The sequence below is a fragment of the uncultured Chloroflexus sp. genome (assembly GCF_938091255.1).
Lineage (GTDB): Bacteria > Chloroflexota > Chloroflexia > Chloroflexales > Chloroflexaceae > Chloroflexus.
Window position 1 is genome coordinate 1 of record NZ_CALLJH010000015.1, and the last position, 57,671, is coordinate 57,671.

47 protein-coding genes (1 of these 47 running past the window's edge) are annotated in these 57,671 nt (G+C 58.6%); 21 read left to right on the forward strand and 26 right to left on the reverse strand.

The genetic code is table 11. The features are described from left to right. The 3 genes from Q1A00_RS06575 to Q1A00_RS06585 all read right to left on the reverse strand — a co-directional run. Window positions 1-1,073: CHAT domain-containing protein (locus Q1A00_RS06575; RefSeq protein ID WP_299755833.1), on the reverse strand; the 1,073-nt coding region annotated here is incomplete at its 3' end. Next, window positions 1,043-1,399, reverse strand: coding sequence for a hypothetical protein (locus Q1A00_RS06580; RefSeq protein WP_299755836.1), 357 nt, complete (start codon window positions 1,397-1,399; stop codon window positions 1,043-1,045). The genes Q1A00_RS06575 and Q1A00_RS06580, both read right to left, overlap by 31 nt. A gap of 149 nt (window positions 1,400-1,548) precedes the next feature. Continuing rightward, window positions 1,549-2,877 (reverse strand): acyl-CoA dehydrogenase family protein, encoded by a 1,329-nt coding sequence (locus Q1A00_RS06585; protein WP_298401709.1) that lies wholly within the window; start codon window positions 2,875-2,877, stop codon window positions 1,549-1,551. A gap of 705 nt (window positions 2,878-3,582) precedes the next feature. Here Q1A00_RS06585 and alaS point away from each other — a divergent pair. From alaS to Q1A00_RS06605, 4 genes are all read left to right on the forward strand, one after another. Further along, a complete protein-coding gene (alaS, locus tag Q1A00_RS06590; protein ID WP_298401711.1) occupies window positions 3,583-6,267 on the forward strand; it encodes an alanine--tRNA ligase in 2,685 nt (894 codons plus the stop codon). Between the two features lie 521 nt (window positions 6,268-6,788). Continuing rightward, window positions 6,789-8,822 (forward strand): hypothetical protein, encoded by a 2,034-nt coding sequence (locus tag Q1A00_RS06595; RefSeq protein WP_298401712.1) that lies wholly within the window; start codon window positions 6,789-6,791, stop codon window positions 8,820-8,822. Between the two features lie 72 nt (window positions 8,823-8,894). Then, on the forward strand, window positions 8,895-9,350 hold the full coding sequence (ruvX, locus tag Q1A00_RS06600; protein ID WP_298401714.1) for a Holliday junction resolvase RuvX: 456 nt from the start codon (window positions 8,895-8,897) through the stop codon (window positions 9,348-9,350). A 164-nt stretch (window positions 9,351-9,514) separates the two neighbouring features. Then, window positions 9,515-9,958, forward strand: coding sequence for a GNAT family N-acetyltransferase (locus Q1A00_RS06605; protein WP_298401716.1), 444 nt, complete (start codon window positions 9,515-9,517; stop codon window positions 9,956-9,958). Between the two features lie 26 nt (window positions 9,959-9,984). Here the strand turns inward: Q1A00_RS06605 and Q1A00_RS06610 are convergent, their stop codons facing one another. Next, window positions 9,985-10,284, reverse strand: coding sequence for a DUF507 family protein (locus Q1A00_RS06610; RefSeq protein WP_066789688.1), 300 nt, complete (start codon window positions 10,282-10,284; stop codon window positions 9,985-9,987). A gap of 244 nt (window positions 10,285-10,528) precedes the next feature. Between Q1A00_RS06610 and Q1A00_RS06615 the strand changes: the two genes are divergently transcribed. From Q1A00_RS06615 to Q1A00_RS06660, 10 genes are all read left to right on the forward strand, one after another. After that, on the forward strand, window positions 10,529-11,713 hold the full coding sequence (locus tag Q1A00_RS06615; RefSeq protein ID WP_298401721.1) for an acyl-CoA dehydrogenase family protein: 1,185 nt from the start codon (window positions 10,529-10,531) through the stop codon (window positions 11,711-11,713). 575 nt (window positions 11,714-12,288) lie between these two features. Then, window positions 12,289-14,166: a sigma 54-interacting transcriptional regulator gene (locus Q1A00_RS06620; RefSeq protein ID WP_298401723.1), complete on the forward strand. Its 1,878-nt coding sequence runs from the start codon at window positions 12,289-12,291 to the stop codon at window positions 14,164-14,166. 458 nt (window positions 14,167-14,624) lie between these two features. Continuing rightward, complete coding sequence (locus tag Q1A00_RS06625) at window positions 14,625-15,359, forward strand: MIP/aquaporin family protein (protein ID WP_298401725.1); 735 nt, start codon at window positions 14,625-14,627, stop codon at window positions 15,357-15,359. Window positions 15,360-15,393: 34 nt separating this feature from the next. Next, complete coding sequence (dhaK, locus tag Q1A00_RS06630; protein ID WP_298401727.1) at window positions 15,394-16,392, forward strand: dihydroxyacetone kinase subunit DhaK; 999 nt, start codon at window positions 15,394-15,396, stop codon at window positions 16,390-16,392. 57 nt (window positions 16,393-16,449) lie between these two features. Then, window positions 16,450-17,094, forward strand: coding sequence for a dihydroxyacetone kinase subunit DhaL (gene dhaL, locus Q1A00_RS06635; RefSeq protein WP_298401729.1), 645 nt, complete (start codon window positions 16,450-16,452; stop codon window positions 17,092-17,094). A 46-nt stretch (window positions 17,095-17,140) separates the two neighbouring features. Further along, the gene (gene glpK, locus Q1A00_RS06640; RefSeq protein ID WP_298401731.1) at window positions 17,141-18,637 is read left to right on the forward strand and encodes a glycerol kinase GlpK; all 1,497 of its coding nucleotides are present in this window, start codon (window positions 17,141-17,143) and stop codon (window positions 18,635-18,637) included. A gap of 197 nt (window positions 18,638-18,834) precedes the next feature. Continuing rightward, entirely contained in the window at window positions 18,835-20,505 is a 1,671-nt protein-coding gene (gene glpA, locus Q1A00_RS06645) for an anaerobic glycerol-3-phosphate dehydrogenase subunit GlpA (protein WP_298401733.1), read from the forward strand. Between the two features lie 18 nt (window positions 20,506-20,523). Further along, complete coding sequence (gene glpB, locus Q1A00_RS06650; protein WP_298401735.1) at window positions 20,524-21,762, forward strand: glycerol-3-phosphate dehydrogenase subunit GlpB; 1,239 nt, start codon at window positions 20,524-20,526, stop codon at window positions 21,760-21,762. Window positions 21,763-21,869: 107 nt separating this feature from the next. Further along, the gene (locus tag Q1A00_RS06655; protein WP_298401737.1) at window positions 21,870-23,099 is read left to right on the forward strand and encodes an anaerobic glycerol-3-phosphate dehydrogenase subunit C; all 1,230 of its coding nucleotides are present in this window, start codon (window positions 21,870-21,872) and stop codon (window positions 23,097-23,099) included. Window positions 23,100-23,431: 332 nt separating this feature from the next. Further along, window positions 23,432-25,294, forward strand: coding sequence for a WD40 repeat domain-containing serine/threonine protein kinase (locus Q1A00_RS06660; RefSeq protein ID WP_298401740.1), 1,863 nt, complete (start codon window positions 23,432-23,434; stop codon window positions 25,292-25,294). A 21-nt stretch (window positions 25,295-25,315) separates the two neighbouring features. Here the strand turns inward: Q1A00_RS06660 and Q1A00_RS06665 are convergent, their stop codons facing one another. From Q1A00_RS06665 to Q1A00_RS06700, 8 genes are all read right to left on the reverse strand, one after another. Then, window positions 25,316-26,524: a glycosyltransferase gene (locus Q1A00_RS06665; RefSeq protein ID WP_298482147.1), complete on the reverse strand. Its 1,209-nt coding sequence runs from the start codon at window positions 26,522-26,524 to the stop codon at window positions 25,316-25,318. Between the two features lies 1 nt (window position 26,525). Continuing rightward, window positions 26,526-27,743 (reverse strand): patatin family protein, encoded by a 1,218-nt coding sequence (locus Q1A00_RS06670; RefSeq protein ID WP_298482149.1) that lies wholly within the window; start codon window positions 27,741-27,743, stop codon window positions 26,526-26,528. A 33-nt stretch (window positions 27,744-27,776) separates the two neighbouring features. After that, window positions 27,777-28,304: a polyhydroxyalkanoate synthesis regulator DNA-binding domain-containing protein gene (locus Q1A00_RS06675; protein WP_298401747.1), complete on the reverse strand. Its 528-nt coding sequence runs from the start codon at window positions 28,302-28,304 to the stop codon at window positions 27,777-27,779. 159 nt (window positions 28,305-28,463) lie between these two features. Then, window positions 28,464-28,943 (reverse strand): phasin family protein, encoded by a 480-nt coding sequence (locus Q1A00_RS06680; RefSeq protein WP_298401750.1) that lies wholly within the window; start codon window positions 28,941-28,943, stop codon window positions 28,464-28,466. A gap of 465 nt (window positions 28,944-29,408) precedes the next feature. Next, entirely contained in the window at window positions 29,409-29,567 is a 159-nt protein-coding gene (locus tag Q1A00_RS06685) for a hypothetical protein (protein WP_298401752.1), read from the reverse strand. 59 nt (window positions 29,568-29,626) lie between these two features. Next, window positions 29,627-30,934: a phosphoribosylglycinamide synthetase C domain-containing protein gene (locus Q1A00_RS06690; protein ID WP_298401754.1), complete on the reverse strand. Its 1,308-nt coding sequence runs from the start codon at window positions 30,932-30,934 to the stop codon at window positions 29,627-29,629. After that, window positions 30,931-31,788, reverse strand: coding sequence for a bifunctional 5,10-methylenetetrahydrofolate dehydrogenase/5,10-methenyltetrahydrofolate cyclohydrolase (locus Q1A00_RS06695; RefSeq protein WP_298401756.1), 858 nt, complete (start codon window positions 31,786-31,788; stop codon window positions 30,931-30,933). The genes Q1A00_RS06690 and Q1A00_RS06695 overlap by 4 nt, the downstream gene beginning before the upstream one ends. Next, a complete protein-coding gene (locus Q1A00_RS06700; protein ID WP_298401759.1) occupies window positions 31,785-32,423 on the reverse strand; it encodes a cyclodeaminase/cyclohydrolase family protein in 639 nt (212 codons plus the stop codon). The genes Q1A00_RS06695 and Q1A00_RS06700 overlap by 4 nt, the downstream gene beginning before the upstream one ends. A 193-nt stretch (window positions 32,424-32,616) precedes the next feature. Here Q1A00_RS06700 and Q1A00_RS06705 point away from each other — a divergent pair, with 193 nt between their 5' ends. Both Q1A00_RS06705 and Q1A00_RS06710 read left to right on the forward strand, forming a co-directional pair. Further along, window positions 32,617-33,741 (forward strand): ArsA-related P-loop ATPase, encoded by a 1,125-nt coding sequence (locus tag Q1A00_RS06705; RefSeq protein WP_299755853.1) that lies wholly within the window; start codon window positions 32,617-32,619, stop codon window positions 33,739-33,741. 114 nt (window positions 33,742-33,855) lie between these two features. Further along, window positions 33,856-34,659, forward strand: a complete 804-nt coding sequence (locus Q1A00_RS06710; RefSeq protein WP_298401764.1) for an SDR family NAD(P)-dependent oxidoreductase — start codon at window positions 33,856-33,858, stop codon at window positions 34,657-34,659. Between the two features lie 51 nt (window positions 34,660-34,710). Here Q1A00_RS06710 and Q1A00_RS06715 read toward each other — a convergent pair whose 3' ends face one another. The 6 genes from Q1A00_RS06715 to Q1A00_RS06740 form a co-directional block, all read right to left on the reverse strand. Continuing rightward, window positions 34,711-37,260: an EAL domain-containing protein gene (locus Q1A00_RS06715; RefSeq protein ID WP_299755856.1), complete on the reverse strand. Its 2,550-nt coding sequence runs from the start codon at window positions 37,258-37,260 to the stop codon at window positions 34,711-34,713. 48 nt (window positions 37,261-37,308) lie between these two features. Continuing rightward, on the reverse strand, window positions 37,309-38,853 hold the full coding sequence (kaiC, locus tag Q1A00_RS06720; RefSeq protein ID WP_298401769.1) for a circadian clock protein KaiC: 1,545 nt from the start codon (window positions 38,851-38,853) through the stop codon (window positions 37,309-37,311). A 39-nt stretch (window positions 38,854-38,892) separates the two neighbouring features. Beyond that, complete coding sequence (locus Q1A00_RS06725; protein WP_298401772.1) at window positions 38,893-39,174, reverse strand: circadian clock KaiB family protein; 282 nt, start codon at window positions 39,172-39,174, stop codon at window positions 38,893-38,895. 34 nt (window positions 39,175-39,208) lie between these two features. Next, complete coding sequence (locus Q1A00_RS06730; protein WP_298401775.1) at window positions 39,209-40,393, reverse strand: PAS domain-containing protein; 1,185 nt, start codon at window positions 40,391-40,393, stop codon at window positions 39,209-39,211. Between the two features lie 155 nt (window positions 40,394-40,548). Beyond that, window positions 40,549-41,817, reverse strand: a complete 1,269-nt coding sequence (locus tag Q1A00_RS06735; protein ID WP_298401779.1) for a cystathionine gamma-synthase family protein — start codon at window positions 41,815-41,817, stop codon at window positions 40,549-40,551. 36 nt (window positions 41,818-41,853) lie between these two features. Then, window positions 41,854-43,092 carry a DUF445 domain-containing protein gene (locus tag Q1A00_RS06740; RefSeq protein ID WP_298401781.1) on the reverse strand — a complete coding sequence of 413 codons (1,239 nt, stop codon included), beginning with the start codon at window positions 43,090-43,092 and terminating at the stop codon, window positions 41,854-41,856. A gap of 189 nt (window positions 43,093-43,281) precedes the next feature. On the opposite strand from Q1A00_RS06740, the gene Q1A00_RS06745 reads away from it, so the two are divergent. Then, entirely contained in the window at window positions 43,282-44,292 is a 1,011-nt protein-coding gene (locus Q1A00_RS06745) for a mechanosensitive ion channel family protein (RefSeq protein WP_298401783.1), read from the forward strand. 403 nt (window positions 44,293-44,695) lie between these two features. Here Q1A00_RS06745 and Q1A00_RS06750 read toward each other — a convergent pair whose 3' ends face one another. Genes Q1A00_RS06750 through Q1A00_RS06760 form a run of 3 tightly spaced genes read right to left on the reverse strand, consistent with a single transcriptional unit; the run spans window position 44,696 to window position 46,605 of the window. After that, on the reverse strand, window positions 44,696-45,637 hold the full coding sequence (locus Q1A00_RS06750) for a CPBP family intramembrane glutamic endopeptidase (protein ID WP_298482853.1): 942 nt from the start codon (window positions 45,635-45,637) through the stop codon (window positions 44,696-44,698). Window positions 45,638-45,656: 19 nt separating this feature from the next. After that, window positions 45,657-46,301 (reverse strand): SdpI family protein, encoded by a 645-nt coding sequence (locus Q1A00_RS06755; RefSeq protein WP_298407358.1) that lies wholly within the window; start codon window positions 46,299-46,301, stop codon window positions 45,657-45,659. Then, window positions 46,294-46,605 carry an autorepressor SdpR family transcription factor gene (locus Q1A00_RS06760; RefSeq protein ID WP_298407361.1) on the reverse strand — a complete coding sequence of 104 codons (312 nt, stop codon included), beginning with the start codon at window positions 46,603-46,605 and terminating at the stop codon, window positions 46,294-46,296. The genes Q1A00_RS06755 and Q1A00_RS06760 overlap by 8 nt, the downstream gene beginning before the upstream one ends. A gap of 176 nt (window positions 46,606-46,781) precedes the next feature. Between Q1A00_RS06760 and Q1A00_RS06765 the strand changes: the two genes are divergently transcribed. The 3 genes from Q1A00_RS06765 to Q1A00_RS06775 all read left to right on the forward strand — a co-directional run bounded on the left by Q1A00_RS06765 (window position 46,782) and on the right by Q1A00_RS06775 (window position 49,260). Further along, window positions 46,782-47,261 carry a poly(R)-hydroxyalkanoic acid synthase subunit PhaE gene (locus Q1A00_RS06765; protein ID WP_298407364.1) on the forward strand — a complete coding sequence of 160 codons (480 nt, stop codon included), beginning with the start codon at window positions 46,782-46,784 and terminating at the stop codon, window positions 47,259-47,261. Window positions 47,262-47,273: 12 nt separating this feature from the next. Beyond that, a complete protein-coding gene (locus tag Q1A00_RS06770; RefSeq protein WP_298407365.1) occupies window positions 47,274-48,380 on the forward strand; it encodes an alpha/beta fold hydrolase in 1,107 nt (368 codons plus the stop codon). A gap of 139 nt (window positions 48,381-48,519) precedes the next feature. After that, window positions 48,520-49,260: a glucose 1-dehydrogenase gene (locus Q1A00_RS06775; RefSeq protein WP_298407367.1), complete on the forward strand. Its 741-nt coding sequence runs from the start codon at window positions 48,520-48,522 to the stop codon at window positions 49,258-49,260. Between the two features lie 393 nt (window positions 49,261-49,653). Here the strand turns inward: Q1A00_RS06775 and Q1A00_RS06780 are convergent, their stop codons facing one another. Beyond that, window positions 49,654-51,468, reverse strand: coding sequence for a 5'-nucleotidase C-terminal domain-containing protein (locus tag Q1A00_RS06780; protein ID WP_298407370.1), 1,815 nt, complete (start codon window positions 51,466-51,468; stop codon window positions 49,654-49,656). A 367-nt stretch (window positions 51,469-51,835) separates the two neighbouring features. Here Q1A00_RS06780 and Q1A00_RS06785 point away from each other — a divergent pair, with 367 nt between their 5' ends. Then, entirely contained in the window at window positions 51,836-54,145 is a 2,310-nt protein-coding gene (locus tag Q1A00_RS06785; protein ID WP_298407373.1) for a 1-deoxy-D-xylulose-5-phosphate synthase N-terminal domain-containing protein, read from the forward strand. 168 nt (window positions 54,146-54,313) lie between these two features. Here Q1A00_RS06785 and Q1A00_RS06790 read toward each other — a convergent pair whose 3' ends face one another. The 4 genes in view from Q1A00_RS06790 to Q1A00_RS06805 are tightly spaced (at most 15 nt apart) and all read right to left on the reverse strand, a layout consistent with a single transcriptional unit that may run on beyond the window. Then, complete coding sequence (locus tag Q1A00_RS06790; protein ID WP_298407376.1) at window positions 54,314-55,180, reverse strand: uridine kinase; 867 nt, start codon at window positions 55,178-55,180, stop codon at window positions 54,314-54,316. 9 nt (window positions 55,181-55,189) lie between these two features. Next, on the reverse strand, window positions 55,190-55,843 hold the full coding sequence (gene fsa / locus Q1A00_RS06795; RefSeq protein ID WP_298407378.1) for a fructose-6-phosphate aldolase: 654 nt from the start codon (window positions 55,841-55,843) through the stop codon (window positions 55,190-55,192). Window positions 55,844-55,855: 12 nt separating this feature from the next. Next, window positions 55,856-56,614 carry an SDR family NAD(P)-dependent oxidoreductase gene (locus tag Q1A00_RS06800; RefSeq protein ID WP_298407380.1) on the reverse strand — a complete coding sequence of 253 codons (759 nt, stop codon included), beginning with the start codon at window positions 56,612-56,614 and terminating at the stop codon, window positions 55,856-55,858. A 15-nt stretch (window positions 56,615-56,629) separates the two neighbouring features. After that, window positions 56,630-57,671, reverse strand: the 3' portion of a protein-coding gene (locus tag Q1A00_RS06805; protein WP_299755867.1) for a M15 family metallopeptidase. Its footprint extends 926 nt past the window's final position; 1,042 of the gene's 1,968 nt are visible here — the last part of the coding sequence; its start codon lies off the right edge, out of view; its stop codon occupies window positions 56,630-56,632.

Here is a 57,671-nt window from a genome sequence, read left to right on the forward strand (position 1 = left end):
AGCAGGCTATGGCGGTCGCGCAGGGCAGCGGCGAGCGTTGCATCACTCTCAGCGGCTTTGGCGTCAAGGTTCAGCGCCAGCGCAATCTGGTTGCGCGCCTCGTATGCACTGGCAATATTCCGCAACTGTACCAGCCACACCCCATCGCGCCAGCGGTTGCGTTCGTGTTGCCAGCGCGCCGCTGCCAGCGCCAGCGCAGTCTTGCCCATGCCGCCCATGCCTTGAATAGCGACGCAACGATGGTCGCGCAGCCATTGGTTTATCTGGAACAACTCACGCGCACGACCTACAAATGGGTCGGCACTTGCCGGGCTAAGGTTGGTACGCTCCCACAACGGGGGCAGGAACGTTACCGCACCACGCGGCGGTGGGGAAATGAGCTGATTCTGATGAATTGGATTGTCTTCTGGCAGCAGACGAAATTTGAGTTCTTCGCTCACATTGCGCGGTTGTAGTGTTTGCGGATCGCGCCACATGCGCAGATCATCGTTCGCAAATACTGCATTGCGTCCGACGGTAAATGCTTCTTCAACCGTGCGCCCCGCTAGCAACGCAGCGTAGAAGCGCGCTGCAAAGACTCTAGCGGCAAGGTCGAGCACGGCATCGGCGGCGTTGATCACCACTACGTGCGGCACACCCGCGGCGAGCAGCGCCATCGCCAGCCCTTCCGAGTGGCAAGCGCTGATGAAGGCTAGGCGGCAGGGCTGGCGGATAATCAACCGGCGCAGTTCATCGGCATTCATTGGGCGAAGCGCACCGGCTTCATCTTCCAGCGCCAGAACACTCGATCCGTTCTGTTCCCGGCTCCCATGCCCGGTAAAATGGAGGAGATCGAACGGCAGTGACGCAGTGGCAAATAGTTCTCCGATCCGTTCGGCAGTCGCAATCTCCGCCTGTATTTCCAGCGCAACACCGAGGCGACGGCAAGTATCTGCAAGTGTCTCCAGTTCCTCTTGCACCGGCAGCAGCGTGATCGGAACCAGATCGTTGCCACGCTTCTCTACCAACGGCGCGGCGAACAGCGCCAGCATCCGTACCGGGGTCACGGCTGCGGTGGCGTTTGCAACAACCATTGCAACACCTCGTCATCGGTCGCAGTGGCAAGATCAAGTGGTGGTTGACCGGGACGGCGCAGCGTGCCGCGTGGCGTCTTCCCGCTGCGGCGTTGGCTGGCGCGCCATGCGTTCAGTTTTTCGGCGACCTTTTCAGCCAGCACAATGGCTGCTGTCGCACCGCTGGCTACTTTGCCGATATTGTCGAACAGCACGACAATGGTCTGCCAATCAACATCTCTGACCGGCTGCTGCTGCACATCGGCGCCAGCGCTGCGGAGCGCAGTTACAAGGGCCTCACGTTCGTCAGGTGAGCATTCAAGCGTAAAGTTGAGATCGCGGTTCATAAGCATTTTTACCTAGCGTGAACGTAGGACGATTGTAGCATACGGCAATGTGAGGGGCAAGGATGCAGAGGCAATATTCTGTTAAAAGAAGTAGAGCCGTAGCAATGCTACGGCTCTACTGTTTCTACGCCCTTACGCTCTTACACCCATCACACAAACGCCGACATGCCGGTAATCGCCCGCCCAACGATCAGCGTATTCATCTCGTGGGTGCCTTCGTAGGAATAGAGTGCTTCGGCGTCGGCAAAGTACCGTGCGACTTCGTGTTCGAGCAGAATGCCGTTACCGCCAAACACAGCGCGAGCCAACGCCACCGTTTCCCGCATCTTTTCGCCACAAAAAACCTTCGCGAGCGAGGCGTGCTCGTGGCTGATCGTCCCATTGCGCGCTGCAATCTGGCTCATACGCAGGCACATCGTCTGCATCGCCGTCACATTCGCCAGCATCTGCACCAGACTGTTCTGCACCAACTGAAAACCGCCAATGGGCCGTCCGAATTGCATACGTTGCTGAGCGTATGCCAACGCCTTCTCATACGCCCCCATCGCCACTCCGGTCATCGCCCACGCAACCGCGGCGCGGGTGATCGCCAGTTGGCGGGCAATACTGCGGAAGCCGCCCACATTCGGCAGCCGGTTGGTTTCAGGCACGCGGCAATTGACCAGCCGGATGTTAGCGTTCTGCACCGTGCGCAGGGCGATCTTGCCTTCCAGCCGTTCAACCTCGTAGCCCGGCGTGCCACGCTCGACAATGAAGCCTTGCACTTGGTTGTTGGATACGTCGCGCGCCCAGATAATGTTGAGATCGGCGATCGGCGCATTTCCGCTCCACTTCTTGGCGCCGTTGATCACCCAGTGACCGCGCTCAAAGCGGGCGGTAGTAGTGAGACCGGCGGCGGTCGCCGAGCCGACATCGGGTTCGGTCAGCGCCCACGAACCAATCAACTCAAAGCGCTGCATCGGCGGCAACCAACGCTGCTTCTGTTCGTCCGAACCAAAGAGGTCAATTGACCCCATACACAAGCCCCAATGCACGCCAAAAAAGGTGTAGATCGAAGGATCGACCCGCGCAAGCTCCATACAAGCCACGCCGGTCAACACCGGGCCGAGCGCGTCGATAGCGTAAGGCCGGGTGCCGAAAGTTTCAGCGACGAGGCGGGCAAAACTCGGCACAATCTCGTGTGGAAACTCGCCGCGCTCCCAGTAGCCGTTGGCCAGCGGGCGAATTTTCTCTTCCATATATGAGCGGATCTTCTGCTGGATCACCCGCTCTTCGGGCGAGAGTTCACCCAAAATATCGAAGAAATCGCTATTGATCGGCGGCACGCGCTTAGGCCGCCGTTTGGCGGTAATACTTTTTAGCAAGAGACCAATCTCTTGCGGAGTAACGCCGCGTAAGGCGCGAAAGGTGTCAACAAGCGGGAGATTCACCTGCTGCATGATGCGGGTGAGGCTGGCCGGAAGAGATACGAGCGCCATAAATGCCTCCTGTTCAACATTGAGCGACGGGCAACCCCATTGTTGCCGGATATGACTTCGAGCAGGGAGAAGAATGACGCAATGCGTCACAACCAGTGTAACACACCGTGACCTAAGTGTCAATGAACATGGGACAGACACAGCAGGGGCGCAGGAGGGGCGCAGTATGCTGCGCTCCCACCCCCGTTCCCTCCCCCACACGGGGGAAGGGGGGATGGTCTCCTGTAGAGCGGCATTCATTCCGCTCCCAACAACCTGCTCGGGGCGACAGAGACCCCCCGGTTCCACAAAGGCGAACCACCGGTTTGCCCCTACCATGTCCGCACATTCATGGTGGGCGAAATGAATTCGCTCTACGGTGAGTGTGCGCAGTGTCTCGTAAGGCGGAATGTCTTCCGCTCATATCAATCCACTGTGAGTGCGCTACGCCCGCCCCTCCCTCGTGGGTGACGGCCCCCCACGAGGGGGTTCCCTGCACCACAGCCGCACCGCTCCTACCGGCCTGCCCTTCATCTTCCATGCCAAAACGGTTGACGGTCGCCGCCACAATCGTCTACAATAGCGCGAGGAAGAGGTTTGTTGCGTCAAATTGTTGGTCGGGCGAGGGTACCACTCATTCGCAAGAGATTTCATTCGCACACGCACTCTTTGCATTACGGATAGCAGTACCCAACCCTCTACCGTTGAGAATATAGGCGCCATACTATGCAAAAACTGACCGCCGCGCAGATTCGCGAAACATTTATTTCGTTCTTTAAGCGTCATGGCCATACCCACGTGCCTAGCTCGTCGCTAGTCGTTGCCGATGACCCGACATTACTATTCGCTAATTCGGGTATGGTGCAGTTTAAAGATGTCTTTCTAGGGCGTGAGCAACGTCCGTATACCCGTGCCGTCACGGCGCAGAAGTGTTTGCGCGTCAGCGGCAAGCATAACGATCTCGAAGAGGTTGGCCCCTCGCCACGCCACCATACCTTTTTTGAGATGTTGGGCAACTTTTCCTTCGGTGACTATTTCAAGGCCGAGGCCATCCGGCTAGCGTGGAAGTTGTTAACCGAAGAATTTCAGTTGCCGGTAGAGCGGCTGTGGTTTACGGTCTTCGCCGGCGATGACGAAGTGCCGCCTGATGATGAGGCTGCCGAGTTGTGGATCGCACAAGGAGCCGATCCGTCGCGGGTGTTGCGTTTTGGTCGTAAAGACAACTTCTGGGTGATGGGCGATACCGGCCCCTGCGGCCCCTGCTCGGAAATTACGATGTACATTGGCGATGACTTAAGCCAGATGCGCGCCGAGGGGGTAAACTCCGACGATCCCAATTACGTCGAAATCTGGAATAACGTGTTTATGCAGTACGACCGCGCCACGATGCAGCCGCTGCCGCGCCCTTCGGTTGATACCGGCATGGGGCTTGAGCGGATGGCGATGGTGATGCAGGGGGTGCATAGCACGTATGAAACCGATCTGTTCGTAGCGATTATCAATCGGATTATCAGCACACGCGGCAGCGACGAGGCCCACTATCAGGCCCACCGCAGCGCCTACCGCGCGATTGCCGATCATGCGCGGGCGATTGCATTTTTAATCGCCGATGGCGTGCTGCCGGGCAATCTGGGCCGAGCCTATGTGCTGCGCCGGATTTTGCGTCGCGCTGCCTATCAGGGCCGCACAATCGGGTTTGAGCGTCCGTTCCTCGCTGAAGTCATCACAGCGGTGATCGAGCAGATGGGTGAGGCCTACCCCGAACTGCGTAAGCGGCGCGAGTTTATCCTCAGCGCCGCCGATCAGGAAGAGCGCCAGTTCTTGCGCACGCTCAGCGGTGGTATTACCCGGCTGAATGCGGTAATCGAGCAGGTACGCGCTCGCGGTGAGACGGTGATTCCCGGTAACGATGCGTTTGTGTTGAAAGACACCTACGGCTTCCCGCTCGATCTGACCCAAAAGATTGCTGCCGAGCAGGGGTTGGCGGTTGATGAAGCTGGCTACGAGGCGGCGATGGCCGAGCAACGCGCTCGTTCACGCGCAGCAGCGGCCAGTAAGCGCGGTAGTGAAGCTGAGCTGTGGGCCGAGTTGGATTTGCCCAATTCCCACTTCACTGGTTACGAGCGGCTGAGCGACCGGGCGACGGTGATCGGGATGCTGGCTGATGGCGATGCGCTGACCACTGCGCACGCTGGACGGCAGGTGCAGATTGTGCTCGATACCACGCCGTTTTACGCCGAAAGTGGCGGTCAGGTCGGCGATACAGGTTTGCTGGTTGGGCCTGAAGGATCGGTGCGCGTGGAAGACACTCGCCGCCCGCTGCCCGGTCTGATCGTTCATTATGGCCGGGTGGTTGATGGCACAATCAGCGTGGGCGATCAGGTGCAAGCAACAGTCGATATGGTGCGGCGGGCCGATATTCAGCGCAACCACACCGCCACCCACATGCTCCAGCGCGCGTTGCGCGATGTGCTTGGCGAGCATGCGGCGCAGGCCGGCTCGCTCGTCGCGCCGGATCGGTTGCGCTTCGACTTTACCCACACGAAGCCGGTTGACCCCGAAGAGTTGCGCGAGGTTGAGCGACGGCTGAATGCATGGGTACGGGCTGACGCTGCCGTGCGCTGGGAGATTACCGGCTATCAGGATGCGATGGCACGCGGCGCAATTGCCCTGTTTGGCGAGAAGTATGGTGACACGGTACGGATGGTGACCATCGAGCGCGGTAACGGGTTCGATAACGGTGAGTATGCTTCACGCGATAGCCTTGAGTTGTGCGGCGGCACCCACGTCAATCGTACCGGCGAGATCGGGTTTGTTCGTCTGGTCAGCGAGGGAAGTATCGGCAGCGGTATTCGCCGCGTCGAGGCGCTGACTGGGCGCGGCGCTGAGGTGTGGGTGGAAGAGCAGGCGCAAGTGCTGCGCGATCTGGCGGTGCGAATTAATGCCCAACCTTCCCAGTTGGCCGAGCGGATCGAAGCTTTGTTGGCCGAGAACCGACAGCGCCGGCAAGAGCTGGAAGCGCTGCGTAGCAAGCTGGCGCGTGAACAGCTCGACACGTTGTTGAACCGGATACAGACGATTTCCGGCGTACCACTGCTCGCTGCCGAGGTCGAGGCCGATACCGTCGAGCGATTGCGCGAGATGGGCGAGTATCTGCGTGACAAGCTGGGCAGCGCGGTGATTGTGCTCGGCGCGCAGATTAACGGCAAGCCGCAATTGTTGGCCATGGTGACCGCCGATCTTGTCCGGCGCGGGTTAAACGCGGTGCAACTGGTCAAGCCGCTGGCGGCGATCGTCGGTGGCGGCGGCGGCGGCAAGCCTGAAGTTGCCCAAGCCGGCGGGCGCAATCCCAACCAGTTAGCTGCGGCGATCAACGCCGCTGCCGGTGTGCTAGCCGAACAGGCGGGGTGAGGGGAATAGCCACAAAGACACACAAAAAGCATGACAAATTTCAATAATTTTTGTGAGTGTTTTTACATAGCCATTCTCCCCGTTCACGGGGAGGGGTAAAGGGTCACAGAGCGGCATAGTCATAAAAACCTGCAAACAAGTGCCAAAAAGATTTTCATTTTGTGCCTTTTGTCGCTTTTCATGGCTATTCTCCACCCTCCCCCGTTGGGGGAGGGGCTGCGGGTAAGGGCCATATGCCAGTCGGAGTAAGGACGAACGTGCGAGCATCGAGCCGAATAGCCACAAAAAGACGCAAAAATAGTCTATTTTTGTGCCTTTTGTCGTTTTTCGTGGCTATTCTCCACCCTCCCCTAGCGGGAGAGCAGAGGTGAGAGCCAAGAAGTGCTGTTTCGCGCCCTGACTACATGTTCATAAACCATCTCGCGTGGTAGACTAATACCGTGAGTGATAGAATAACGTTGACGCATTGCCGCAGCGTCCCTCTTCCTGAACGCGGGGAAAGGGGCCGGGGGTGAGGGGCTATGATCACCGACGAGACAGCGATTGTCCTTGCGCTACCCGATGATACCGCCGAGTCGCTCATGGCGCGGGTACGAGCCACCCATGCCGCCAACGTGCAGATCTTGGCCCCCGAAGGCGCCAGCTTCCTCCAGCGCGTCGCCGGCACCGATGCGCTGCGCGAATTGGCGACGGCTGCCGGTATTGCCCTCACGATCATTAGCTCCGACCCGGCCATCCTCAAAGCGGCCCGCCAGAGCCGGCTGACCACGATCGAAGTCACCGGCGCGCACGTGCAAGCACCGGTGCCTCCCCCGCCACCTGCCAGCGAAGACCTGCCGGCTGAAGATCTCGAATTTCTGGCCGCACTCGATGAACTAGCCGGTACTGGTGCCATTGACGATCTAGAGCTGTTTGAAACCGCGAAACCGGCGCCGGCCGAAACCCGTCCGATTGCAGCACCGGCAACACGGCCTATTCCAACAACAACCAGCGGCACGGCAACGCCGCCAGCCCAAGCGATGGGTGACGATGACCTAGAGTTCTTCGACGCGCTTGACGATCTGGCTGCCGCCTTCGAGCAAGAGCGTACCGGTCCACCACCGCCGCCAATCCCGTCAGCCCGTGAGGCATCGCGCCAACCACCACGGGTGCGGCCTGAAGATATTCAACTCTCAGAGGCTGAAGTGGCGCGGGCAAGCCAGATCGGACAGCGGAGCGATGCTGATCGCGCTCAGCGTACCTTTGCCCAACCACGACGCGAGCTAACTGATATACCACCACCGATTGCGGCGCCGCGCAGCGCACCTCGATCCCTTCTTCGGCAACAATCGTGGCTCAGATGGATACTGGCGGCACTCTTTATCGCAGTCATAGGACTCGGTGTTTGGCAGGTAGCGACAAGCAGTGTAACCATCGTGGTGCGCTTGCCGGCGCGTGAAACAACGCCAATCACCGGCTTGGCACTGCCAATGATCCCGGTCACCTCAGCAGCGAACAGTAGCGCCGTTGCGGCTGAACCGCTCGGAACGACGGTCGCTATCAGTCTGCGCGGTGAAGTGACGGAAGGCGTGATGACACCGGTTAGCAGTGCGCAGGGAACGATCATCCTGCGTAATCTGAACACACAGCCGATAGTCATTCCCGCAGGAAGCGAGTTCGTTGCCTTCGGGCCGAACGATCAGCCGATTCCCTTCTTCAGCGAGGCTGATGTTACAGTACCGGGTGCAGTGACCTCAAATCTTGGCAATCAGATCATCACCACGCTCGGCGAAGCGCAAGTGCGCATTATCGCTCGCTCGCCGGGCAGCGCCTCAAACATTCCCGCAAATACTATTCGCGAACTGCGCATTCCCGGCGGGCCGACGATTAATCTCACCAGCGGCGTGCTGACGATTGTGCATGATGCAATCGGCGGCGGAACCGATGAAGAAGTGTTTGTGATTAAAGAGAGCGATGTACGCCGCTATTTGGCCGAAGCGTTGACCCGGCTCGACCAAGAGGCGCGCCGGCAGCTTGATGGGCTGGCATTAGCCCGCAATCTCCGCCTCGAACCGACCACCGTCTCGCCGAGCCGGGCCGAGCTAGAGCAATTAGCCGGCTTCGAGCAGATGGTCGATCCGCCGATAGGTACGTCTCTGCCGAAAGACAATCGCTTCTTTACCTTGACCGTGCAAGCGAACTACAGCGGGCTGGCGGTCAGCGGCGATCCGGCCAGCTTCCAGCGCCAATTGGCTGACGCGTTTAATGCCCAACTGATCCAAAACGGCCAGTTGCGTCCGGGTGATTGCCGGGCCGCGGTGATCAATGGCTGGCGTTGGGATGGCGCGACCCTGCGCGTTGATGGTGCAGTGGGGCCAGACCCGGCCTGCGGCAACGAGCTTGATCCGGCAACACGCGCGGCGGTGCAGAATGCGGTATTAGGCCGCACCCGCGTCGAAGCTGAAGCAGGCTTGCAAGCGTTAGTGGTCAGCGGGAGACTGGCCGGCTTTACGCTACCGCCAAACGTTGATCGCTTCCCCGGCTGGAGCTGGCAGCTCCGGCTTCGGATTGAGTGAGGAGAGCAAGTTGCAGGTACGGCATGTTCTGCACCATCGGCGTCCGCTGTGACCTAACCATATCCGGCCAACGTGAATACAACCAACGAACAGACCATCCTAGGGCTAGATGTCGGTGAACGGCGCATCGGCGTGGCGATCAGCGACGCCAGCGCCCGTATCGCCGCACCGTTGACCACCATCGCCGCTCACCCGCCCGAACGGGCCATTGCCCAGATCGCCCGGCTCGTCGCCGAGCGCGGCGTTACGCAGGTGGTGGTGGGATTGCCGCTAACTATGCGCGGTGAACACGGCCCGCAAGCCGTTGCGGTGCAACGCTTCGCCGATGCGTTGGCTGCTGTGCTTACCTGCCCGGTCGAAATGTTCGACGAGCGGCTGACCAGCGTCGCTGCCGAGCAAATGTTGCGCAATCTCGGCTTCAAACCGGCTAAGATCAAAGCGCAGATTGATCAGGTCGCCGCGTCAATCATTTTGCAAGACTATCTCGATGCCAAGGCGCAGAGTGAGCGAAGGCGCAGAGACGGTTAGACGCAGAGGTTGCAGAGACCGTTAGACGCAAGACGCAGAGGTCGCAAAAGACTTTAAGTATGGTGCAAATTTACATTAGATCAATCTCAAATATCTTTGCGATTTTGCGGTAGAATCCGTTGTGCTTTTACCTTCTTTGCATCTCTGCGTTAAAGTCAGAACGTATGAACTACTCGATTCGCCCCATCAGCGCCGCCGCAACCCGGCCCCTGCGCCAACAAATCCTGCGCCCACACCAAGCGATTGACGAACTCGTCTATCCCGGTGACGACCACCCCCTAGCGTTACACGCTGGCGCCTTCGTTGATGAGCAGCTCGTGGGTATCGCCTCATTCGCCCCAGAAGATTTCGCTGAGATACCGGCCCGTGCGGCGTGGCGACTGCGCGGCATGGGGGTCTGGCCCGCCTTTCGCCGGCAGGGGATCGGCCAAGCGTTGCTCCAAACCGGGATCGAGCATGTCCGGCGTCACGGCGGCGACATGATCTGGTGCCATGGCCGCACCAGTGCGTTACCGTTTTATCTCACCGTTGGTTTCGTAACCCACGGCGGAGAGTTCGTCGTGCCGCACACTGGGCCGCACTACATTCTGCTCTACTGGGTGAGATAACGCGATGAAACAGCAGCGAAACACCACTATAACACATACCCCCGCTTGCGCGCTACCTCTTCTTTATGCTTGCGGAAGAGAATATCGCGCTCGGTGCCCTTGATCTCGCGGCTGTAGGTCGCCAGAATTCGCTCAACTTCAGCGTCGATCTCCTCTTCGATCTTCAGATCGGCCACAATCGCATCATAGATTGCCTTGACCCGCAACGCGCGGCCATCGCTAGGGCGCTGACCCGGACGGTCGCGGTAGGCTAAGAGACCGCGCTCGGCCAATTCGTCGTGCAAGCGCTCGGCAATCCGACGCACTTTATCTTCACTGAGTCGCATAGCTCACCTCGATCTCGACGATCATCGTGCTGCTTCTATTGTACACGAAAGGGCGGCGACGCTATCGCCTGTTCCCCCGTCATTGCGCGCCGCAAGAACGACACCTCTCGCACTGCTAGCAGATACCTCCTGCACCTTTGGGCAGCGTTTCCTTAACCCACCCCTCTAACCGCATACTGCATCGCGAGATGTGCTATAATCTATTACGCAGTGCGTCATAACGTTCATCTATAGGAGGCGACCAATGACGATCGCAAGCGAGCGCGGGATAGACATCTTCCATTTCGACGATCTCCTTACCCCGCGCGAGCGCGCCCTTCGCGATAAAGTGCGCGCGTTTTGCAACGAGCATGTATTGCCGATTATCAATGACTATTGGGAGCGGGCCGAATTCCCGTTCGAGCTGATCCCGCGCATCGCCGAGCTTGGCATTGTTGGCGGCACTATTCAAGGTTACGGCTGTCCGGGATTTACCAGCGTCGAAGTTGGGCTGATCGCCGCCGAACTTGCTCGCGGTGACGGCAGCGTCGGCACCTTTGTCGGCGTGACCAGCGGCTTGGCGATGGGAGCAATTGCTGCTTGTGGTTCGGAAGAGCAGAAGCAGCGTTGGTTGCCAGCAATGGCCCGGCTGGAAAAGATCGGTGCCTTTGCGCTCACCGAACCGCACGTCGGCTCTGATGCAGCGCACATCCGCACTACCGCCAAGCGGATCGATGGTGGCTATTTGCTCAACGGTGAAAAGCGCTGGATCGGAAACGCCACCTTCGCCGATGTGATCGTGGTGTGGGCGCAAGATGAAGAGACTGGACGGATCGGCGGCTTTCTGGTTGAAAAGGGTACGCCGGGCTATCAGGCGACCAAGATCGAGGGCAAGATCGCTAAGCGTTCGGTGATCAATGCCGACATCAAGCTGGATAACGTCTTCGTGCCCGAAGCGAACCGCTTGCCACTGGCACGCTCGTTCCGCGATACGGCCAACATTCTCAAAAACACCCGCTACGGCGTAGCATGGGAAGCGGTCGGGCACGCGCAGGCCGCGTATGAGCTTGCCCTCGACTACACATTGCAGCGCGAACAGTTTGGCCGCCCGATCGCCGGCTTCCAGTTGGTGCAGCAGAAGCTGGTGCAGATGCTCGGCGATTTGACGGCGATCCAGTTGATGGCGTGGCGGTTGAGCAAGCTGCGTGACGAAGACGAAAACCAGATCACCGAGGGTATGGCCTCGTTGGCCAAGCAATACTGCGCCGGCAAGGCGCGCCAGATCGTGGCGCTGGGGCGTGAAGTGCTCGGCGGCAACGGCATCTTGCTCGACCGGCACATTGCCCGCCATTTCGCTGACATCGAAGCGGTCTATACCTACGAAGGCACCAACGAGATCAACACGTTGGTCGTCGGGCGCGAGATTACTGGGATTGCGGCGTTTGTGTAGCTATATTCATGGAGCGCGGCAGTCAAACTGCCGCACTCCATATTTCACCACAGAATTTCTACACAAAGCCAATTCTTTACCCGCGCATTACTGGCGCATCACCCGTAATCAACCAATACACGATCCTGCCCATGTAGAGCAGAATCTCATTCAAAACCGCCTAGCCAAACCTGCCACACCTAACGTTTTACAACGGATTGCACCAAGAAGATAATGTCTGACATGTTATTCGGCGAGGCCGAAACACGCTGCACTGGGCAGATCATCACACTGTTGCATCTTAGCGCGGATGGCAAAGAATGAGAAGCAGACCCTAGAAACCGTAAAACGACGCTGACAGCCTCACGAGCAACATTATTGGTGCAGGATCTTATCCATAATTCCGACCTTTCGCCAACTCGTCAATTCATGTATCTGAATAGCGAATATTGCGCATAAGCGGATCCTCAATCGTCTCCAGAACCAACAAGACCGGCTCACACCGAGCGAGGCTAGGCAAGCAGTGCCATGTCAATGCAATCGATAATTCTCTTCGCTTATAATATACATAGCTGGAAGATCTCGCGAGGTGTGCGATGCCAACATCTTCACTCCCGCCAATTCAGCGATCATGGGCGCGCTGCCAAGCGCACGGCCTTGATCTGGCCAGTCCGCCACAGACAGGGCCGGTCAATCTGGCAGGGTGGAGCCATCTGCAAGCATTGGCCCGCTCATCGATCGAAGATCTCTACCAGCTTAGCGATCACCCCGGCTTTGCGGTGGTGATTTGCGACGAGCAGTGTACGATCATCGACCTTGCCGGCGACAGTACGGTCATCGAACGAGCGCAGCGATACGGTATCGGCTATGGCATTAGTCTGACGGAAGAGGTCGCCGGCACTAACGCAATCGATTTGGCGCTGCGTGAAGCGTTGCCTTGCCAGACCAGCGGCGACGAGCACTATTGCAATTGGTTGAAGCCGTTTGCGCTGGCGGCAGCCCCGATCTTCAGCCCGGATGGCAGGGCATTAGGTGCGCTGGCCATTCTTACCCTAGCCGAAGCCTACCACCCCTACGCGCTTGGAATGGTGATTGCCGCAGCGCAAGCGTTGCACAGCCAACTCCGTGCCGAACGGCTGCTCAACGAGGCCAATGACCAACTGAGCGAACTGTACGCCACACTTGATACGATCAACGAGGGACTGATCTTCGTAGGGCCGCACGGTGAGATTCGCCGGCTAAGCCGGCGGGTGGCGAATATTCTCGACATCAATGTGCGTTCAGCCGCGGGCCGGCCGCTCGAGAGCGTTATTCCGCCACCGCCGGCGATTGCTGCGGCTCTTCACAGCCTGAGCACGCTTGACGAACAAGAAATCATCTGGCAAACCCCTACCGGCGCGCAGGCAGTTATCTGCGGCGTGCGCCCGGTTTGGGATCGCAGCCGGCGGTATTTGGGCAGTGTCATTACGCTCCGCCCAACCGAGAGCGTGCGCCAGCTCGTGCAACAGGTCGTCGGAGCGCAAGCAACCTTTACCTTTCGCGACATTATCGGTCAGAGTGAGGGTATGCGGCAGGCTTTGCGGCAAGCGCGGATCGCTGCCGCCGGGCGCGGAGCGGTGCTCTTGCGTGGCGAAGCCGGTGTTGGCAAAGAGATCTTTGCCCAAGCGATCCATAACGCCAGCAACCGTGCTGGCGGCCCCTTTGTGCGGGTTTCATGCGCTGCGATCCCACGCCAATTGCTTGACAGCGAATTGTTCGGGGTTGAAGGAACCGACCGGCAACCGGGCCGGCCGGGCAAGCTCGAACTGGCCCATGGCGGCGTTATCTACCTCGAAGCGATTGATGCGCTGTCGTTTGATCAGCAAACGAGCTTGCTGCGTGCCATCGAAATGGGGCGAGTGATCCGATCAGGCGGCGCGCGCCCTGTCCCGATCGATGTCCGGCTGATCGTCACTGGTCATGATCTCGAACAACTGGTACAAGAAGGTCGCTTTCGCGCCGATCTGTATGCCCGGCTGAGCGCGTTTGTCGTTGACATTCCACCGCTGTGCCAGCGTGGTGATGACATTATTTTGCTGGCTAACCACATGGCGCAACGGCTCAGCGAACAGTTGGGCCGGCCGGTGGCGCTTGATCCTGATGCGCTCGCTGCGTTGCGCGCTTACCCGTGGCCGGGTAATGTGCGTGAATTGGAAGTAGTGCTGGAACGGATGGCGCAAACTGGCACCAAGAGCGTCTTGACTGTTAACGATTTGCCGCCGGCAATTGCGCGCCATGCCACTCCGTTGACGATAGCGGATAGCCCGCGACTGGCGGAAGTGCAAGAGTTGAGCGAGCGCGACGCGATTATCCGTGCTATCCGCACCGCTGGCGGACGCTTGGGCCGGGCAGCAGCCTTGTTAGGGATTAGCCGGGCCACCCTCTGGCGAAAGATGACTCGCTACCACATTTCACGTGATGATTTGACGCCGTGATGACGTTTCAACATTGAAACACTTTTGCATGATGCACAGCCTCTTCACAGCTTGACGTTCCTTCACCCGCTTTGCTACGATACCAATTACAGGGAACTCGACCCAACCACGAAACGAAGAGGGATGATGGCATCCTAGCCGCGGTCGAAACGTGATGGCAAGCGCACAACGGCGCTTGGCAGGAAACGTGTGTGCATTGCACGGTGCAATGCATCGTGTCGCTCATAGAGAGAGTTGGAAAGGAGGTGCGCAGGGCGGGTCGCCGCACACTGCCGACAGCGCAGATGGTGCGCACGCCCAGTTCAGATGCGCCGGCACGCCACGTTGCGCGTGCAAGTTGGTTATGCTTCGCTAACCGTGAGTCATGATTGGCGCGCATCACGTTCTCTGGTTGAACGCCGGATCAAGGTTGATTCGCAAGAACTGGTTCCGTTTGTGTTGCAAGGAGGAGACTCTCTATGCCTGCGTCCTTTCTGGGCGAAGTATTTGGCACCATGGTGCTGATTCTGTTTGGCAATGGCGTCGTAGCCAATGTATTGCTGACGCAATCGAAGGGCAATGGTGGCGGTTGGATCGTCATTACTGCCGGCTGGGCATTTGGAGTGATGAGTGGCGTATTCACGGCTATTGCCCTAGGCAGCCCCGGCGCTGACCTCAATCCAGCGGTAACGATCGCAGTGATGCTGCGCGGCGGCTACGATGTTGGTACTGCTGTAATGCACATTATCGCCCAATTCATTGGCGCGTTCATCGGCGCAACCCTCGTTTGGCTGACTTACCTTTCACACTGGGAAGTCACCAAAGACCCCGGCCTCAAGCTGGCCTGTTTTAGCACCGGCCCGGCGATCAGCAATCCGGTGAACAACATCATTACCGAAGTGATTGGCACCTTCGCGCTGGTCTTCATTATCTTCGCCATCTTCAGCGCCAACGGCGCCACCAGCGGCAGCCCGGCCAGCGGCCTTGGCCCGTATCTAGTGGCGGCTTTGGTTTGGGGTATTGGTCTATCACTCGGTGGCCCCACCGGGTATGCGATCAACCCCGCGCGCGACCTTGGCCCGCGCATTGCCCACTTTGTATTACCGATCGCCGGCAAGGGTGACAGCAACTGGGGTTATTCGTGGGTGCCGGTAGTTGGCCCGCTTATTGGTGGCTCAATCGCGGCACTGCTGGCAAATGTGCTGGACATGTAACGGCTGTTAGTCTTCACGTTAGGGGAGGAAGCCTGTGAAGAAGTTGATCAACGCACCGGAGAACGTCGTTAAAGAGGCGCTGGCCGGGATGGCGATCGCTCACGCAGACCTGATTGATGTGCATTTCGATCCCGATTATATCGTGCGCAAGGGTGCGCCGCACAACAAGGTCGGCGTGATTTCGGGCGGTGGTTCGGGTCACGAACCGATGCATGGCGGTTTTGTCGGCTACGGCATGCTCGATGCCGCCTGCCCCGGCGCGGTCTTTACCTCGCCGGTGCCCGATCAGATGCTGGCCGCGACCAAGGCGGTCAATGGCGGCAAGGGTGTACTGCATATCGTCAAGAACTACACCGGCGACGTGATGAACTTCGAGATGGCTGCCGAATTAGCCGCCGCTGAGGGGATCGAGGTGGCCAGTGTGGTAACGAATGACGATGTGGCGGTGGAAAATAGCACATGGACGGCTGGCCGCCGCGGAGTCGGCGTGACGGTGCTACTCGAGAAGATCGTCGGCGCCGCTGCCGAAGCTGGCGCAGATCTGGCCACCTGCAAGGCGATTGCCGAACGGGTCAATGCCAACGGGCGCAGCATGGGCATGGCCCTGACGCCGTGTACGGTGCCGCAGGCTGGTAAGCCGGGCTTCGAGCTGGCCGAAGATGAGATGGAGGTCGGCATTGGCATCCACGGCGAGCCGGGCCGCCGCCGTGAAAAGATCGCTCCCGCCCGCGACATCGCCGAAATGCTGGCCAGCCCCATCCTCGACGACCTGCCGTTCAAGAGCGGCGATGCCGTGCTTGCCTTTGTCAACGGTATGGGTGGCACACCACTGATCGAACTCTATTTGATGTACAATGAATTAGCACGCATCCTCAAGGATCGCAACATTACCATCGCTCGATCGTTGGTGGGAAGCTACATCACCTCGCTTGAGATGGCCGGCGTCAGCTTCACGTTGCTCCGCCTTGACGACGAGATGGTCAAGCTTTGGGATGCGCCAGTGCATACGCCTGCGTTGCGCTGGGGTATGTAAGTAGGTGGAAGACCACGGCGGGGCTAAGCCCCGCCGCCAGACTGACGTAGGGGAACCATGCAGATCACCGCCGATCATGTCACAAGCTTTCTTCAACTGGTAGCCGAACGGGTCAAAGAGCAGCGTGAGTATCTGACACGGCTCGATGCGGCGATTGGTGATGCCGACCACGGTGTGAATCTCGACCGCGGCTTTAGCACGGTCATGAGTAAACTACCCACGGCAACCGATCGCAGTATCAGTGGTCTCTTGAAATTGACCGGTATGACGCTGATCTCGACCGTTGGCGGGGCCAGCGGCCCCCTCTACGGCACTGCCTTTCTCCGCGCCGGCACGGCGATCGGCGACCGGGCCACGATCGGCGCCGAAGAGCTGATCGCTGCCCTCAGCGCTGCCCTCGAAGGCATTCAAACGCGCGGCAAGGCAACCCGCGGCGAAAAGACGATGATCGATGCAATCGCGCCTGCGGTCGATGCGCTGAAAGAGCAGTATGCAGCAAGCGGTGATCTGCTGGCGGCTATGCGCGCCGCAGTTGCCGCCTGTGAACAGGGCATGATCGCAACCGAACCAATGTTAGCGACGAAGGGCCGCGCGTCGTACCTCGGTGAACGCTCGATTGGCCATCGCGATCCGGGGGCGGCGTCTGCGTTCCTGATGGCGCAGGCAATGCTCGCCACCCTCGAACGCGCCGCCCAAGGATAAGTTCGCATGCCACTTGGTATGCTTGGAGACAAAGGAGTCTGTCCTCATGGCAAAGTATGCCGCTGCAATTGATCAGGGAACGACCAGCACCCGCTGTATGATTTTTGACCACAGTGGCAATGTGGTCTGCTACGACCAGAAAGAGCACGAGCAGATTTATCCCCGCCCCGGTTGGGTTGAACATAGCCCCGACGAGATTTGGGAGCGCACCCAGAGCGTGATCCGCAGCGCGCTCAATAAGGGCGGCTTGAGCGCGAGTGATATTGTTGCGGTCGGTATCACCAACCAGCGCGAGACGACGGTGGTTTGGAATCGCAAAACGGGCCGCCCAGTCTACAACGCGATTGTCTGGCAAGACACCCGCACCGACCAGATTTGCAACGAACTGGCGGCTGATGGCGGCCAAGATCGCTTCCGCGCTAAGGCCGGCCTACCGCTGGCAACCTATTTCTCTGGCCCCAAGATTCGCTGGATTCTCGATCATGTGCCCGGCACGCGCGAAGCGGCTGAGGCGGGTGATGTTGTCTTCGGCAATATTGACACCTTCTTGACGTGGTGGCTCACCGGCGGCCCCGATGGCGGCGTTCATGTCACTGATGTGACGAATGCCTCACGCACAATGCTGATGAACCTCGAAACCCTTGATTGGGATGACGAGATCCTTGGCATTATGGGTATTCCGCGCCAGATGCTGCCCAAGATTGTGCCGTCGAGTATGGTCTATGGCACGGCCACCGGCGATTTGGCTGGGGTGCCAGTGGCCGGTATCCTTGGCGACCAGCAGGCCGCGATGGTGGGCCAGACCTGCTTCGATGCCGGCGAGGCGAAGAACACCTACGGCACCGGCTCGTTTATGCTGCTCAATACCGGCACCAAGATCGTGCCATCGAAGAGTGGCTTGCTGACTACCGTCTGCTATAAGTTCGGCGACCAACCCGCTGTCTACGCGCTTGAAGGTTCGATCGCGATTACCGGCGCTCTTGTGCAGTGGCTGCGCGATAACCTTGGCTTGATTACCTCGTCGGCTGAGGTAGAGGCGCTGGCTAATCTGGTCGAAGATAACGGCGGCATCTATTTCGTGCCCGCCTTCTCCGGTCTGTTCGCCCCCTACTGGCGCTCAGATGCTCGCGGCGTGATTGTGGGCTTGACTCGCTACGTCAACAAAGGCCACCTCGCCCGCGCCGTGCTCGAAGCTACCGCCTATCAAACCCGCGAAGTGCTTGATGCGATGGAGCAAGATTCAGGGGTGAAGCTAACTGCACTCAAGGTCGATGGCGGCATGGTCTACAATAACACCTTGATGCAGTTCCAAGCCGACATCCTCGGTGTGCCGGTGATCCGGCCCAAGGTGGCCGAAACGACGTCGCTCGGCGCGGCGTATGCCGCCGGCCTTGCCGTCGGCTTCTGGTCGAACACCGACGAGATGCGGGCCAACTGGGGCGTGGATCATACATGGACGCCGCAGATGGATGAAGAGACCCGCGCTCGCCTCTATCGCGGTTGGAAGAAGGCAGTGACCCGCACCTTCGATTGGGTGGAGTAGTGCTGGGGAGCACGCTTCTCGATGCACGCAACGCCGCCAAGCAGTTTGGTTGATGCATAGTGGTGCGTAACCCGCGCGATGGTGTTATGATACCGTCATCGGTTATGTACCGCCCGTCCTGCGCGGCAGTGTCTGTTTAATGCGACAAGACCGGCGGGAGCAATCCTGCCGGTTTTGTTGCCTGTTAGGAGATCAGCATGCAAACGCTCTCCACCGACGTGTTGGTGATCGGCGGTGGTGCGACCGGTACCGGCTGTGCGCTCGATCTGGCAATGCGCGGCATTCGCTGCATCCTCGTCGAGAAGGGTGATATAACCCACGGTACCACCGGTCGCTACCACGGCCTGCTCCATTCCGGCGGGAGATATGTGACTAAAGACCCACAATCGGCCACCGAATGCGCCCACGAAAATGCCATCCTACGCCGGATTATGCCCCACTGCATCGAGCAGACCTCTGGCTTTTTCGTAATTACGCCGTGGGATGATGAAAGCTATGGCGATGTGTTTGTAACCAATTGCCACCGTACCGGCGTGCCGGTGCAAGAGATCAGCGTCGCCGAGATGCTGCGCCGCGAACCGGCCCTCAATCCACGCATTTCGCGCGTGTTTGAGGTGCATGATGGGTCAGCCGACTCCTTCCTTGCCACGCACTCGGTGGCGCTCGCTGCCCGCGAGTATGGTGCCGAGATTCGCACGTATCACAATGTGGTTGAGCTGGTGCGGGTGGGCGATCGAGTAGTGGGGGCCATCGTCGAAGATTTACGCAGCGGCGAGCGAATCCGGATCGATTGCACCTACGTGCTCAATGCCGCCGGCGCATGGGCCGGCAAGATCGCAGCAATGGCCGGTGTGACGGTGACGGTCGTGCCCGGTAAGGGGACTATGGTGGCAATGAACCACCGGATGGTCAATACTGTCGTTAATCGCTGTAAACTGCCCTCTGATGGCGATATTATCGTGCCCATCCACACAGTTGCCGTGATCGGTACCACTGATGTGCATGTCCCCGATCCCGATGTATTTGGGATCGAGCCGGAAGAGATCCAGTTTATGCTTGATGAAGGCGAGAAGTTGATTCCCGGTTTCCGCCAGTATCGCGCCTTGCGCGCATGGGCTGGCGTGCGCCCGCTTTATAAAGATAAAGATGTCGCTAGTGACCGCGATATTCCTCGCACGTTCAAGTTGCTCGATCACGAAGAGCGTGATGGCGTCAGCGGCATTCTGTCGATTGTCGGCGGCAAGTGGACAACGTATCGCCTGATGGCCGAGCAGACGGTTAACGAGCTAGCCCGTCGGCTTGGTAATACTCAACCGTGCCGCACGGCGAGCGAGGTCTTGCCGGTGCCGCGCTTCGAGCACCGCGCCCACGCGATGGTGACGGTGTCACCCGATCCGGCAGCCCAAACGCCACACTACTGGCTTGGCAAGCCGCTGGCACTGGTTGAAAGCGAACACGCTGCTGGTGATCTGATCTGCGAATGTGAATTGGTCACCCGCGACCGGATTATTGCGGCGATTGATGCCGGTGCGCACAACCTTGACGATATCCGGCGCGATGTGCGCATGGGGATGGGACCATGCCAAGGCGGCTGGTGCATCTACCGCACGGCTAACCTGCTCTACGAGCGGCGCTGTGCCGATGGCCTCAGCCATACTCACGCCAACGAAGCGATGTTGCACTTCCTCCAAGAGCGGTGGAAGGGATTGACGCCAGTGCTCTGGGGCGACCAGTTGCGGCAGGCTCGTCTTGACGAGTTGATTTACGCCGGTGTGTTGGGGATTCACCGCTTGCGCGCGTTGGCCGAGCCGGGAGGCGGGTTAGTGACGCAGCATCCCGCTATCGCAACCGAGTATGTGCAGGCATAGCCCGCTGGGAGAGTGTCTATGTACGATACGATTGTGATTGGCGCCGGCCTCAGCGGGATGCTGGCCGCAATTGGCCGCGCCGAACGCGGCGAGAAGGTGCTGGTGCTGGCCAAAGGTCACGGCGCGACTCACTGGTCAACCGGCTGTATTGATCTACTTGCCGATGTGGATGACCCGCTGGCCGGGATCGCCCAACTGGCTATCCAACGCCCTCATCATCCCTACGCGCTGGCCGGCCCGGCGATGATCGAGCAAGGGATTGCCCGTGTCCGCACTATCGGCGAAGCAGCCGACTATCCATTCGCTGGCAATCTCAACCGCAACCTGCTCTTGCCGACGGCGCTAGGCGCACTGCGCCCCACCGCGTTTGCCCCGGCCACAATGATCGCCGGCGATGCCCGCCAATTGCGCGATGGCCGGCCTACGCTCATTGCCGGCTTTGCCGAGTTGCGCGACTTCTTCCCGCCGCTGATCGCCGCTAACCTGCGCGCACAAGGCATCGCTGCTGAAGCGGCGCAGTTGGCGCTGCCGCCTACGCAGCGCCAGCACGATTTCAGCTCGGTGACGTTAGCCCGCTTGTGCGAGCAACCGGCATTCCGTGCCAACCTTGGCGAGCAATTGGCCGCCCATGTACGCAAAGGTGGTTATGCCCGCATCGGCCTGCCAGCCATCCTCGGTCTCAGGCATGCCACCGCGGTGGTGCGCGATCTGCAAAATCGGGCCGGCGCATTGATCTTTGAAATTCCCACCCTGCCGGTTTCGGTGGCCGGTATGCGGCTGTATCAGATCCTAGAGGATGAATTGCTGCGGTTAGGCGGCCGCATCCAATTGGGTGGATTTGTCCAGCGCGCCGAGCACATTGGCGACACCCTCGTCGCTGTCTTCAGCGAGGCGGCAGCCCGCGAGCAGCGTCACACTGCCCGGCACTGGGTCTTGGCAACCGGCGGCATTCTTGGCGGTGGGGTGCGAGCCACGCCTGAAGGCTATCTGTATGAAACGGCGCTCGCCCTGCCGCTGCAAACGCCTGATGGCAGGGCAGGATGGTTTGCGCCGCGGTTTCTCGATGAACACGGCCACCCCGTCTTTCAAAGCGGGGTGCGCGTTGATCAACGCCTGCGCCCGCTTGACGCCGCTGGCCGGCTGGTATACGAAAATGTGCAGGTTGTAGGTGGTGCGCTGGCCGGCTACGATCCGATTCGCGAAGGCTGCCTCGAAGGGGCGGCTATCGCCACTGGCTGGGCCGCCGGGCAGGCATGATAGTACCGCCGCAGGCGATGCACTCCAATAAGCTGCGCTCGCCGCCACTTTTCGTACAGCCGCACAACAGTGCGGCTCCATCATGCGCTCGCAGAGGAATCACCACTATGGATCATATCGAACTCTCACTCACCCAATCACTCGATCATTGCATCAAATGCAACATCTGCACCTCAGCCTGCCCAGTGGCAGCAGTAACCGATGCCTTCCCCGGCCCCAAATACGTCGGGCCGCAAGCGCAACGCTTCCGCCATGCCGCCCAACCGTCGCCCGATGCTTCAGTTGACTACTGTTCAGGCTGCCGGGTCTGCAATCAGGTCTGCCCGACCGGCGTGCGCATCGCTGAGCTGAATGCCCGCGCCCGCGCCCAAATCGTCGCCGAACGCGGCATGCCCTTACGCAACCGGATTATCGCCCGTTCAGGGTTGGTGGGGCGGCTCAGCAGCGGCCCACACGCGCCGCTAGTCAACTTCACGCTCAACTTTGCGCCGGCGCGCTGGATGATCGAACGGGTGATGGGCATTCATCGCCACGCACCGCTGCCCAAAGCCAGCACCTACACCTTCCGGCGTTGGTTCAAACGGCACAAACCGGCGACCAACGGGCGACGACCACAGGTCGTCTACTTCCACGGGTGCAGCACGAACTACTATGAACCGCATGTCGGTAAGGCGGCGATTGTTGTGCTCGAACACCTCGGGTTTGAGGTCATCGTGCCGCCGCAACGCTGCTGCGGCTTGCCACTGCTCTCAAACGGCGACTTTCCAGCAGCGCAGAGCCATCACGAATACAACGTCGCCCAACTCTTGCCCTACGCTCGCGCCGGTATCCCGATCGTCGGCACCAGCACTAGCTGTACACTCACCCTCAAAGAAGAGGCGCCGGAGCTGCTGGGGTTGCACGGCGACGACATTCACGCGGTCGCTGCCGGCACCTATGACATCTTCGAGTTTCTGCGCAATCTCTACGAGCAAGGCCGCCTGCGCACCGATTTCCGCCCGATCGAACGTGAATTGCCGTACCACCCGCCATGCCAGTTGCGCGCGCACCGGATTGGCCGCCCAGTACTTGATGTGCTAGGACTGGTGCCCGGCTTACGCCTGCGCGAGAGTCGAGCCGAATGCTGCGGCATCGCCGGCACCTACGGCATCAAGCGCGAGAAGTATCAGATCGCGATGGACGTCGGCAAGTCCCTGTTCGACTTCGTGCGCGCCAGCGGCCAAGACCTCGCGCTCTGCGACAGCGAGACCTGTCGCTGGCAGATCAGCGGCGCAACTGGCGTCGCCACTCGCCATCCGATCGAACTCTTAGCCGAAGCCTACGGTCTAGCGGTGTAACACCTCTGCATCTATGGGTCATTGCGAGGGCGCACAGTGCCCGCAGCAATCTACCCCTTCAGCGGGCAGAATACCTGAACGGATCACTCCCGCTTAAGCAGGAGATTGCGGCGCCGCCTCCGGCGGCTCGCAATGACACTAGGTGAGGGGGAGATTGCTGCGCCCCCGGCTGCTCGCAACGACACATGGGGTGCGGAATGCATGCCTGAAGGGCATCACGCCGCGACACCCCGCAGGTAGGAAGGAACGCAAACAACCCAAGGGTCAACCGCAATGCCAGCATTTTGTTATAATACGATTTAGTGGGTTCGCGTCTGCCCGGAGTAGTGCGCATGCTTGCGCCGGAAACAGTCTTGCAAGGCCGGTATCGGGTCATCACCCAGATCGCCAAAGGCGGGATGGGCGCTGTCTATCAGGCGCGCGATTTGCGACTACGCATTGACGTGGCCCTGAAGCAGACCCTGTTTAACGATGAAGCCTACCGGCAGGCGTTCGAGCGCGAAGCGCAAATACTGGCCCGGCTCAGGCATCAAGCATTGCCGCGTGTGATCGATCATTTCATTGATCCACAGGGCCAATTTCTGGTCATGGAATTTATCCATGGCGAAGATCTCGGTAATCAACTGGCCCGCCTTGGCCGCCGGTTCGCCTCGCCGCAGGTTGTACCGATGGTGGTTAAGTGGACGGATCAATTGCTCGACGTGTTGCATTACTTGCATACGCGGCCCGTGCCGGTCATCCATCGTGATATTAAGCCAAAGAATCTCAAGCTCACCCCAAGCCACGATATCATCTTGCTCGATTTTGGGCTAGCCCGCGGCGGGATGACGGTCTCTGCCGGGATTGACGGGTCGGGCACGCGCAAGGTCTACGGCTTTACCCCGCCGTATGCGCCCTACGAACAGATGCGCGATGGCGAACCCGATCCGCGCAGCGACATCTACTCGCTTTCGGCAACCCTGTATCACCTGCTGACTGGTGTACTGCCGCCTGATGCAATGACCCGTATGGCCCGGCTAGTCAACGGCCAGCCTGACCCGTTGCGTCCGATCCGCAGCTTAGCACCGCATGTTCCTGAGGGGTTGGCTCAGTTGATCGAGCAAGGTATGGCAACGCTGATCGAACAGCGACCGCAATCGGCTCGCGAGATGCGCGAGGCGCTTCACCGCCTGCGTGGTAAGCCAGCCGCTGCGGCTCCGGCAGCTTTACGACCCATACCCCAACCAACAACGCCGCCAGCCCCTGAGCCTATTGAGACACCCTCCCAACCGTCATCAGCGGAGTCTAGCCCGACTCGATTGAAAACACCGGTTGGCACGATGTTACGCCGTCTGATCACGGGCAGTCAGGTGCGGAGTATCGCGTTTTCACCTGATGGCACATGGTTATTGGCTGGCTATGACGACTATACCGTTGGGGTGTGGGATGTCAGTACTGGCGAACAAGTAACCAGCCTGCGTGGCCACGAGAGCACTGTCCGCACGGTCGCGTGGAGTCCGGATGGCAAGCTGGCTGCGACCGGCAGCGATGACGAGACGGTGCGGATCTGGCGCACGGATGATTGGCAACCATTACAAACCATCCAATACCTCGGTTGCCCAATCGAGAGCGTTGGATTTAGCCCTAATGGCCGGTACCTCGCCACTGGCGGGTGGGGTAGTGCAATCACCCTGTACGAGCTACGGCAAGAAAAAATCGAGCCGATTGGCCTATTGACATGCCCCTTCGTCCATTCATTGAGCTTTTCGCCTGATGGATCCCTCATAGCGGCTGGCTGCTATGATGGCGCGATCTATCTCTGGCAGGTCGCCGATCAACGAGCGCTCCAACCGATTAACGGCTTTAATACGTTCATTTACAGCGTCGCGTTTAATCCGGCTAGCACGATCATTGCCGCAAGCAGCGGCACTAGCATTCGGCTGTGGCGGCTCAAGGATTATCACCCGCTCGACACCCTGCAGGGCCACACGGCGCCGGTGCGCGGGCTTGCCTTCAGCCCGCGGTTCCCGATCTTGGCTTCGGTCAGCGAAGATCGTAGCGCTCGCTTTTGGCAAATGGAACAGGTGCAACCGTTACCGCTCGTGCTCGAACACAGTGCCGGCGTGAGCTGCCTGAGCTTTAGCCCCGACGGCCAATTACTGGCTACTGGCGCTCATGATGGCCGTATCTGCCTCTGGCAAGCGCCAACCCAATAGGAGCGCAGCGTTGCTTTGCCGCTATTTGCGATTCGCCACCCGTTCCACCAAGGCAATAATCCGTTCGGCTCGCCGGCCATAGGTATGTTCAGCCGCCAAGGCTTGGCGCACCGCTGCGAGCGATGGGTCGCGTTCGGCCAACGCCGCGCTCAGCGCCGCTTGCAAGCCGGCCAGATCGCGCCGGGTGAAACTGTAGGCCAGATGCGGCGGCAAGATCTCGTGCAAGGCTGGAATGGACGGCAGCACAACCGGTATACCCAACGCCATATACTCGAACAACTTGAGCGGCGAGGCAGTCACATCGGTGACGGTATCGGGAATCACCAGCGCATCAGCCGCGCCGAGACAGCGCACCACCTCGGTTTGTGGACGCGGCGGCAGCAAGTAGAGGTCGGCTGGCGTGGTCGTGGTTTCAGCGACCCGCAACCCTTCGCTGATCGCATGGGCCGCCAGCGCCGCCCGTTCGCCGGGTCGCCCGCCAAGAATCAAACCGATCAAATCCGGATGGGTAGCGCGTAGCGCACGGATGGCACTGAGCAGACCGTCCAACCAGCGGTGGGCGAAAGTCATGCCGGCATAGGCGACGATTGGCGCTGTGGGAGGCAAGCCAAGTTCGGTGCGGCAAGCGACGCGATCTTGCGGTGCAAAGATCTGCTCGTCGTAGGCATCGGGAATAACCGCCACATCAGCCGGCTCGCGCCAACCGATCTGCGCCAACAGCCGGCGAAAATCCGCGGTGAGTGAGGCAACCGCCGTCGCGCGACCGATCGCCGTCCGGTCAATGAGATCAAGCAATCCACGCGCCCAACGTTCCTTGGCCCGTGACGGGTTGCGCGACTCAAGATCATGCGCCTCATAGATCACGGGCAGGCCAAGCCGGGGACCAAAAACACCGGCCCACCACGCGGCAATAATCGGCTGGCGGATGTAGACTGCTTCGACTGTCTGCCGGCGGGGAGCCACTATCGCCGCGGTCATTGCGGCAAACACCGAATGTTCCATATAATAGAGCAGCGTGCTCTTATAGAAGCGTGAGAGCTTGCCAATCGCCGGGCGGGGCAGATGCACCGCTCCAACTTCGTAAAACCGGCTTGGCTCCATCCTCCAGCGCGGAATCAGGGCGAGGGTATCAGGCCGGCGCGAGCGCAATTCGCGCAGCGTGGTATAAGTTTGCAGCGCGTTTGCCGACTGCAAATTCAAGCTGGTGGGATAGGCGATATAGACGATCATCTCAACGGGCAACCTCAAGCCGCGACAGCAAACGATCTAATTCCGCCAGCGTTGAGGCCAGCCCCTCCGGAGCGGTGTGAAGTGAGCCGCCAGTCACCAACGCCGCGCGCACGAGATGCGGGTCATCGCCGGCCATCTGCAAGTTGCGCAAATCCTGCCTGATCCGCTCATCGCTGATCGCAATGCCATGCCGGGCCAGCATCGCCCGGTAATACGGATAATGTTCACATAGATGGTGGGCCACACTCTCGAAACCGTGGCGGGCAATTGTCATCCGAGTGCGGAAACGCATCGTATTTTCAGCGAACATCATCCGATCTTGACGCGAAGGTTCGATCAGAATGATATCAACTTCAGGATGGCGGCGGCGCACTTGCTTGATATGGTAATGCAAACCGGCGTGAATAAAGGTGCGAAATACTTGATTGCCGATTCGCTGAATGCCCTGATCGCTGATGCTAGCGCCGGGTGGATGGCGGCGATTATCGAACGGTACCATCGGATTGATGCACACGATCAGCTCAGCTCCGCGCTCGATAGCGACATCGAGGCTGGCAGTGCCGCGCAACCCGCCATCGATATAGTCGCGATCACCGATCCGTACTGGGCGGTAGAAGATGGGGATCGCCGCCGACGCACAAACGGCGAGCGAAATCGGCACGTGTTCGAGCGGCGGCAACCCGAAGACTGCTCGTTCGCCAGTATCGAGATCAGTAGCAACGATCATTAACTCGCGATCAAGTTCGGTAAAGCGGTTTGAACGACCGGGTTGTTCGAGCGCCGCCCGGAGATAACGTTCGAGCGCCTGAGAGTCATAGAGACCGGTCGGCAACCCAACCGCCAAGGTTTCGATCAGATCGAGGAGCGAAGCCTCGCTGCCTTCACGCAACCAGCGTTGGAGAGCCTGCACCAACGCGCCGGGCAGATGCGAAGCGCGGCGCAACAGATCGGCCAGATTGAACTGGTAGAGGTGGTGCGGTTCGAGTTGATCGATGCCGAGCAATGAACTTTCAAGCACGCTAATTAACGTGCGCGGCGACATATTGTTAGCGAGACAGGCATTGATCAACGCGCCGGCGCTAGTGCCGACATAGATATCAAATTCATTGACCGAGAGATGTTCGAGCACCTGATCGATGGCGCAGAGGGCACCGATCTCATAGGCGGCGCCGGCCACGCCGCCGCCGGCGAGGACCAAAGCGGTTGTGCTGCGCTGCATAGCCTGCCTCTTTGCAACGATGTGCGATCACCTTCAACGCCAGCGTAACAATTGCTCAACCATACTGGTGAGCGCATCGATCTGGGCATGGAGCCGTTCGACATCATTGCGTGTCGGTACATCAGCGATGCGATCGGCCAACTGATTCTGCGCATCACGGGCAAACTCTTGCCGTAACAACAGCTTGCGCCAGCGATCGGCCTCTTCGGGTGAAAGAGCGCCCTCGTCAACCAGCACATCGATCCGCCGGCCAATTTCAGCTTCGATCAGTTCATCACCACCGAGCGAACTGAAGAGCGTGCGCCGCAACGTTGTGAGAGTGTCACCACCAACCTGTATCAGACCGGTGAGTAAGTTGGTTGGCAACGGCGAAGCGCGACCACGGGCCTGTAATACGACCTGCGCCAAAATATTAGCCGTGATGTCGTCACCGGTCTCATTATCGAGCACTTGCACCGTCTCACCTTCTTGCACAAGCTTGGCAATGCCTTCGAGGGTGATATAGCGCTTTTGGTTGGTATGATACAGTTTCCGGTTGGCGTATTTTTTAATGACATGCATGGTATATGCCGCCTTGAGCCGGGTGATGCAGATAAACGCAATGCCTTGCCAATCCCGGCGTTGCCTTAATAGTCTCAGCGGCAATTATAACACGCTGCGCCAAAACACCGGCAACTGTGGCCAACGCCACAGTGCCGGCGTTCGGCAATTCCAAGCTAACTACTTCTCGCTGTGCTCTTCCTTCGCCTCGCCGCGAGTGCGACTGCGAGCCGACGTCTCTTGCACGCGGCGCAACTCCTCGACGCGGGCCGCCAGTTGGGCAATCTTGGCGCTCAGCTCGTCAATGTCGCGCTTGGAGGGGATGTTGAGCCGGTTGAGGAATTGCTCGAAGCTTGTCTCAACCTGCGCAGTCAGATTGTTGAGGTTAGTCTGCACCTGATCGGTCTGCGGCATCGCCGTCTTGCGGAACCGCTCGGCAGCCTCCTCAAACAACTTCTGCGCATCTTTCTGCGCCAGCTCACCCCGCTCAACCAGCCGGTTGAGAAAGGCCTCGGCCTCTTCGCGGCTGAGAGCAAACGCACCAATGCCGGCCAGCATCAGCTTGCGCACCACTTCAAAGATTTGCACGCTCGGATTGACCGGCGGCGGCGTCTCATCGATCTGGCGGACATTAACCTCAATCTCTTCGACCGTTGTCATCGTAGCCTCCTGCTCTATGGTAGTAACCGGAGTTCAGACTATCTGTATCATAGCACAGCCTGCCGGGTTTTGGTAGTTGTATAACGCAGTGCGTTACAATTCCGAGTATAACACGCTGCGTCATGGAAGTCAATGGCAAAATTGTTGCGAAGCGACAAACTTCGTAACGTCCCCGCTACTACGGCAAGCGGTCGTCACATCACAGACAACATAAAAGCTACTCAGTCGCATCCCCTCGCGTTAGTAAAACCGGTGCGCGTCTTTGCGCCACGTGCCCGGATCGAGGTGGCGTTGAGCGTACCCTGTCGTGGCAGCATACTCCTTGAGCCACGCCAGCAACATCGCACCATAGCTATGCGGACATCGATCGGCGCGAGTCACCAGATCATCAACATCCAGAAAGCGACTCTACGCCAGATTTTCGCTGACGCGGAACCCGGCTACCGCGACGGCTGCGCCATCAACCTAGACCACGGCAACCTGATAGCCATATGCCATCTGCCACCGGCTGCGATCGACAAACGATGCCGTAACCAGATGAGAACGCAGTGCAACCAGAACTAGATAGCACGCTGCAATTGCTTCATTAGTCGTGGCCAGCGCAATAACAGGTTTGGCAGCCATATCATTCCTTTCACACGCCGTAAGGGCGGAAGCCTGCTCCACTCTTACGCTGTTCCGCCCTACGCTTGTTCGCTCGCGCCGACATCTTCGCGGTAAGTGCGTCCGGGAAAGCGGATCCGCTCGGCATTGATGATGGCTCGCCCGCGTGCGCCGGCCAGCGTAGCGCCCAGCGCCACGACCGTCACCACATGCCCGCCGGTCAGATACAAGCCACCGCTGCCGCCGCCAAACAACCGGTCGCGCCGCGACGGATCGTAGCGTAAGATGTGCGGCGACTCGGTTTGATCGTGGAAGACCAGCACGCCTGCTTCAACCTCGCTGACTCCTTCCACCGCGGCGTTGATTGGGTAGTGGTGCGGGTAGCCTTGCGTCACTAGCGCCAAGGCTACGCTCGCTTCATCACGCCAGCGCAAAGGCGGCAAACGGTGCAGGCTACGGGCAATGGCAGCCTCAAAGTAGGGCACAAGATCGTCGATCAAACGTGGCAAGACTGCCTGCGCTTCCATGTCGCGCAGATTACAGCGCAACCCGATAATCCGCGGCCCCTGCGCCCCGATCACGCAGTCAACGCCGATGATCCCCCAATAAGGCAACTGCTCGCGGGCAATGGCCGCTACCAACGGTTGCATAAGGTGGCGTTCAAGGTACGCTTTCAGCTTCTGGGAGTAGGCGGAATTGCCGGTAATCGCGCCCATGCCCGGCGCCGGCGGACTATCCGGGTGCGGCCCCATTCCGTCATAGACGCGGGTCGGCAGCAATGATACCAAATAACTGCCATCAGTAATGGCAGAAAAGCTCACCACCGGCCCGCTCACATACTCTTCAATCACCACCCCATGGCTGCTGCCCTCCACCGGGCGCGATACAAACAATGCCCGCAACGCTTCCAAGGCAGCATAGCGATCGTGGTAGACCCCCTCGCCGGCGGCCGGATGGTCACCGCGCAGCACCACTGGCAGCGGTTGCGCGGCGAGGTACTTTTCCGCTATCGGCAAGCTGGCAAAACACCGCCCCGCCGGAGTTGGCAATTGGTAGCGCAGCAGCAACTCTTTGGCGTAACAGCGGCTCCACTCGATGCGCGTGCTGCGTTGTGACGCGCCGCAGACGCCGATGTGCATGCTCACCACTTCATCCACCAACCCTGCCCAGAGTGGTTCGCTGCTCGCAGGAACGATCAGATCGATCTGCTCGTTAAACGCCCACTGCGCTACTTGCGCCGGCTGCGCCGGATCGAGATCAACCCGCGGCGCAATCTGGCATGCGCCGCCATTACCCGGCGCCACGAGCACATCGGCTGTTGGGCTGGCGAAGAGCTTCCAGACGAGCGCATGGCAGCGCCCATCATTGCCGAGCACGAGGATTTTCATATCCCTAACCGGGTACGGGTAGCCTTAATCAGATTCTGCATGAGCATCACGTTGGTCACCGGGCCAGTACCGCCGGGTACCGGTGTAATGGCGCCGGCCACTGCCACGGCCCCTGCATAATCGACATCACCGACCATACTGCCATCAGCCAGCACGTTGGTGCCGAAATCGATCACTGTCGCACCGGGCTTAATCATCTCAGCCGTAATCAGGCCGGGCCGGCCAGCCGCAGCAGCGATGATGTCGCATTCACGCAAGACAGCACCTAAATCGAGAGTGCGTGAATGGCAGATAGTAACGGTGGCATCGGCCTGTAGCAACAGCAGGGCCATAGGCCGACCCACAATCGCCGAGCGACCCACCACTGCTGCCCGCTTCCCACGCACCTCAATCCCATACCGACGCAGCAACTCCATCCCGCCGGCAGGGGTGTTTGGCGTCAACGCCGGGCGGCCCTGCGCGAGCAAGCCGGCATTGATCGGATGGATGCCGTCGAGATCCTTTTCTGGTACGAGGCGATGCAAGACGCCATCGAGCGATAAACCCGCCGGCAGCGGCAGTTGCAATAAGATGCCATCAACGCGATCATCAGCGCTCAGGTTCGAGACCGTTGCTTCTAGATCGGCCTGTTCGGTGGTCACCGGCAAGGCAATGGCCCGGCAGGCTGCCCCCAACGACTGGCATAGCCGGTCAATGCTGCGCACGTAGCGCGTCGCGGCGGGATCATCACCCACTTGGACGACCGCAATGGTTGGAGCGCGATCAATCCGCGCGCGCAATTCAGCAATCTGCGCCGCCGCCTCGGCGCGCAGCTCTTGAGCTAGCGCGCGACCATCAAGAATTCGGGCGCTCATGCTGTCATCCTTCCCCGGACAATGGTGACAATCCCATCAACTTCATCACCAAGCCCGATCAGCAGATCTTGTAACTGGGCGCGTGTTTGGCGCACGAACACCTGATCCTCAAGTGCGGCGAGGTTAATTTCAACATTGAGCGCCGCACTCTGCACCGTAGCCCGTACCAGCAAGACCGCAACTCCCACATCGCTCACCACCAACCGGGCACAATTGTTGGCCAGCGTTGTGCAGAGTGGCAATAACGCCGCTGCGGCTTGCGCTGTGCGCAACGGCACTTCGGCAGCCAAGCGGGTAATCTGTTGGATCGCCGCTTTACGCGTCGCTGCATCGGCCTCAGTCGTACGAGGCAGCTTGTACGCTGCTGCCAGCCGGTTGAACACGGCAATATCTTCGTCAGCTAGCTGCTGCAATTCGGCCCGTAACTGTTCGGCCTGCGTATGGATCGCGCGCAACTCGCCTTCGACCTCAGCAAACTGCGGTTTACCGATCGTCAGTTCACACACCATACTCACTAAACCGGCGGCCATCGCGCCGGTCAGGGCCGCAACGCTGCCACCGCCGGGAGTAGGAGCGCGCGAAGCCAGCGCGTCGAGAATAGCGCCGAGCGGCTGTTGCATCAATGATTCTGACATGGTGCCTCCCTGAGCTGGACAACCACATAAAGGGAACGCTCTGTAAGCGTTGACCACGACTCATTATAGCTGATCGGTGGTACCGTATGTGTGCTATGCCCAATATCAATTGCAACCACCGCGTGGGCGAAGTTGCATATAATACAATCAGCAACCACCTGTACAGACCGGTGCCGCAGACAGGACGATCGCTATGTGGCCCACTACTACGCAGATTGTTATTTTTAGCGGTGAATCGAGCGCTCTCGCCGCAACCGCCACCGCAGTTGCTTCAGCCGCGCAAGGCCAGCCCACCCTCCTTGCCAGTCTAACGCCAACCCACGATTGCGCAATCCTCTTAGGCGCATCGCCAGCGCCCCAACCAGCCACTCTTGCCTCTCAGCTTGATTTCTGGACGTTCCAGCCACTGGCGGATTTGAGCGCAACGTGGAACGAACTCCGCTCACGCATTAGCTTACCCGGCCCGCCCATCGATGGCGATGATCTGCCGTTGCTGCCCGGTCTCGAACTATTTTTGGCTGTCTACCGCCTTGCCAGCCATGCCCAACGTGGCTACCAGCTCATCTGCGTTGATGCTGGCCCGCCAGATAGCCTCCTGCGCGCGCTGGCCGTTCCCGACACCTTTCGCTGGGTGATGCGGCAACTTTTTGGCCTCGACCGCGGCCCCGGCCAATCAACCGAATCGCTGGCGCGAGCGGCGTTACCGGCCAATCTGCTGCCGTTCGAGCAGATTGGGCAGATGCAAGAGGCGCGGGTGCAGTTTGAGCAGTTGCGCGACGCTGCGCTTGATCCAAAGCGGGTACGGGCACGCTTGGTCATCCGGCCCGATCAAGCCGGCTTGCGCGCGGCAACATTGTATGCGCCGGCGCTGACGCTTTTTGGTCTGAACCTCGATGCACTGATCATCGGCCCGTTATTGCCGGTGGTGAGTGATGGGTACGAACTCGCCACGCTAGTTTTAGAGCAGGCTACAGTTGTGGCTGCCGTCGCGGCGCGCTGGCCGAACTTGCCGCTGTTGCGCCTGCCATTTCAGGCCACGCCTCACGAGCCAGCACCATTCGCGACGATCGGGAAAGGGCTGCTACACCCGCCGGCGCCGCTACCGCCACCAATTGGTATCGGTTCGCAGACCGAACCATGGATCAGCCTGTTGCTTCCGGGCGTAGCCCGGGAAGATCTCACTGTCAGCGTGAGTGGTGATGAGCTGATCGTCTCGCTAGGGCCATACCGGCGGCACCTGCTCTTGCCAGTGGCACTGCGCGGTGCGCCGATCCGCGCCGTGCGTGAGGGCGACCGGTTGACGATTCGCCGGCGCTGATCGGGAGCCGGCACAGGGAGGTTTTAGCCGCGAGAAACTCAGCGTAACCAACGCAGTGGGCAACCTGCGCAGCCACTATGGGATCTGTCCTGCTTGTATCACAACGAGGAAACCATGGCTCAGAAGACAACCGATTTGCGTAACCTGACCGCAGTCGTGACCGGCGGTAGCCGGGGGATCGGGCGGGCCATCGCGGAAGCACTAGCCCGCGCCGGCGCGCAGGTCGTGATTTCGTCGGCCAATGCCGCCAACCTAGCCGAAGCCGAACGTTCGCTGCAAGCTGCTGGCCTCAAGGTGAGCGGCATCCGCTGCGATGTCAGCAATCGCCTCGAAGTCGAAACTCTCGCCGCTACTGCTGCCGAGCGGATGGGGCGAATCGACCTGTGGGTCAACAATGCCGGCATTTCGGGGCCATTTGGTTACATACTCGACGTGCCACCCGAAGCATGGGAACAAGTCATTAAGGTGAATCTGCTCGGCACCTATTACGGCTGCCGGGCAGCTTTGCCGTACATGATCAAGCAACGCAACGGCCAGATCATCAACCTTTCCGGCGGCGGCGCCAAGCGACCGCAACGCTTCCTCTCGGCCTATAGCGTCTCGAAGGCGGGGATTGTGCGCCTAACCGAAGCCTTCGCCCGTGATTATCAAGATCACCCATATCTGCGCTTCAACGTGCTCACACCGGGGATGGTGCCAACCGATATGATTAACCACTTCGAGACGGTTGGCCCCGGCGGTGAAGCGATCAAGCAATTACCGCGCGTCTTGAAGATCTTCGGCACTACTGCCGAAGAGACGGCAGAACTTGCGTTACGCATCGTGCGCGAGGGCAAGAGCGGGCAGGTTTTTGAAGTTATGCCGCGCCACCGCGCTATCTGGCGACTCCTGAAAGCAGCGTTACGGCGCAAGCAATAATGCTAAACCCGCTGCCGGCAATCAGAGCGCCTCACGGTTGTGGGGCGCTATCTATGATTCGTTCGCTTCAGCGCGAGAGTGCAACCATGACGCTGCCGCCTCTGCCGGCAGTGGATGGCTAATGTAGTAGCCCTGAAAGAGATCACAGCCGGCATCGAGCAAGATCTGGCGTTGGCCAATCGTCTCGACGCCTTCGGCTACGATTTGCGTGCCAAGGTGATGGCCAAGCGAAATAATCGTGCTCACCAGACTACGTTCGATCATCGCATCAGAATGATCGAGCTGGGCCACGAATGAGCGATCAATCTTGAGGACGTTAATCGGCAAGCGATGCAAATATGACAGCGACGAATAGCCGGTGCCAAAATCATCGATTGCCAACGTCACCCCCAATTGGCGCAACTCGATCATTTGGCGGCGTAAATTGTCAATCTGGCCCATCAGCATACTCTCAGTCAATTCGAGTTCGAGCCAGCCCAAGGGCAAATCGGCCTGCGCTAAAGTTTCCGCCACCGTTTGCACAAAACCGCTTTGTGAGAATTGTAATGCTGACACATTGGCCGCTACCGGCACGATCGGTAAACCTTGCGCGCGCCATTCACGCATTTGCCGGGCAATTTCGCGCAGTACCCATGCGCCAATCGAAATGATTAACCCTGTATCTTCAGCGATGGGGATGAAACGCGCTGGCGAGACCATGCCAAGCTCAGCGTTCTGCCAGCGGATCAACGCCTCAAAACCAACCAGTTTTCCAGCGCGATTGACTTTCGGTTGATAGTGCAACAACAACTCATTGCACTCAATCGCCCGCCGCAGCAGCGTCTCGATCTGCAATTGCTCGAGCGACGAATTGGTAATAGCTGCATCGAAAAACTGAAAGCTGTTGCGCAGGGTGCCTTTGGCACGATACATCGCCATATCCGCTGCCCGTTGCAGCGTCATTACATCGGTGCCATCAATCGGGTAAAGGCTTGCACCAATACTGACACTGACAAAAATTTCATGCCCATTAATAAAAAATGGCTGCTCAAGCGCTTCGTGCAAGCGGCGCGCAATGGCAGTGACCTGCTGCGGCGAATTGATCTCAGGCAATACCAACAGAAACTCATCACCGCCATGCCGGGCAAGCGTATCGGTCGCCCGCACACACAATTCAAACCGGCGCGCCACCTGTACTAATAAGAGGTCGCCGATCGCATGGCCCAGCGTGTCATTCACCTGCTTGAAGCGGTCGAGATCAATAAAGAGCACCGCCACCAGCGTATTACTACGGCGCGCATGCTCGATGGCATGCTGCAAGCGATCTTCAAACAACAACCGGTTCGGCAAGCCGGTCAACGCATCGTGATGGGCTTGGTACGCCAATTTGTGCAGCGTCACATGCTGTTCAAGCGCAATGGTCGTCAATTGCTCGATGTGGTCGAGCAGTTGCTGTTCTTCAAAGGCCAGTGACATATCACTTTGCCGGCAAAGCAATAGCCACCCATCAGCCGGATCGCGATGGGTACGCAAGACGATCAACCAACTGCGGTTAATGACTTGCATCTGGATGAGATCCTGAATCTTCTGCCAATGCGGCGAATCAAGTGAAAGCTCGCTGACCCGCTGATTGTGGTATGGCAATTGGGTCAGTAATTCTCTCGCCCATTGATCCAAGTGCGGCAGATCATCGTGCAGAATGTAACGGTTGTAGCTAGCAAAGACCGCCGCCGAACGCACCATATACGCTGCATAGACTAAATCTGTTATCTGCTCGCCGAGCAACTGCAACATCTCGCGGATGATCGTTCTAAGCTCGTACTGGCGAGCAATTAGCTCGAGTACTCGTCGACGAGCAAGCGCGATCTGTTCAACCTGATGACGGGCCGAAACATCTTCGAGTACTACCACCACCCGAACCCGCTCACCACTACCAAACCGCACTGCACGCATCGCCAGCCAGCAGCGATCATGGGTAACCGCGGCAAACTCACCTTCATAGCTTTCCAGTTCACTCGCCAACAGTTGCTCGATCGCCACCGCAACCACTACGGCCGGCCCCACCCCAAGCTGGCAGGCGGCTAGAAACGCTGCCCCGACCGTACAATCGATCGCTTCCACCCCCAATAGCGGCCCGAGTTGCAACCAACGTACATTAGCGGCCAAAACTTGCCCATACCGGTCAAGAATAGCAATCGCCGACGGCAGGGCATCGAGCGCCGAATGGAGCAATTGCTGGGTTTCGATCAGCAACTGCTCGGCCTGTTTGCGTTCGGTAATATCGTGCAGAATTACCAACATTGCCGGCGATCCGTCCCACTCAATTGGTTCGACCCGTAAATCGACAATCACCACTGAATGGTCAGGACGCACAATTTCGGCATCAACGGTTAGGCCGGGTTGCAACGGAAAACCGAACGGACTGCCCTGCACTTGATCGGCTTGCCGGCCAAACAGGCGCAGCGCAGCTTCATTGGCAAAAAGAACCGTACCAGCGTGATCGAGCACAAGTAGGGCATTAGTATTGTTGGCCACGATTGCCTGCAACGATCGCTGGTCAGGATATGGCTCCAGACGATCAGCAGTATTGTGTAGTTCGGAAGCAGAAGGATCGTGCTGCACTGTGGCAATCTCCCCCACAACCAGCCAGTGCCAATGGAACGTCGCAAGCTAATTGGTTGGCGCAGAGTCTCGGGCAGATTCGTCGCCCTCGTCATCGCGGAACATCGCACTCAGCCGATCAATTTCGCTCGGCGCAATATGGGTAAACTGCCCAGACAAAATGCCGGAGATATTGCGGAAGGGCCGGCCAATATGCATGCCACGGCTATCGATGGTAAATTCGCGAATGTCTTTGTCGTGGCTCGAACCGCGCATCTTGAGCACCGTCAACCCGCGACGCATCTCACCAAATAGCTCGACATAGCGTAAGAGAATAATCGAGTCAGTGATCGTCGAAATATGCGCTTCGGTAATTGACGAACCGCCAAGCAAGGTTGGCGTCGTCGCGGTATAGAGGCCGGCCATCTCTTGATGTTTGATGAACGAGGTCAGGCCAATCACAAACTCGCGGAAGCCCTTAATCGTCGCTACCCGTTCGAGCGCCGAGAGGCTGTCAACCGCCACCCGTTGCGGACGGAAACGGTCGATTTCGGCCTTCATAAAGATCAGTTGATCTTCGAGGCTGGTCACTTCGGGGTAGTTGCAGATCACACGCAGCAGACCATCGCGTTCCATCTGCTCGAAATCGATCCCCCAGCCGATCGCATTGCGGAAGAGTTGGTCGCGGCTCTCTTCAAAAGCAAACAGCAGCGAGCGTTCGTTTTGGCGCACGCCGGCGGCCATAAACGTCGTTGCCATCAGAGTCTTGCCGGTGCCGGTTGCACCGCTCACTAATACGATTGAATCGCGGAAGAAACCACCGCCGCACATGCGGTCGAGTTCAGTATTGCCCGACGTGGTACGCACGCTCGACGAGCGTTGTTTCAACTCGATCGCCGAGAGCGGAATAACGTGAATGCCCTCGCCGGGAATGACGGTGAAGGGGAAACTGCCCTTCTGGTGCGATGTACCGCGGAACTTGAGAATCTCGACGGTACGCCGGCGCTTCTCGTCTTCGAGTAGGTTGCGTAGGATCACCACGTCATCTGAGACAAACTCCTCGACGCCGTAGCGGGCAATTTCGCCATACTCCTGTGTGCGCTCAGCGGTCAGCACGGCGGTCACTCCCAACCGGCGCAGTGTGCTAACGATACGGAGCAATTCGTTGCGCACCACCCGCGAATCATTCAGGCGGGTAAAGATCGCGCCCAGCGAATCCATCGACAGCCGGACGGCGCCAATACTCCGCACGGCATGCTCGATGCGCGCCAGTAGCGCACCAAGATCGTACGAGCCAAGTTCAACCAGCTCCTCTTCTGGCTGCGGCGAGACATCGACAAAGGCCCATTTCCCCTCGGCCTCCCAGCGGGCAATATCCCAGCCAAACCCCAGCATATTGCGGCGCAAGGCTTCCGGCGTCTCTTCAAATGTCACAAATACGCCCGGCTCGCCACGCTTAATGCCAGCCGCCAAAAACTGGGCCGCAAAGACCGTCTTCGCGCTGCCGGCAGTGCCCGATACAAGGGTCGTCCGACCTTTGGGCAAGCCACCGTTGGCGATATGGTCAAAGCCGGTAATTCCGGTAGGAAGCCGTTCGATCTGATCAGCGCACACCAGCGTTCTCCTTATTGGTTGCACAGAGGCAAGAACGTCTCAAGACTGTGGCGGTAGATTCAAGACATTCAACAAATCTGTAACGCTCGACAGGTCGCCAATCACTCGCCGGTAGGGTGGCGGCGAACTTTTGATCAGGGTCGGCGTCGCCAAAATCTTTTGATTCTCGGCCTGCTGCGGATCAGCAAGCACATCAATAACGGTCAACTCACATTCATAGCCAGCCAACTCTTGCTCGATCATCCGGCGAAGCGTGCTAATCGCCCGTTCGGCGCGTGGTGTTTGGCCAGCGATATAAAGATGCAAAACAATCTTACTCACAGTCTGTTCGTCCCGGCAACCATTTCAGTCGCCGCTACTCTGAGTCACGGAAAGACAATTCACCAGCCGCCATAGATCGATAATACGATGCCAGATGACCCATTAGTTCTAGCAGAAGCAGGCGCCCTTCTTCAAAATATGCTTGCAATTTCTTAGGCGTAGTATGTTGGCTGCGATTACGCATCGCTTGCAAATGAACTTCGATCAGATCACGTGGCGCTGCCCAAATCGAACCAAACCATTCGCCCAAGTCGCGCAATGCCCGTGATGGCGCTGGGGTGCGATGGACACGGCTGGACAGCGCCTCTTCGAGTAATGCGCTGTACCGTTCCAGTCCTTGGCTAAACAGCTCAGGGGCACGTTGGCGCAATGGCGCTGTTAACGAGCGTACCATCTCGTCGGGCCGCGAGATCGCCTCAACCGAGACCAGCTCGCGTTCCATTTGGCGTACCTGTTCGCGCAACATCTCGGCTTCGGCAGCAATGTGGGCAGCCCGACGCTGGTCGGTAATATCGTTGTGGGCCACCACTAACCCCTGTCGCGTCCCACGTAATGGTACTGCCCGCAAGGCAAACCAGCGTGTGCCCTGTGGGCCGGGGCAGGGATATTCATACGTGAATTCGGCCAGCTCACCTGAGAGAACCGCTTTCAACCCCTGCAGCACTTCCGGGCCGCCGGTGCCCGGCCCAGACGCCGCGCAGGCAGCAAAATAATCAGCGCCTACACTGATCGACGCTAGATCGGTAATTCCGTTTTCGCGGCCAAACTGGAGCCATGCTTCGTTTACCGCCACAATCTTGCCTTGCTTATCCAGCACCACTATTTCGCTGGTCAGCGAATTGAGGATCGCAATGCTGAATGCTTCCGCTTCCCGGAGCGCCGCCTCGGCCTGTCGCTCGAAGGTGACATCGCGTAACGTGATCAAGAGCGCATCTTGCCCTTCCCACATGATCGACAAGACCCGCATCTCGGCGACGGCAAATTCGCCATTAGGACGCAAAACCTCAACTTCCGCTCGTTCGCCAACAACCAGCGGAAAGCCGAATATTTGGCCGTGTAGCTCAGCGCCATGGCGATTCAACAGCCGCTCGGCAGCACTATTAAGAAAACGCACTGCCCCGCTGTGATCGACAATGATCGCGCCATCAGCGTCATGGCTTACAACTGCGCGCAGATGGTCTTCTGCTGTCGAGCGGGGCTGCATTTCGATATCAATCACCTCACTATTCACGCACAATGCAGCAGAAGTCAACTATCACCGGTTTATGATACAGTAAGGACATGCCATATAATAGCATGATGACGTTCTCTTCTGCGTCTGTCAAGTTCGCTTACGTGAATATTGTCACAATTGGAGCGTCAATGCATACACCGTCAGACCGCACGTAACGCCTGATTCAGATCGGCAATCAGATCATCGGGGTGTTCAACGCCCACCGACAGACGCACCATACTCGGGCCAATGCCAAACTCGATTCGTTCTTCGGGATCAACATCAGCATGGGTCATTGTCGCCGGATGCTCGGCCAGCGATTCGGTGCCACCTAAACTCACCGCCAGATGAATCAGTTGCAGATGGTTGAGGAAGCGAAACGCCTCAGCCTCACCGCCACGCAGGTCGAACGAGATCATCGCTCCCGGCCCCAAGCACTGCCGCCGGTAGATGTGATACTGTGGATCGTCGCTATTGAGATGGCCTAAATAATAGACCCGCTCAACCTTGGGATGGTTGGCGAGAAAATCGGCCACCCGCCGCGCCCCACTTTGTTGCGCTTCCATCCGCACTTTGAGCGTTTCGAGCGAGCGCAAGAGTAGCCAACCCGTATGCGCGCCTGCCATCGTGCCCATAATCGTGCGCATCCCCTTGACTTGGGCGATCAGTTCGCGACTGCCCAAGCAGACGCCGGCGATTACATCGCTGTGCCCACCTATGTATTTCGTCGCCGAATAGAGCACCAGATCAGCGCCGTGGGCTAACGGGTGCTGCCAGAGCGGGCCGAGAAAGGTGTTGTCAACCGCCGTCAACACCCGGCGCGGTGCGCGCTTGGCCAGCGCCGCAAAGCCGGCAATATCGATGAGCGCGTTGGTCGGGTTGGCCGGCGTTTCGAGGTAGATCATCCCCACCGCATCGAATAATCCGGCCCGCCGGAGCTGGGTCTCAACCTGTTCGGGCGCGACGCCCGATACAAAACCGTACCGCCGGATGCCAAAGGCCGGCAAAACGTGCTTGAGCAGATAATCGGTGCCGCCATAGACTGGCTCGCTATGCACAATCACGTCGCCGGGGCGCAAGAAGGTGAGCAGTGTCGTGGTAATCGCCGCCATGCCGCTGGCAAACACTGCTGCCGCTTCGGCGTGATCCCAGAGTGTGAGCCGATCCTCCAAGATCTCGAGATCAGGATTATTATGCCGGCTATAGATCAGACCAATCTCTTCGCCCTCGTGCGGATGGCGCAAGCCGTAGGCTAGCTCGAAAAAGGCTTTGCCCTCTTCCGCCGTCTGAAAGACGAAGGTTGAGGTCTGAAAAATGGGGCACTTGATCGCGCCTTCCGACAGCGCCGGCACATAGCCGTAGCTCATCATCAAGCTTTCGGGATGCAGCCGCTGGCCGTCAATCGTGGTTCGTTTGCTCTGTTTCACCATACATCGCCTCCTCGCGACCTGAGCAACGTCGCTCGCTCACGTAAAGAACAGTGATACGCTGTAAATGATTAGTCCGACTAATCCGCCTACAATGGTACCATTAATGCGGATAAATTGCAGGTCACGGCCAAATTGCAGCTCGATCTTACGCGTCACTTCCGCCGTGTCCCACCCATTGACCGTCTGTGTCACAAACTCGCCAATCGCGTGCCCATACCGGCGCACTAGTGCCGCCACCGCTGCCGTCACCCAATGCTCAACCTTCGCGCGCCATTCGGGATCACGTTCCAGCAGATCGGCAAACCGCCCAACCGCCGTCATAATCGAGTGGCGCAGCGTTGACGATGGCGACACGCTTTGCCCCAGCAAGGTCAGCTTGAGATCACGCCAGCTCGCTTGCGCCAGTTCGCGCACCACGGGGTGGGAAAGTATCTCTTGTTTCAAGACTTCACCTTGCTGTTGCACCTGTGGATCGAATTGGAGATCGACGATCCAGCGATCGATTAAGGCAGTAAATTGTTGGTAGAGGGGGTGATCAGGGTCTTCACGCAATTCGCGCAACAGCCGTTGAATCCCCTCCAGCAACCGCTCGTAGATGCGTTGATCGACAATCCGCGGCACCCATGCCGGTAACTCACCAGCGATACGGCGACGGATTTCTTTTTCGTTACTGGCAATCACCTCAGCTAGCAAGCTGACCAACTGCATTAAGGCATCGCGTTGGCGTCCGCCAGCCACCAAAATGCCAAGCATGCGTCCAGCCAACGGCGCCGCCGGAATCGTTGCGATCCGTTGATTAAGGCCACGCGCTAACGCTTGGCTTACCTCCTCATCATCAACCACTCGCAACAGACCGCCAATCGCGTCGGTCGCTATATCGGCTACCTGTTCACCCTGCTCTGGATCACGCAACCAATGGGCTAACCGTCTCACCGGATCGTGTCGCTGGATCCAAGCAGTTACCTGATCTGGACTAAGGAAGTTGGTTTCGATAAACCGGCCAAAGCCAGCCGCAATGCTGGCTTTACGCGCCGGCACGATGGCAGTATGCGGGATCGGCAAGCCTAATGGGTGGCGAAAGAGGGCTGTCACCGCAAACCAGTCGGCAAACGCGCCAACCATGGCCGCTTCGGCAAAGGCGCGCACGAACGGAACCCATGGCGCGGCGTCGCGCCACATGCTGGCTAGCACAAAAACGACGCCCGCAAGCACCAATAGCCCGGTTGCCACCATCTGCATACGGCGGAGCTCAATCTGTCGTTGTTGATCGTCCATTCGTATGTCAGCTCCTTAACATCGCAGTACCTCAGGCGTACAATGAAGATCACTGCGCGTCTCATCATTGAACCGTTCACCCACAAAATAGGTCTCAGGATGCACTTCACAGTGCAATCACATTATTGTACAAAAGACTCGGTAAACAGCGGCGAACATCTACACCAATTCATCAGGTATACTACTGCTATGACTGCAAACGAAATCAACGGTACAACAACCACTATCTTACTCGTGCTAGTACTGCTCACCGGCCTCATTCTCGATTGGCTGGTACGGCCACGGGTACGGCGCTGGGCCAACACACGCAACCGGATCGTCATTGAGTCAATCGCGATTGCGCTCGGTGGTCAGTTTACGTTTTGGACACTGGTCATTGCGCTCCGCTTCTTCAGCGGCAACCTGATCGGCGATGAATTACGCGCTGCTTGGCAACCGGTGTTTGAACTCGCGAGTGTGCTTGCAATCACCATTTTTATTGTGCGGCTGATTATCAATCTTGTCGATACGTATCTACGCCATCGCCAGATCGGCAACATCTCGCTCATTAACAATCTGCTGCGCGGGTTGGGGGCATTAGCCATTGGTGGTACTCTCCTGATTAGCTACGGCGTCCCGTTAGGGCCGGTATTGACCGTAATCGCCGGTTCGAGTCTCGGCCTCACACTGGCCTTGCGCGAGCCGCTGGCCAATTTTTTTGCCGGGGTGCAGATTATCGCCTCTAATCGGGTGCGGCCCGGCGATGTTATTCGTCTCGCATCGGGCGAAGAGGGGATCGTTACTGATATTCGCTGGTCTGACACCTACATCAGGCAATTGGCCAACAACATCATCATCATTCCGAACGCCCAGATGATTTCGCAGATCGTGACCAACTTCAGCCGACCCGAACCAGAACTGGCTGTGTTGGTCGATTTCGCCGTCGGGCCTGATGCCGATTTGGCTCAGACCGAAGCGATTGTGCTCGATGTCGCGCGCACAGTGCTGGCCGAGACACCCGGTGGCGTGGCCACCTTCGAGCCGTTGGTACGCTTCAACGCAATCGATGCCGCTGGCATCCGCTTCACCGTCGTCTTACGCGGGCAGAGTTTCACCGATCAATTTCTTTTGCGTCACGAGTTCATCAAACGGCTGCGGGAACGGCTGCGGGCTGAAGGGATTGCCCCACCTACGCAGATCGTGCGGGTGCAGAACGAATGAGGGCGGAGCAGGCATTAATAGAGGGTTATGAAGCGACATAAAGACAAGGAGGCATACTATGAATCCATTCGAGCGGTGGAAGGGATTGCTTGACAGGTATTTCGAACCGGTAGAGGTGAGAGAAGTAGCTGAGCTATTTGGCAAAATAAGGGGGGATAATGTTAGCATTTATGCTAGTAAAAGAATGAGGCTGGAAAAATCCTAGTTACCCACTGACGAGAAGATATAAATAAAGAGGAAGGAGAAACATCAATCTGCGATTATGTTATCGCAGATGAGCACTTTTGTGGTATGGTATTTATTAACCCTCGGCATATTGACTTTGTACCATGGGAGCAGATCATAAGGATAAGTAAATCATTCCTATCACAGCCGTAGGGGCGACCGAAGGGTCGCCCCTTCCTCACAGGCGATGTGCTGCCGACGCTACCACCAATCGTTGCCTATCCGGCGGATCGGCTACCGGCAACTGCCGGCTCAGCCCAAGGACAGCGATCACCGCCAACCAGAGCGGCCAACCAGTGATGCCCAGCGCCGTCGCCCAGATCGTGTCAACCGTTGCCCCTTCACGGGCAAAGAGCGTAAGCGCGCCACCAAAAGCGTTGATACTGCCATGCCCGATCACTGCCGGCCAGACGCTCCCCGTCGCTAACCGCGTCCACCCCAGTACAATGCCAACCAACACGCAGAACACGGTCATCATCACTACCCCGAGCGCTGGATTGGTCGGGTAGTTGTAACCGAGCAGGATGATCGGCGCGTGCCACACGCCCCAGATCACGCCACTGATAATCAGCGCCGGCCATTGGCCGAGCGGCAGCAACTGCGGTAAGAGATAGCCACGCCAGCCCCACTCTTCGCCAAACACCGGCACCGCGTTGAGCAATGGCCCAGCCACTAGTGCTACTCCTAGTTGCGCAATCACAATTGGCCATACCGAAACATTCGCCAGTGACTCGCCCGCACCCGCTGCGTTGAGCAGGGTGCGAAACCCTGACAGCGATAGATCGAGATCGTAGACGCCGAACAATGCGCTGAAAAACGGTGAGACGACCATCACGAGGCCCGGTACCGTCCACGCAAACAGCCAGTACCACCCCCAACGCCGGCCCTTGCCGATCCCTAGCCCGGTCGCTTTCACAATCCCTTCCGGCGGCGGACTGATCCATCGGATCACGATCAACGTCGCTAACGCCGGAGTGAACATCATCGCCAGCATCAGCGGCAACGCCAGCGGATCAGCCAAGCCGGTTTCGCTTAGCCACAACGGCGCGCAGCACAACCATGCTAATCCTACACTCAAGCCAACAAACCCAACCAACCCACGCCAATTCAACGATGTCATCTTCAATTTCCTTTCGCGGCTAGCTGGCCCGGTGCAGCCGCCGCCATACAATGTACGAATACGGGATGGTTGCCAAAACCGGCACAATGATCAACGGAAAACTGGTCACAAACAGCCAATGTTCTGGCACGAACAGGCTGACCAACGCCGATGCCACACCACCGGCCACAAATAGGCGCGCACCCACCCGATGCGTGATCCGCCATACCTCGGCATCGGCCAACGTCCACGGGGTGCGAATACCGACAAAATAGTTTGGTGTCACCCGCCCTAGCTCATTCCCCAACACTGCAATAAGCAGTCCGCTACTTACACTGATCAGGCGCGGCACACTTATCGACCAGCCCACCGCGACTCCAACCGTTATCAGATGGATTGCGGCAAAGAAGAGCGCCAAGCTGTTCATGATCAGAGCATAGGTACGGGCAAAGGCGACATAGCCCTGCCCACGCGGATCGATCCGCGGCAAGAGTGGCGCCAACACGGCCATTAACGTCGCGATAGCCGGCGGGAAGAAGGCGACAAACCACGAACTGCCGTAGCCATCAATCTCGCCAGCCGCATTCCAATGGATCGGCGCCGGATCAGGGATGAAGGGCAGCATCACTGCACCAAACACCCACATCAGCGCCGTGATGACGATCATGAACCGTAGATTACGCATGGCCGTCCTCCTTTCGTTGTGTATCGACGTCTGCGCCAACCTTAAATAGATCCATTAAAAGACTTAACACCTCTTGTAACACGGTTGCATTCAGGCGATAGATTATGTGCTGGCCATGCCGCTCGGACGTCACTAGATCAGCCGCCTTGAGCACATTGAGATGGTGCGATACACTCGGCGCCGAGATAGAAAAACGGCCTGCAATCTCGCCCGCCGTCATATCGCGCTCGTTCAGCATCTGAAGAATTGCCCGCCGGGTCGGATCCGAGAGGGCTTGAAGTGTGCGTGTGATCGCCTTTTCCATAGATAATTAGCCAACTTTCTAAATACTCTCAACCTTTAGTATAGATAGCTTCACTGCATCACGTCAAGAGCGAATGTATACTATATGTAACCATGCTGTAACTACGTCCACTACCCTATGGAAAGAACCGCGCATCTTAACGCGCCTTGACGGCGCGCCGTCAAAGGAGATTGGCAATGACACAGCCTCCGAATGGCTTTGATCCGAACGATCCGATCGGCACGTGGCGGGCTTGGCGTGATGCTAGCCTCGACGCATGGGCGAAGAGCTTGACCGCAATGGTCAACACAGAAACCTTCTCGCAGGCGATTGGCGCGCAACTCGACGCGCTGCTCGCTGTCTCCGGCCCGGTCCAACAGGCAGTTCAGCAGTATATGGAACGGTATCTGGCCCAAGCTCAGATGCCTTCGCGCAGCGAAGTGGTGTCGTTGGCCAGTCGGCTCACCAACATCGAGTTTCGGCTTGACGATATGCAGGTGCAACTCGATGAGCTAACTGACCTTGTTCGCCAATTGGCTGCAGCTGGTGCGCCGGCGCCGGCCGATGTCAGCGTTATCAGCGACCGTCTCAGTGCGATTGAAGAACAGCTCGCTTCGCTTGCCAATACCCGTCCGGCTGCTCGTACCCGCAAGGCGACGACAGAAGACAAAGAGTAGGAGTGTTTCACTATGACTAGTGCAGATGCCGCGCCGATCGACTTCGAGCGGATGACCGAGCAGTTATTGAAAGAGATTGAACGCACCACCAAGAGCAGTGATATGGCTGCTCGGATCGCGACCAATCGCATTAAGGTCGCGGTCGGTCAGACGCCGAAGGAGCAGATTTGGGCGCTGAATAAGATGCGTCTCTATCACTATTATCCGCAGGTGCCCCCGGAACAGCGTAAGGCAGTGCCGATTTTGTTGGTCTTCGCACTTATTAATCGGCCCTACATCTTCGACCTGCGCCCCGGCAATAGCTTCGTTGAGTTTCTGCTCCGCCACGGCTACGAGGTCTATCTGCTCGATTGGGGCACCCCCGGCCCTGAAGACGCGCATTACAATTTCGAGGATTTCTCGCTCAAGTTCTTGCCCCGTGCCGTGCGTGCGATGCAGCGCCATAGCAAGAAGCGTGAGTTCACGATGCTGGGCTGGTGTATCGGTGCGACAATTGTCACCATCTACGCCGCCATGCGCCCCGATGACGGTCTCCGCAACCTGATCTTGCTGACCGCGCCGATCGATTTTAGTGATAAAGAAGGTAGTACCTTCAGTCGCTGGCTCAATACCGAGTACTATAACGTTGATGAACTAGTACGTCAGTTTGGTAATGTGCCCTCGACCATTATTGAGTACGGCAACAAGATGCTTAAGCCGGTTGAGAACTATATCGGCACCTACCTCAAGCTGTGGGATAACCTCGACAATCCGGCGGTGGTTGAAGCTTGGCTTGCGATGAATACGTGGGTGACTGATAACGTTGATTTCCCCGGCGCCGCCTTCCGCCAATGGGTAGTCGAGTTCTTCCGCGAGAACCGGCTGATGGAAAATAAGTTGATGATGGAAGGTCGCATCGTCGATCTGGCTAACATCAAGGCCAATCTGCTCAATGTGATTGCCGATAAGGATCACATTGTCCCCAATTGCCAGTCACGCTCGATCATGGATCGGGTCAGCAGCAAGGATAAGAAGCTGATCGAACTGAAAGGCGGCCATATCGGGATTATGGTTGGCAGCGGCGCGAGCAAGCGCGCATGGCCGCTAATGGAAGCGTGGCTGAGCGAACGAAGTAACTAGCGTCCCCGCCCGGTGATTCGTATACCAACCGGCATCGCTGTACCGTAGACGGCGATGCCCAGTCTTCTTATTGTCTCAATTTCACCCTGACCAGCATCTCTCTCGCTTGGTCGAGTTGTAACGTCAGAAGGAGAAGGCTATGCGTCTGAGCGGAAAAGTGGCGATCATTACCGGTGGCGGGCAGGGCATTGGACGCGCCACGGCGTTGCTGTTCGGTAAAGAGGGCGCGAAGGTTGCAGTGGCCGACATTAACGAAGAGGCCGCTACCGCTACGGCAAATGCGATCGTCGAAGCCGGCGGCGAGGCTAAGGCATTTGTGGTCAATGTTGGGCAGGCCGCTTCGGTGGAAGCAATGGTCAAGGGAGTAGTTGAGTGGGCCGGCACGATTGACATTTTGGTCAATAATGCCGGCATTACCCGCGATGCCCGCATGATCAAGATGACCGAAGAGCAGTTCGATGCAGTGATTAATGTCAATCTGAAGGGCGTTTGGCTTTGCACCAAGTATGTCGCGCCAATTATGATCGAGAAGGGCCAAGGCTCGATCATCAATGCCGCTTCAATCGTCGCCTTCAACGGCAATTTCGGCCAGACCAATTATGTCGCCTCGAAAGCCGGCGTGATCGGGATGACCAAGACTTGGGCGCGTGAGTTCGGGCCGAACGGTGTTCGCGTGAATGCCGTCGCCCCCGGCTTTACCCAAACCGAGATGATTGCGCACGTGCCCGAAAAGGTACTTGATGAGTTTAAGAATCGGACGCCGCTGCGGCGCTTGGGTACCGCCGAAGATATGGCTTACGCTTACCTCTTCCTCGCTTCCGATGAGTCGAGCTTTATCACCGGTGAGGTGCTGCCGGTTGATGGTGGCTTGGAATTATAACGCAGCGAGTCGGCTACGCTGCCAGTAGCGGGCAGAGACGGTTCGTCGAGCCGTCTCTGCTAGATTCGGCATCCAGAACGTTTTCGTGTCTTTGGTGTCTTTTCGTGGCTATTCCTCACTACCGGCGACGGTTGTCGCCACACAACCCGCCCCCTCCCTCGCAGTGCGAGAGAAGGGGCGGACAGAATACCCGATCTAGCACCCGGCCCTGAAGGGTTGGGGTAGGGTGACGAAGCCCGCTACGCCGACTGATAGCTCTAACCCCTCTCCCACTAGCGTGGGAGAGGGGAACGAAGCACCGGACTTTACCGCATCGTACAGCGATCAACGGTTACACGCGACCCCATGTTCTGCCCGCTCCGCAAAGTGCAAGCGAAGGGGCCAGCGAGCAACCTACTGCTCGACCTCAGCCACCTCAGTTTCAACAGTTTCCGCCTCTTCCGCCACTGCACTACGCTGCAACGCTGCACCACTAGCCAATGCCGCCGCGCCCAATCCAGCCAGCCACGCCAGCGGCGTCAGCGTGCCGCCGGTGTTGGGCAGTGTTGCTGGTACCGGCACCGGTTGCGCCGGAGCTTCTGGCTGGGTTGGCGTCACCGCCGGGGCAGCCCCAACCGCGATTCGGCCATCAACTGGCGGATTAACCGGCGAATTAGCGGCAATGTACTCTTCCACCACGTCGGCTAGAATGAAGCCGGTATCAACCTGATTGCGTCCGCGGGTAAAAACGCTATAGCCATCACCGCCGGTGAGCATAAAGTTGTTGGTGACGACGATGTAGTCAGCATTTGGATCAATCGGTGCGCCACCGACAGTCACACTTGTCACCCGGCTGGCTGCCGGCAGCGATGGATCGTAGGTGAATCGGAAGCCGGCAATCTGTGGGAAGCGGCCCGCGCCGCTCTCAACTTGACTGACGCCGTTGTTGAGGGCCTCGATCACTTGCGCGCCGGTCAGCGTCACTAATGCCAACGTATTACCGAACGGCAGCACTTCCAAAATCTGGCCGACCGTCACCGGCCCCGCCGGGATCGATGCCCGAATGCCACCGCCGTTGGTGATCGCCAGCGTCGCCCCCGCGCTGCGCGCCTTGGCCAACATCGCTTCGGCCACCAGATTGCCCAGATTCGTCTCACGCGAGCGGATGTTGTTGCGGCTGCCATCGAGATCAACCGCCGCCGAACCAACCACCCGCGCGCGCAACTGCTCGATTGGGCCTTTAAATACCGCAATTCGGTTCTCGAACCCTTGATCCGCCGGCAACGACGGCAGCACCTCAGTCGGATTGCCCTGCAAATCGATCACCGTGCCCGCTGCATTAAAGGCTACAGTAATATCACCGAGCCAGCGCCCCCACTCCCAGTCGGTTACTACGACCACCGGTTTACCATCAGGGCCGGCAATCAGTTCGGGGTAGGGTGGTGTACCAACCTTGTTCATCGGCCCCATCGGTGTATGTGAGTGGCCACCGATGATTAAGCTCATTCCGCCTACTTCACGAGCAATCCGCCGATCAACGTTAATCCCGACATGGGTCAGGGCAATGATGGTGAAGACGCCCTCAGCCTTCAACGCCGCCACCTGCTGGCGCGCCGCTTCGATCGCTGACGTGAAGTTAATGCCGGGGCCGGCGTTCGAGAGCACGCCGGTGTCTTCCGGGGTCAGGCTGAAGATACCGATCTTCCGGCCATCTTTCTCAATGATCGTGCGCGGCTTGATGAGGCCGGCCAGTGGGTTGCCGGCGGCAACCGCGATATTCGCGCTCAATACTGGGAATTTGGCCCGCGTGATGAAATCAACTAGCGCCTGCGGACCTTTGTCAAACTCGTGATTGCCAACGGCCATCGCCTCGTACCCCATCACATTGTAGAACTCGAGGTCGGCCATGCCGTTGTACTGATTGAAATAGAGCGTTCCTTGGAAAACATCGCCGGCATCGACCAACAAGGTGGGCATTGCCGTCTCGCGGCGGATCTTGTCGATCAATGCTTTGCGACGCGAAACACCGCCATGAACTGGATTGTTGCCGCTAAACACCGGTTCAATCCGGGCATGGTGATCATTCGTGTGTAGAATCCGCATGCGGAACGCAGGATTTTCTTGCGCCAATGCTAGCCGGAAGCTGCCGTCGCTGTAGATTGCGAGCAGCGCACCGGCACCCAAAGCGACCGTCCCTTTAAGAAACCGCCGACGTGAGATTTTCTCCATAAGGCATGGTCTCCATTTCAAGTCGCGAACAACCACAACTAAACCGCTTTGTCCTTCACAAGGACAAGCCGGTTGGATTAATCGAGTGCGCAAGCATCAAGGTGCAAACCAATGTTGAACTGAAATGGGCATGCGCATAGTACCGCAAATAGAGCGTTTTGGCAAGTGAATTAGAGCGTTTTTTACCATTCTGATGCACTTAAGCTTTTTTCAATTTCTTTTAATCGCTTCTTTATAACGACTTAACCTACTCTCACTGCAATGGTAAAGTTAAGAAACGTTCCTCTGCGACAACCTCAATGGCAACAACCGTGCCATCAAGTATAATATCAATGACCCTACACGACTGACCAATAAGGAGCAATGTATGCCCCGCATTGAGCCGACCCCCGCGCTGATCAGTGCTATCGAAGAGGTGCAACAGCGTGTGCTCTGGTTATCAACGCTGATGGTCCATCATGCGAACCACGTTCGTCCCAATCTCGACGGCGTGAAGGTAGGCGGCCATCAGGCTTCGTCGGCATCGATGGTCACGATTATGACCACGCTCTATCTGCACTATTTGCGACCCGGCGATCGGGTGTCGATCAAACCGCACGCTTCCCCGGTTTATCACGCTCTCCAATATTTGCTAGGCCGGCTCGATGCGCGCTACCTCACCCAATTGCGGGCTTTTGGCGGTCTGCAAGCCTACCCGTCACGCACCAAAGACCCTGACCCGCCCGATTTTTCCACCGGCTCGGTCGGGCTCGGCGCAGTCGCGCCGGCATTCGCCGCGCTCAGCGCGCAGTATGCGGCAGCTCATTTCAATCGGTCGGCGACGCAGCGTTTCATTGCGCTCGTCGGTGATGCCGAACTCGACGAAGGGAATGTCTGGGAGGCGGTGATTGATCCCGCTCTCGCTGACCTCGATAATCTGCTCTGGATTGTTGATCTCAACCGGCAGAGTCTTGACCGGGTGGTGCCCGGTATCCGTGCGGCCCATCTCAAACGGCTCTTTGCCGAGAGTGGTTGGCGGGTGTTGGAAGCCAAATACGGCTGCCGCTTGCAAACCCTCTTTACCCAACCCGGCGGCGAGGCGCTACGCACCCGCATCGACAAGATGAGTAACGAGGAGTATCAGGCGCTGATCCGGCTTGCCGGCCCTGATCTGCGCCCCCGCCTGATCAATGGTGATGAGCGCCTTGCCCGCCTGCTTGCGTCGATACCCGACGCAGAGTTGCCAGCAGTGCTGGCCAACCTTGGCGGCCATGATGTGATCGAACTGCTTAAAACCCTCGCTGCTGCCGATGCCGAACCACGCCGGCCAACAATCATCTTCGCCTATACGATTAAGGGATGGGGACTGCCCATCGCTGGCAATCCGCTCAATCACTCGATGCTGCTCACACCTGAGCAAATTGAGGCGCTGCGCGCGCAGTTCGGTATCGCTCCCGGCCACGAGTGGGATCGGCTGCCGCCCGATTCGCCCGGCGGTCGGCTGTGCGCCGAAGCAGCGGCCCGTTTGTATGGTGCGCCTGATCAACCAAAGCCTGCGGTGACGATCCCGCTGCCGGATGAAATTGCTGTGCCGGCTAGCGGCATGGTCAGCACCCAAGACACCTTTGGTCGCTTTCTGGTGCGCGTCGCTGATCTTACCGGCTTGCGCGAACGGATCGTCACCGCTTCGCCCGATGTGTCGGTTTCGACCAATTTGGCCGGCTGGATCAACAAGACCGGTGTGTTCGCCCGTCACGAAGAGCCGGATTTTGAGACCGAAGCCTATCGTATGTTGCGCTGGCGGCGTTGGCCGGGTGGGCAGCATATCGAGCTGGGCATTTCTGAGATGAACCTTTTTATGCTGCTGGGGATGTTTGGTTTGGCAGGCGACCTGATCGGCGAGCCGCTCATCCCGATTGGCACCGTCTACGATCCATTTGTTTGCCGTGGTCTTGATGCGTTCATCTACGGTCTCTATTCGGGGGCGCGGTTCATTGTGGTTGGTACACCGAGCGGGATTACCCTTTCGCCCGAAGGTGGTGCCCACCAGTCGTCAGTTACGGCATCACTGGGGATTGAACTACCCAATCTCGCCAGTTTCGAGCCATGTTTTGCCCTTGAAACGGCATGGCTCTTACATGAGGCATTACGACTCTGCATTGATCCAAACGGTTCGGCTAGCTATCTCCGCCTTTCCACCCGCCCAATTGATCAAAGCCTGCTCCAACCGGCCCTTGACCGGCTCGGCGCCGAAGAATTGCGCCGGCAGGTCTTGCGTGGCGGCTACCGGCTGATTGACCGCATCGATTACCAAGATCATCCAAGTGCGCCAGTGGTGCAGATTGTTACCAGTGGCACATTGGTGCCCGAAGCGATAGCGGCGGCCCATTATCTGCGCCGGGAAGGGGTTGCAGTAAATGTGATCAATCTCACTAGCGCCCGCCGTGTGTACGAGCAATGGCAACAAGGCGGCGACGTGAGCTGGCTCATCCCGCCGGGCGAGCGCAACGCGCCGATCGTGACCGTCCATGATGCCGCTTCACACGCACTGGCATGGCTCGGCTCGATCTACGGCGCACCGCTCCACGCCCTCGGCGTTGACCGGTTTGGCCAATCAGGGGCACGTGATGACCTCTACCGCGCCTTTGGGCTTGATCCGCTGTCGATTGCCGAAGCAGCGTTTGAGTTAGTAGATTAAAAACCGCAGGGGGGCGCAGAGAACGCAGAGGCAGGCGATACGGTTGACTATAAGCACGCTTACCGCTACACCCGCAACTCCATCAGAGCAGGTTTCGCAGTTATGGACATTGCCCCCGCTCACCAACCTTCTCTGCTGCAATCTCGGCGCCCTCTGCGGTGAAATCACCTACCCCCGCCCGTGCAACAACAACGTCGCAATCAAGGTCTGGGCAAAGGTCAGCGTCGCATTGGCCGGCGCTAGTTCTTCACCGGTCACTACCTGCCCGCGCACCGGCAGGCGCTTGCGCAAGGCGTCGCTCACCTGCTGGAGCGCAGGATCATTCTTTGCCGAAACCAACACTGCCGGCAAGCGATCTTCATCTGCCGGCACCGGACGGATTTGGATCGCTGCTGCGGCCTCTGCCGGCTGCGCCGCGCTCGCCAAGTCAAAGGTCAGAGCGCGCCGCCGCAGCGACATCTGCAAGTCAAGCCCATCCGTCGCCGGCACAAAGCGCAACACCACATCCGCCAACGGGCGCTGGGGAGCGATGTAGCGCTGGATGTCACGCTCGCGGGCCGGCCATGCCATACGCACCTGTTCGAGCGTATAGCCGCGCTGCTTGACATCACGCTCTTCCCGCCAACGACGATAAAGCTCAGGGGCTGGATCGAGGTAGACCGTCAAGTCAAACAACTCAGCCTGTACCGGCGGGGTCAGGGTGAGAGGGCCGTAAGCGATCACTAAACCGGTTGGCGCCACGCGCTCACTCCCACGAGGCACGCCAGCCACGTGATCGTACACTGGCTTATCAATGGTTTGGCAGCTACGCAGCGCCGCCAGATCAGCCGCCATGCGCTCAAGATCGGTCGCCGCTGGATCAGCGTCGGTTAAACCGAGCGCCGCCCGTTCAGCCCGGCTATAGCGCAGATAGTCATCAAGACTGATCGGCGTCACTCCCTGCGCCCCTAGCAGACGAATAATTCCGCGGGTCAGCGTCGTCTTGCCAGAGCCGCTGGCGCCAATCAGACCAAGCATCAAGGGTTGGTCAGGCATAACCGCTACTCACGAACCCGAACGCGATTTCCAATCGGCCAGAAATTGCTCGATGCCGCGATCAGTCAACGGATGGCGCATCGCCTGCTGCAATACCTTGAATGGGCAGGTAGCAATATCCGCCCCCGCTAGCGCCGCTTCGACAATATGACGGGGATGGCGGATCGAAGCAGCCAGAATCTTGGTTGTAATCTCGCGATCTTGGCGGTAGATGCCGGCAATCTCGCGAATGAGTGCCATGCCGTCAACGCCAGTATCATCTACGCGCCCGACAAAGGGGCTGATGATAAACGCGCCGGCCCGCGCCGCCAACAGCGCCTGCACTGAGTTAAAGCAGAGCGTCACGTTGCAGCGAATGCCGTGCTTGGCCAACTGGCTGACCGCGCGCAACCCCTCGGTCGTGCTCGGCACCTTGATAATCACGTTCGGGTGCCACGAAGCGTATTCGATACCCTCGCGCACCATGCCCTCGGCATCGAGCGAGATGGTCTCGGCGCTGATCGGGCCATCAACCAATTCAGCAATCTCGGTAATGATGTCCTTGAAATCAGCGCCGCGCTCACGCGCTATCAGGGTCGGGTTGGTCGTCACCCCACTCAGAATCCCCCAACTGGCCGCTTCCCGAATCTCGGCCAGATTAGCCGTATCGAGATAGATCTGCATTGCATTCCTCCTTTACTTTGGCGCCATCCGAATGGCACCGTCAAGCCGGATCACTTCGCCATTCAACATTGGATTTTCGATAATATGCTGCACCAGCGCAGCATACTCCGCCGGACGGCCTAGCCGTGAGGGGAAGGGTACCTGTGCGCCGAGCGACTCACGCGCTGCTGCCGGTAAACTAGCCATCATCGCCGTGTCAAAAATACCCGGCGCGATTGTCATCACCCGGATGCCGAAGCGGGCCAATTCGCGCGCTGCCGGCAATCCCATCCCTACCACGCCCGCTTTCGAGGCAGCATAAGCGATTTGACCAATCTGGCCGTCAAACGCCGCAATTGAAGCGGTATTCACAATAACCCCGCGTTCACCCTCCTCATTCGGCTGATTGGTTGTCATCGCCTGTGCCGCGTAGAGCATCATCTGAAACGTACCGATCAAATTGACCTCAATTACTCGCTTGAAACGGGCCGGATCATGCACGCTATCGCGCCCCAACATCCGCTCGGCCAGCACGATACCGGCGCAGCAGACCAGCGCGTGCAGACTGCCGCCATCCGTTGCTGCCGCCACCGCCGCCGCACACTGCACCGGATCGGTCACGTCGGTACGCACAAATTGCCCGCCGATCCGTTCAGCTAGCTCAAGACCGGCTGCCTCGTTCAGATCGGCAATGGTAACCCGCGCGCCGACCCCCGCCAGCCGCTCGGCTGTCGCCGCTCCTAACCCCGATGCGCCGCCGGTGACCAACACACCAAGACCGTTCAGTTGCATTGCTTGCTCCTTTGCTCAGCGGGCAACTGCCCATTCAAAATGCATGCCATCACTGGCGCCTCTGCCATCGTAATTCCAGTGACCGCCCCAGAAGAACCCCAGCGCATTGGCAATCGGTACTAACTCGCGCACCGAGCCGCGATCGCCCACCAGCGCCGCTGGCTTGTAGAACGCATTCCATTGCGCGTTGATGTCGAAGGCCGTGCCATAAGCATGGTTGCTCAGCGTGGTAGGATTGTTGCGAATGGTGCGCGGCCACCAAGCGCCGTCAAATGTTAACACCAAATGCAGCAATCCCGCATCTTCCCATGCCTGCCACAACCGGCGCAACTGGTCAGCCGCCAACCGGTGAAACTTGATCTGCCCGCCGTTGGTATTACGGAAACGGGCTAGTTGCGGGATAGACACCTCGATCAGGTTCTGCGCCGCCCAATCATTGGTGATCGTAATATCATCACCACTTTTGCGCACCCACTCGATTTTACCCAAGATTCGCTCGCGCTGGCCGTTGCGGTCGGTCAGAATGTTGAAATCGGGCATTGGCGGCCAATTCGGATCGCGACGCGGCGGCCCGGCTCGCACCACTTCCGGCGCAGTCGAGATTGATGAAACGGGCGCTGGCGCAGCGGGTTGCGGCACTGGCTGGGCTGGTTGCGCCGGAGCAACCGCCGGACGCGGTTGCCATGTCTGCACCTCGGCTGGGCGCGGCAGCTCGCTCATCCGGCGAATCACGCCGTCCGGCCCACGATACAGCGTATCATAGGCAAAGACTTGGAGATCGTAAGGTGCCCCGTTGATTGTTTCGTGCAGTACGCCGCTCAGCGGCGTACCCAGCTTCAACTCTAGCGCCCGCTGGTGAAACGGATCGGTAGGATTGTACGGCACGCCGGCAACTTTGTACGTTTCGGCCCACAGTTGGGCATACTGCGGGCTAGTCGGATCGGTCAGACTGAGAAAGAAACAGCCGGATTGCCGGCTCATCGGCGTATAGAGCGTGTCACCGGCAAAGACTTGTACGGCAAAAGCGCGATCGGCGGTCACATAATTTCCGCTGAGG

Coding starts and splice junctions, on each gene's coding strand:
- Q1A00_RS06700 (WP_298401759.1), bottom strand. CDS start 32,423: ATGTCAGAATCATTGATGCAACAGCCGCTCGGCGCTATTCTCGACGCG.
- Q1A00_RS06695 (WP_298401756.1), bottom strand. CDS start 31,788: ATGAGCGCCCGAATTCTTGATGGTCGCGCGCTAGCTCAAGAGCTGCGC.
- Q1A00_RS06580 (WP_299755836.1), bottom strand. CDS start 1,399: ATGAACCGCGATCTCAACTTTACGCTTGAATGCTCACCTGACGAACGT.
- Q1A00_RS06765 (WP_298407364.1), top strand. CDS start 46,782: ATGACACAGCCTCCGAATGGCTTTGATCCGAACGATCCGATCGGCACG.
- Q1A00_RS06800 (WP_298407380.1), bottom strand. CDS start 56,614: ATGCAACTGAACGGTCTTGGTGTGTTGGTCACCGGCGGCGCATCGGGG.
- fsa (WP_298407378.1), bottom strand. CDS start 55,843: ATGCAGATCTATCTCGATACGGCTAATCTGGCCGAGATTCGGGAAGCG.
- Q1A00_RS06775 (WP_298407367.1), top strand. CDS start 48,520: ATGCGTCTGAGCGGAAAAGTGGCGATCATTACCGGTGGCGGGCAGGGC.
- Q1A00_RS06790 (WP_298407376.1), bottom strand. CDS start 55,180: ATGCCTGACCAACCCTTGATGCTTGGTCTGATTGGCGCCAGCGGCTCT.
- Q1A00_RS06755 (WP_298407358.1), bottom strand. CDS start 46,301: ATGCGTAATCTACGGTTCATGATCGTCATCACGGCGCTGATGTGGGTG.
- Q1A00_RS06605 (WP_298401716.1), top strand. CDS start 9,515: ATGAACTACTCGATTCGCCCCATCAGCGCCGCCGCAACCCGGCCCCTG.
- Q1A00_RS06620 (WP_298401723.1), top strand. CDS start 12,289: ATGCCAACATCTTCACTCCCGCCAATTCAGCGATCATGGGCGCGCTGC.
- Q1A00_RS06770 (WP_298407365.1), top strand. CDS start 47,274: ATGACTAGTGCAGATGCCGCGCCGATCGACTTCGAGCGGATGACCGAG.
- Q1A00_RS06625 (WP_298401725.1), top strand. CDS start 14,625: ATGCCTGCGTCCTTTCTGGGCGAAGTATTTGGCACCATGGTGCTGATT.
- Q1A00_RS06740 (WP_298401781.1), bottom strand. CDS start 43,092: ATGGACGATCAACAACGACAGATTGAGCTCCGCCGTATGCAGATGGTG.
- Q1A00_RS06685 (WP_298401752.1), bottom strand. CDS start 29,567: ATGGCTGCCAAACCTGTTATTGCGCTGGCCACGACTAATGAAGCAATT.
- Q1A00_RS06750 (WP_298482853.1), bottom strand. CDS start 45,637: ATGACATCGTTGAATTGGCGTGGGTTGGTTGGGTTTGTTGGCTTGAGT.
- Q1A00_RS06780 (WP_298407370.1), bottom strand. CDS start 51,468: ATGGAGAAAATCTCACGTCGGCGGTTTCTTAAAGGGACGGTCGCTTTG.
- glpB (WP_298401735.1), top strand. CDS start 20,524: ATGTACGATACGATTGTGATTGGCGCCGGCCTCAGCGGGATGCTGGCC.
- Q1A00_RS06610 (WP_066789688.1), bottom strand. CDS start 10,284: ATGCGACTCAGTGAAGATAAAGTGCGTCGGATTGCCGAGCGCTTGCAC.
- Q1A00_RS06615 (WP_298401721.1), top strand. CDS start 10,529: ATGACGATCGCAAGCGAGCGCGGGATAGACATCTTCCATTTCGACGAT.
- Q1A00_RS06595 (WP_298401712.1), top strand. CDS start 6,789: ATGATCACCGACGAGACAGCGATTGTCCTTGCGCTACCCGATGATACC.
- Q1A00_RS06655 (WP_298401737.1), top strand. CDS start 21,870: ATGGATCATATCGAACTCTCACTCACCCAATCACTCGATCATTGCATC.
- Q1A00_RS06705 (WP_299755853.1), top strand. CDS start 32,617: ATGTGGCCCACTACTACGCAGATTGTTATTTTTAGCGGTGAATCGAGC.
- alaS (WP_298401711.1), top strand. CDS start 3,583: ATGCAAAAACTGACCGCCGCGCAGATTCGCGAAACATTTATTTCGTTC.
- glpK (WP_298401731.1), top strand. CDS start 17,141: ATGGCAAAGTATGCCGCTGCAATTGATCAGGGAACGACCAGCACCCGC.
- Q1A00_RS06710 (WP_298401764.1), top strand. CDS start 33,856: ATGGCTCAGAAGACAACCGATTTGCGTAACCTGACCGCAGTCGTGACC.
- Q1A00_RS06665 (WP_298482147.1), bottom strand. CDS start 26,524: ATGATCGTCTATATCGCCTATCCCACCAGCTTGAATTTGCAGTCGGCA.
- glpA (WP_298401733.1), top strand. CDS start 18,835: ATGCAAACGCTCTCCACCGACGTGTTGGTGATCGGCGGTGGTGCGACC.
- Q1A00_RS06660 (WP_298401740.1), top strand. CDS start 23,432: ATGCTTGCGCCGGAAACAGTCTTGCAAGGCCGGTATCGGGTCATCACC.
- Q1A00_RS06585 (WP_298401709.1), bottom strand. CDS start 2,877: ATGGCGCTCGTATCTCTTCCGGCCAGCCTCACCCGCATCATGCAGCAG.
- Q1A00_RS06675 (WP_298401747.1), bottom strand. CDS start 28,304: ATGCATGTCATTAAAAAATACGCCAACCGGAAACTGTATCATACCAAC.
- Q1A00_RS06760 (WP_298407361.1), bottom strand. CDS start 46,605: ATGGAAAAGGCGATCACACGCACACTTCAAGCCCTCTCGGATCCGACC.
- dhaL (WP_298401729.1), top strand. CDS start 16,450: ATGCAGATCACCGCCGATCATGTCACAAGCTTTCTTCAACTGGTAGCC.
- Q1A00_RS06735 (WP_298401779.1), bottom strand. CDS start 41,817: ATGGTGAAACAGAGCAAACGAACCACGATTGACGGCCAGCGGCTGCAT.
- Q1A00_RS06670 (WP_298482149.1), bottom strand. CDS start 27,743: ATGCAGCGCAGCACAACCGCTTTGGTCCTCGCCGGCGGCGGCGTGGCC.
- Q1A00_RS06745 (WP_298401783.1), top strand. CDS start 43,282: ATGACTGCAAACGAAATCAACGGTACAACAACCACTATCTTACTCGTG.
- Q1A00_RS06785 (WP_298407373.1), top strand. CDS start 51,836: ATGCCCCGCATTGAGCCGACCCCCGCGCTGATCAGTGCTATCGAAGAG.
- Q1A00_RS06680 (WP_298401750.1), bottom strand. CDS start 28,943: ATGACAACGGTCGAAGAGATTGAGGTTAATGTCCGCCAGATCGATGAG.
- Q1A00_RS06690 (WP_298401754.1), bottom strand. CDS start 30,934: ATGAAAATCCTCGTGCTCGGCAATGATGGGCGCTGCCATGCGCTCGTC.